This is a genomic window from Ruegeria sp. CL3, assembly GCF_056536505.1.
This window is the reverse complement of sequence record NZ_JBQFPT010000001.1, coordinates 1-55,018: the sequence shown is the minus strand read 5'-3', so window position 1 is coordinate 55,018 and position 55,018 is coordinate 1. Positions and strand designations below refer to the sequence as shown.

At 58.6% G+C, this 55,018-nt stretch carries 60 protein-coding genes and 1 tRNA gene (1 of these 61 cut by a window edge); 28 read left to right on the top strand and 33 right to left on the bottom strand.

Going from position 1 to position 55,018, the window contains the following annotated elements:
- From speB (ACR0NO_RS00305) to ACR0NO_RS00295, 3 genes are all read right to left on the bottom strand, one after another.
- Positions 1 to 734, bottom strand: partial view of an agmatinase gene (gene speB / locus ACR0NO_RS00305; RefSeq protein ID WP_480722574.1) — the 5' portion only. 214 nt of this gene lie to the left of the window's left edge; the window shows 734 of its 948 coding nt (coding positions 1–734); it begins with the start codon at positions 732 to 734; its stop codon lies beyond the left edge, outside the window.
- Between the two features lie 89 nt (positions 735 to 823).
- Complete coding sequence (gene speB / locus ACR0NO_RS00300) at positions 824 to 1,798, bottom strand: agmatinase (protein WP_170458640.1); 975 nt, start codon at positions 1,796 to 1,798, stop codon at positions 824 to 826.
- Positions 1,799 to 1,809: 11 nt separating this feature from the next.
- On the bottom strand, positions 1,810 to 2,973 hold the full coding sequence (locus tag ACR0NO_RS00295; RefSeq protein ID WP_480722572.1) for a M20 aminoacylase family protein: 1,164 nt from the start codon (positions 2,971 to 2,973) through the stop codon (positions 1,810 to 1,812).
- Between the two features lie 66 nt (positions 2,974 to 3,039).
- Here ACR0NO_RS00295 and mazG point away from each other — a divergent pair, with 66 nt between their 5' ends.
- From mazG to ACR0NO_RS00280, 3 genes are all read left to right on the top strand, one after another.
- Complete coding sequence (mazG, locus tag ACR0NO_RS00290; RefSeq protein ID WP_475216263.1) at positions 3,040 to 3,885, top strand: nucleoside triphosphate pyrophosphohydrolase; 846 nt, start codon at positions 3,040 to 3,042, stop codon at positions 3,883 to 3,885.
- A 66-nt stretch (positions 3,886 to 3,951) separates the two neighbouring features.
- The gene (locus tag ACR0NO_RS00285; RefSeq protein WP_170664985.1) at positions 3,952 to 4,890 is read left to right on the top strand and encodes a nucleoside hydrolase; all 939 of its coding nucleotides are present in this window, start codon (positions 3,952 to 3,954) and stop codon (positions 4,888 to 4,890) included.
- Positions 4,887 to 5,336 (top strand): GNAT family N-acetyltransferase, encoded by a 450-nt coding sequence (locus ACR0NO_RS00280; protein ID WP_170664984.1) that lies wholly within the window; start codon positions 4,887 to 4,889, stop codon positions 5,334 to 5,336. Before ACR0NO_RS00285 ends, ACR0NO_RS00280 begins: the two co-directional genes overlap by 4 nt.
- Here the strand turns inward: ACR0NO_RS00280 and ACR0NO_RS00275 are convergent.
- The 5 genes from ACR0NO_RS00275 to ACR0NO_RS00255 form a co-directional block, all read right to left on the bottom strand.
- Positions 5,333 to 5,503: a hypothetical protein gene (locus ACR0NO_RS00275; protein ID WP_170638520.1), complete on the bottom strand. Its 171-nt coding sequence runs from the start codon at positions 5,501 to 5,503 to the stop codon at positions 5,333 to 5,335. The two genes, ACR0NO_RS00280 and ACR0NO_RS00275, sit on opposite strands and share 4 nt — an antisense overlap.
- 220 nt (positions 5,504 to 5,723) lie before the next feature.
- Positions 5,724 to 7,001 (bottom strand): phosphopyruvate hydratase, encoded by a 1,278-nt coding sequence (gene eno / locus ACR0NO_RS00270; RefSeq protein WP_480722570.1) that lies wholly within the window; start codon positions 6,999 to 7,001, stop codon positions 5,724 to 5,726.
- 136 nt (positions 7,002 to 7,137) lie between these two features.
- Positions 7,138 to 8,022 carry a DMT family transporter gene (locus ACR0NO_RS00265; protein WP_480538215.1) on the bottom strand — a complete coding sequence of 295 codons (885 nt, stop codon included), beginning with the start codon at positions 8,020 to 8,022 and terminating at the stop codon, positions 7,138 to 7,140.
- A gap of 140 nt (positions 8,023 to 8,162) precedes the next feature.
- Positions 8,163 to 8,576 (bottom strand): Fur family transcriptional regulator, encoded by a 414-nt coding sequence (locus tag ACR0NO_RS00260; protein ID WP_170373928.1) that lies wholly within the window; start codon positions 8,574 to 8,576, stop codon positions 8,163 to 8,165.
- An 83-nt stretch (positions 8,577 to 8,659) separates the two neighbouring features.
- Positions 8,660 to 9,364, bottom strand: coding sequence for an endonuclease/exonuclease/phosphatase family protein (locus tag ACR0NO_RS00255; RefSeq protein ID WP_480538213.1), 705 nt, complete (start codon positions 9,362 to 9,364; stop codon positions 8,660 to 8,662).
- Positions 9,365 to 9,521: 157 nt separating this feature from the next.
- Here ACR0NO_RS00255 and ACR0NO_RS00250 point away from each other — a divergent pair, with 157 nt between their 5' ends.
- Complete coding sequence (locus tag ACR0NO_RS00250) at positions 9,522 to 10,439, top strand: adenylate/guanylate cyclase domain-containing protein (RefSeq protein ID WP_170466490.1); 918 nt, start codon at positions 9,522 to 9,524, stop codon at positions 10,437 to 10,439.
- Here ACR0NO_RS00250 and ACR0NO_RS00245 read toward each other — a convergent pair.
- The gene (locus ACR0NO_RS00245) at positions 10,415 to 11,833 is read right to left on the bottom strand and encodes a protein adenylyltransferase SelO (protein ID WP_480722569.1); all 1,419 of its coding nucleotides are present in this window, start codon (positions 11,831 to 11,833) and stop codon (positions 10,415 to 10,417) included. The genes ACR0NO_RS00250 and ACR0NO_RS00245 overlap by 25 nt on opposite strands.
- An 88-nt stretch (positions 11,834 to 11,921) precedes the next feature.
- Between ACR0NO_RS00245 and ACR0NO_RS00240 the strand changes: the two genes are divergently transcribed.
- The 3 genes from ACR0NO_RS00240 (at position 11,922) to ACR0NO_RS00230 (ending at position 13,129) form a co-directional block, all read left to right on the top strand.
- A complete protein-coding gene (locus ACR0NO_RS00240) occupies positions 11,922 to 12,344 on the top strand; it encodes a cupin domain-containing protein (protein WP_480722568.1) in 423 nt (140 codons plus the stop codon).
- Between the two features lie 146 nt (positions 12,345 to 12,490).
- Positions 12,491 to 12,733 carry a hypothetical protein gene (locus tag ACR0NO_RS00235; RefSeq protein WP_480722567.1) on the top strand — a complete coding sequence of 81 codons (243 nt, stop codon included), beginning with the start codon at positions 12,491 to 12,493 and terminating at the stop codon, positions 12,731 to 12,733.
- 42 nt (positions 12,734 to 12,775) lie between these two features.
- The gene (locus ACR0NO_RS00230) at positions 12,776 to 13,129 is read left to right on the top strand and encodes a hypothetical protein (RefSeq protein WP_480722566.1); all 354 of its coding nucleotides are present in this window, start codon (positions 12,776 to 12,778) and stop codon (positions 13,127 to 13,129) included.
- Positions 13,130 to 13,188: 59 nt separating this feature from the next.
- Here the strand turns inward: ACR0NO_RS00230 and ACR0NO_RS00225 are convergent, their stop codons facing one another.
- The 10 genes from ACR0NO_RS00225 to ACR0NO_RS00180 form a co-directional block, all read right to left on the bottom strand.
- The gene (locus ACR0NO_RS00225; protein WP_480722565.1) at positions 13,189 to 14,730 is read right to left on the bottom strand and encodes a phospholipase D-like domain-containing protein; all 1,542 of its coding nucleotides are present in this window, start codon (positions 14,728 to 14,730) and stop codon (positions 13,189 to 13,191) included.
- Positions 14,731 to 15,494: 764 nt separating this feature from the next.
- Positions 15,495 to 16,436, bottom strand: coding sequence for an ABC transporter permease (locus tag ACR0NO_RS00220; RefSeq protein ID WP_480722563.1), 942 nt, complete (start codon positions 16,434 to 16,436; stop codon positions 15,495 to 15,497).
- On the bottom strand, positions 16,433 to 17,476 hold the full coding sequence (locus ACR0NO_RS00215) for an ABC transporter permease (protein ID WP_480722562.1): 1,044 nt from the start codon (positions 17,474 to 17,476) through the stop codon (positions 16,433 to 16,435). The genes ACR0NO_RS00220 and ACR0NO_RS00215 overlap by 4 nt, the downstream gene beginning before the upstream one ends.
- Positions 17,466 to 18,986 carry an ABC transporter ATP-binding protein gene (locus tag ACR0NO_RS00210; RefSeq protein WP_480722560.1) on the bottom strand — a complete coding sequence of 507 codons (1,521 nt, stop codon included), beginning with the start codon at positions 18,984 to 18,986 and terminating at the stop codon, positions 17,466 to 17,468. The genes ACR0NO_RS00215 and ACR0NO_RS00210 overlap by 11 nt, the downstream gene beginning before the upstream one ends.
- Positions 18,983 to 20,377, bottom strand: a complete 1,395-nt coding sequence (locus ACR0NO_RS00205) for an amidase (protein WP_480722559.1) — start codon at positions 20,375 to 20,377, stop codon at positions 18,983 to 18,985. Before ACR0NO_RS00205 ends, ACR0NO_RS00210 begins: the two co-directional genes overlap by 4 nt.
- Positions 20,358 to 21,341, bottom strand: a complete 984-nt coding sequence (locus tag ACR0NO_RS00200; protein WP_480722557.1) for a BMP family protein — start codon at positions 21,339 to 21,341, stop codon at positions 20,358 to 20,360. Before ACR0NO_RS00200 ends, ACR0NO_RS00205 begins: the two co-directional genes overlap by 20 nt.
- A 48-nt stretch (positions 21,342 to 21,389) precedes the next feature.
- A complete protein-coding gene (locus ACR0NO_RS00195) occupies positions 21,390 to 22,682 on the bottom strand; it encodes an amidohydrolase family protein (RefSeq protein ID WP_480722556.1) in 1,293 nt (430 codons plus the stop codon).
- A gap of 341 nt (positions 22,683 to 23,023) precedes the next feature.
- Complete coding sequence (locus ACR0NO_RS00190; protein ID WP_480722555.1) at positions 23,024 to 23,485, bottom strand: hypothetical protein; 462 nt, start codon at positions 23,483 to 23,485, stop codon at positions 23,024 to 23,026.
- Between the two features lie 10 nt (positions 23,486 to 23,495).
- On the bottom strand, positions 23,496 to 23,777 hold the full coding sequence (locus ACR0NO_RS00185) for a hypothetical protein (protein ID WP_480722554.1): 282 nt from the start codon (positions 23,775 to 23,777) through the stop codon (positions 23,496 to 23,498).
- An 84-nt stretch (positions 23,778 to 23,861) separates the two neighbouring features.
- Entirely contained in the window at positions 23,862 to 24,983 is a 1,122-nt protein-coding gene (locus ACR0NO_RS00180; protein WP_480722553.1) for an anhydro-N-acetylmuramic acid kinase, read from the bottom strand.
- A 245-nt stretch (positions 24,984 to 25,228) separates the two neighbouring features.
- Here ACR0NO_RS00180 and tyrS point away from each other — a divergent pair, with 245 nt between their 5' ends.
- Both tyrS and ACR0NO_RS00170 read left to right on the top strand, forming a co-directional pair.
- Positions 25,229 to 26,479, top strand: coding sequence for a tyrosine--tRNA ligase (gene tyrS, locus ACR0NO_RS00175; protein WP_480722552.1), 1,251 nt, complete (start codon positions 25,229 to 25,231; stop codon positions 26,477 to 26,479).
- A gap of 109 nt (positions 26,480 to 26,588) precedes the next feature.
- A complete protein-coding gene (locus ACR0NO_RS00170) occupies positions 26,589 to 27,350 on the top strand; it encodes a DNA/RNA non-specific endonuclease (RefSeq protein ID WP_480722551.1) in 762 nt (253 codons plus the stop codon).
- A 100-nt stretch (positions 27,351 to 27,450) separates the two neighbouring features.
- Here the strand turns inward: ACR0NO_RS00170 and ACR0NO_RS00165 are convergent, their stop codons facing one another.
- Positions 27,451 to 28,191 carry a hypothetical protein gene (locus ACR0NO_RS00165; RefSeq protein WP_480722550.1) on the bottom strand — a complete coding sequence of 247 codons (741 nt, stop codon included), beginning with the start codon at positions 28,189 to 28,191 and terminating at the stop codon, positions 27,451 to 27,453.
- 199 nt (positions 28,192 to 28,390) lie between these two features.
- Here ACR0NO_RS00165 and ACR0NO_RS00160 point away from each other — a divergent pair, with 199 nt between their 5' ends.
- Both ACR0NO_RS00160 and ACR0NO_RS00155 read left to right on the top strand, forming a co-directional pair.
- On the top strand, positions 28,391 to 29,146 hold the full coding sequence (locus tag ACR0NO_RS00160) for a 3-hydroxyacyl-CoA dehydrogenase (protein WP_480722549.1): 756 nt from the start codon (positions 28,391 to 28,393) through the stop codon (positions 29,144 to 29,146).
- Positions 29,147 to 29,156: 10 nt separating this feature from the next.
- The gene (locus ACR0NO_RS00155) at positions 29,157 to 29,711 is read left to right on the top strand and encodes a sugar O-acetyltransferase (RefSeq protein ID WP_480722547.1); all 555 of its coding nucleotides are present in this window, start codon (positions 29,157 to 29,159) and stop codon (positions 29,709 to 29,711) included.
- Between the two features lie 43 nt (positions 29,712 to 29,754).
- Here the strand turns inward: ACR0NO_RS00155 and ACR0NO_RS00150 are convergent, their stop codons facing one another.
- The 3 genes from ACR0NO_RS00150 to ACR0NO_RS00140 all read right to left on the bottom strand — a co-directional run bounded on the left by ACR0NO_RS00150 (position 29,755) and on the right by ACR0NO_RS00140 (position 32,943).
- The gene (locus ACR0NO_RS00150; RefSeq protein ID WP_480722546.1) at positions 29,755 to 31,563 is read right to left on the bottom strand and encodes an ABC-F family ATP-binding cassette domain-containing protein; all 1,809 of its coding nucleotides are present in this window, start codon (positions 31,561 to 31,563) and stop codon (positions 29,755 to 29,757) included.
- A gap of 68 nt (positions 31,564 to 31,631) precedes the next feature.
- Entirely contained in the window at positions 31,632 to 32,366 is a 735-nt protein-coding gene (locus ACR0NO_RS00145) for a GNAT family N-acetyltransferase (protein ID WP_480722545.1), read from the bottom strand.
- A 100-nt stretch (positions 32,367 to 32,466) separates the two neighbouring features.
- The gene (locus tag ACR0NO_RS00140; protein WP_419738128.1) at positions 32,467 to 32,943 is read right to left on the bottom strand and encodes an outer membrane protein assembly factor BamE; all 477 of its coding nucleotides are present in this window, start codon (positions 32,941 to 32,943) and stop codon (positions 32,467 to 32,469) included.
- 84 nt (positions 32,944 to 33,027) lie between these two features.
- Between ACR0NO_RS00140 and ACR0NO_RS00135 the strand changes: the two genes are divergently transcribed.
- The 8 genes from ACR0NO_RS00135 (at position 33,028) to ACR0NO_RS00100 (ending at position 38,338) form a co-directional block, all read left to right on the top strand.
- Entirely contained in the window at positions 33,028 to 33,564 is a 537-nt protein-coding gene (locus tag ACR0NO_RS00135; RefSeq protein WP_480722543.1) for a YceD family protein, read from the top strand.
- A gap of 204 nt (positions 33,565 to 33,768) precedes the next feature.
- Positions 33,769 to 33,975, top strand: coding sequence for a 50S ribosomal protein L32 (rpmF, locus tag ACR0NO_RS00130; protein ID WP_008756996.1), 207 nt, complete (start codon positions 33,769 to 33,771; stop codon positions 33,973 to 33,975).
- Between the two features lie 24 nt (positions 33,976 to 33,999).
- Entirely contained in the window at positions 34,000 to 35,088 is a 1,089-nt protein-coding gene (plsX, locus tag ACR0NO_RS00125) for a phosphate acyltransferase PlsX (RefSeq protein ID WP_480722542.1), read from the top strand.
- 22 nt (positions 35,089 to 35,110) lie between these two features.
- Positions 35,111 to 36,082 carry a beta-ketoacyl-ACP synthase III gene (locus ACR0NO_RS00120; RefSeq protein WP_480722540.1) on the top strand — a complete coding sequence of 324 codons (972 nt, stop codon included), beginning with the start codon at positions 35,111 to 35,113 and terminating at the stop codon, positions 36,080 to 36,082.
- Positions 36,083 to 36,178: 96 nt separating this feature from the next.
- Positions 36,179 to 36,481, top strand: a complete 303-nt coding sequence (gene ihfA, locus ACR0NO_RS00115; RefSeq protein WP_037316145.1) for an integration host factor subunit alpha — start codon at positions 36,179 to 36,181, stop codon at positions 36,479 to 36,481.
- 18 nt (positions 36,482 to 36,499) lie between these two features.
- Entirely contained in the window at positions 36,500 to 37,060 is a 561-nt protein-coding gene (locus ACR0NO_RS00110; protein ID WP_480722539.1) for a MerR family transcriptional regulator, read from the top strand.
- A 60-nt stretch (positions 37,061 to 37,120) separates the two neighbouring features.
- A tRNA-Pro gene (locus ACR0NO_RS00105) sits at positions 37,121 to 37,197 on the top strand.
- 61 nt (positions 37,198 to 37,258) lie between these two features.
- On the top strand, positions 37,259 to 38,338 hold the full coding sequence (locus tag ACR0NO_RS00100; protein WP_480722537.1) for a 2'-deoxycytidine 5'-triphosphate deaminase: 1,080 nt from the start codon (positions 37,259 to 37,261) through the stop codon (positions 38,336 to 38,338).
- Here ACR0NO_RS00100 and ACR0NO_RS00095 read toward each other — a convergent pair.
- The 6 genes from ACR0NO_RS00095 to argS all read right to left on the bottom strand — a co-directional run bounded on the left by ACR0NO_RS00095 (position 38,335) and on the right by argS (position 43,937).
- Positions 38,335 to 38,553, bottom strand: a complete 219-nt coding sequence (locus tag ACR0NO_RS00095; protein ID WP_170466411.1) for a hypothetical protein — start codon at positions 38,551 to 38,553, stop codon at positions 38,335 to 38,337. The genes ACR0NO_RS00100 and ACR0NO_RS00095 overlap by 4 nt on opposite strands.
- A 64-nt stretch (positions 38,554 to 38,617) precedes the next feature.
- Positions 38,618 to 39,268: an SMC-Scp complex subunit ScpB gene (scpB, locus tag ACR0NO_RS00090; protein ID WP_170483407.1), complete on the bottom strand. Its 651-nt coding sequence runs from the start codon at positions 39,266 to 39,268 to the stop codon at positions 38,618 to 38,620.
- Entirely contained in the window at positions 39,261 to 40,055 is a 795-nt protein-coding gene (locus ACR0NO_RS00085; protein ID WP_480722536.1) for a segregation and condensation protein A, read from the bottom strand. The genes scpB and ACR0NO_RS00085 overlap by 8 nt, the downstream gene beginning before the upstream one ends.
- Positions 40,045 to 41,052 (bottom strand): beta-N-acetylhexosaminidase, encoded by a 1,008-nt coding sequence (nagZ, locus tag ACR0NO_RS00080; RefSeq protein WP_480722535.1) that lies wholly within the window; start codon positions 41,050 to 41,052, stop codon positions 40,045 to 40,047. The genes ACR0NO_RS00085 and nagZ overlap by 11 nt, the downstream gene beginning before the upstream one ends.
- Positions 41,049 to 42,104 carry an SPOR domain-containing protein gene (locus tag ACR0NO_RS00075; RefSeq protein ID WP_480722534.1) on the bottom strand — a complete coding sequence of 352 codons (1,056 nt, stop codon included), beginning with the start codon at positions 42,102 to 42,104 and terminating at the stop codon, positions 41,049 to 41,051. Before ACR0NO_RS00075 ends, nagZ begins: the two co-directional genes overlap by 4 nt.
- 87 nt (positions 42,105 to 42,191) lie before the next feature.
- A complete protein-coding gene (argS, locus tag ACR0NO_RS00070; protein ID WP_480722533.1) occupies positions 42,192 to 43,937 on the bottom strand; it encodes an arginine--tRNA ligase in 1,746 nt (581 codons plus the stop codon).
- A gap of 131 nt (positions 43,938 to 44,068) precedes the next feature.
- Here argS and ACR0NO_RS00065 point away from each other — a divergent pair, with 131 nt between their 5' ends.
- Entirely contained in the window at positions 44,069 to 44,614 is a 546-nt protein-coding gene (locus tag ACR0NO_RS00065) for a putative pterin-binding protein (RefSeq protein ID WP_480722532.1), read from the top strand.
- On the opposite strand, the gene ACR0NO_RS00060 is transcribed toward ACR0NO_RS00065, so the two are convergent.
- A complete protein-coding gene (locus ACR0NO_RS00060; protein ID WP_480722530.1) occupies positions 44,615 to 45,757 on the bottom strand; it encodes a deoxyguanosinetriphosphate triphosphohydrolase in 1,143 nt (380 codons plus the stop codon).
- Between the two features lie 76 nt (positions 45,758 to 45,833).
- Between ACR0NO_RS00060 and ACR0NO_RS00055 the strand changes: the two genes are divergently transcribed.
- Both ACR0NO_RS00055 and xth read left to right on the top strand, forming a co-directional pair.
- Complete coding sequence (locus tag ACR0NO_RS00055; RefSeq protein ID WP_170373953.1) at positions 45,834 to 46,157, top strand: HesB/IscA family protein; 324 nt, start codon at positions 45,834 to 45,836, stop codon at positions 46,155 to 46,157.
- 281 nt (positions 46,158 to 46,438) lie between these two features.
- On the top strand, positions 46,439 to 47,218 hold the full coding sequence (gene xth / locus ACR0NO_RS00050) for an exodeoxyribonuclease III (protein ID WP_480722528.1): 780 nt from the start codon (positions 46,439 to 46,441) through the stop codon (positions 47,216 to 47,218).
- Between the two features lie 2 nt (positions 47,219 to 47,220).
- Here the strand turns inward: xth and ACR0NO_RS00045 are convergent, their stop codons facing one another.
- Positions 47,221 to 48,372 carry an FAD-dependent oxidoreductase gene (locus ACR0NO_RS00045; RefSeq protein ID WP_480722526.1) on the bottom strand — a complete coding sequence of 384 codons (1,152 nt, stop codon included), beginning with the start codon at positions 48,370 to 48,372 and terminating at the stop codon, positions 47,221 to 47,223.
- A 70-nt stretch (positions 48,373 to 48,442) separates the two neighbouring features.
- Positions 48,443 to 48,865, bottom strand: coding sequence for an RNA polymerase-binding protein DksA (gene dksA, locus ACR0NO_RS00040; RefSeq protein ID WP_170374347.1), 423 nt, complete (start codon positions 48,863 to 48,865; stop codon positions 48,443 to 48,445).
- Positions 48,866 to 49,236: 371 nt separating this feature from the next.
- Between dksA and ACR0NO_RS00035 the strand changes: the two genes are divergently transcribed.
- The 5 genes from ACR0NO_RS00035 to ACR0NO_RS00015 are packed head-to-tail and all read left to right on the top strand — an operon-like array spanning position 49,237 to position 53,336.
- Positions 49,237 to 50,082, top strand: coding sequence for an AAA family ATPase (locus ACR0NO_RS00035; RefSeq protein ID WP_480538168.1), 846 nt, complete (start codon positions 49,237 to 49,239; stop codon positions 50,080 to 50,082).
- A gap of 59 nt (positions 50,083 to 50,141) precedes the next feature.
- Positions 50,142 to 50,609, top strand: coding sequence for an N-acetyltransferase family protein (locus ACR0NO_RS00030; RefSeq protein ID WP_480722829.1), 468 nt, complete (start codon positions 50,142 to 50,144; stop codon positions 50,607 to 50,609).
- Positions 50,606 to 51,970, top strand: coding sequence for a DUF2927 domain-containing protein (locus ACR0NO_RS00025; RefSeq protein WP_480722524.1), 1,365 nt, complete (start codon positions 50,606 to 50,608; stop codon positions 51,968 to 51,970). The genes ACR0NO_RS00030 and ACR0NO_RS00025 overlap by 4 nt, the downstream gene beginning before the upstream one ends.
- 7 nt (positions 51,971 to 51,977) lie before the next feature.
- A complete protein-coding gene (locus ACR0NO_RS00020) occupies positions 51,978 to 52,148 on the top strand; it encodes a hypothetical protein (protein WP_170373958.1) in 171 nt (56 codons plus the stop codon).
- 3 nt (positions 52,149 to 52,151) lie between these two features.
- Complete coding sequence (locus tag ACR0NO_RS00015) at positions 52,152 to 53,336, top strand: vWA domain-containing protein (RefSeq protein WP_480722523.1); 1,185 nt, start codon at positions 52,152 to 52,154, stop codon at positions 53,334 to 53,336.
- A 23-nt stretch (positions 53,337 to 53,359) separates the two neighbouring features.
- On the opposite strand, the gene ACR0NO_RS00010 is transcribed toward ACR0NO_RS00015, so the two are convergent.
- Positions 53,360 to 53,764, bottom strand: coding sequence for a hypothetical protein (locus ACR0NO_RS00010; protein ID WP_480722522.1), 405 nt, complete (start codon positions 53,762 to 53,764; stop codon positions 53,360 to 53,362).
- Positions 53,765 to 54,034: 270 nt separating this feature from the next.
- Between ACR0NO_RS00010 and ACR0NO_RS00005 the strand changes: the two genes are divergently transcribed.
- Positions 54,035 to 55,018: hypothetical protein (locus ACR0NO_RS00005; RefSeq protein ID WP_480722521.1), on the top strand; the 984-nt coding region annotated here is incomplete at its 3' end.

Sequence of the window (55,018 nt, the reverse complement as noted above, 5' to 3'; positions counted from 1 at the left end):
GGATCCAGACTGTCGATGTCATAGGTGATATAGACCGGGTGATCGCCGACCGTCTTGCGGATTTGCGAGCCGATCTGTGTGAGGTTCTGCTGCCACAACTCCCACGCGGGAAATTGCTGGAAGCCCCAGCCCTGCGCCTCGGTAAAATCGGTTGAGGCATAGCCCGAGCCGCGAATGCCGATCTGAAAGGTCTTGTCGGGGACGATCAGCTTTTCTTCATAGGCGCGGCGGAAAACGGTGCCATGGGTCTCACGCTCGCCAAACATCTCGTCGTTTACATCCGCATGGGCATCCACATGCACCAGGGCCACCGGCCCGTGTTTGGCCGCAATCGCACGCAGGATTGGCAGGGTGATGGAGTGATCACCGCCCATCGCCACAGGGATCACATTCTGCGCAAGGATACCGTCATAGCTGTCTTTGATGATCTTGAGGCTTTCCGACAGCGAAAACGTATTGATCGCCAGATCGCCGATATCCGCAATCTGCAACGTATCGAACGGGGCCGCGGATGTAGCCATGTTGTAGGGCCGGATCATCGCGCTTTCGCTGCGAATTTGCTTGGGCCCAAACCGCGTGCCCGACCGCCACGAGGTACCGATATCCATCGGTATCCCCAACAACGCCACATCCAGCCCCGCCAGCGAAGTCGCCTGCGGCAGCCGCATAAACGTGTTCGGCCCGGAGAACCGCGCCAGATCATTGCCGCTGATCGGTTGATTGTATTCAGTCATGTGCGGTTGTTTCCCATCCCATCAGATCACGTTTCTCAGCTCATAACGGAAACTTGGCTAACCATTGGTTAACACGGATCGATCCCCGTTTACTTTTTCTCGGCCATCAGCCGGTTCCACCCCAGCAGACAGATGATCTGCGTGGCCACATGAGCGCCTGCAATCGCCGTCGCCCCTGAAGTGTCATAGGGCGGAGAGACCTCGACCACATCTCCGCCCTTGATGTTGATCCCGGCGATATCACGCAGAATGATTTGCGCCTGAATCGAGGACAAACCGCCCCAAACTGGCGTGCCGGTCCCCGGCGCAAAGGCCGGGTCCAAGCCGTCGATATCGAAGCTCAGATAGACAGGACGGTCGCCGAGAATGGATTTGATCTTCTGCGCCACGGCAGCGGGGCCGGATTCGTAGACCTCGCGCGCGTCGATGATGTTGACGCCCAGCGTATCCTCGTTGCTGGTACGGATACCCACCTGAACCGAGCGCTTCGGGTCCACAATCCCCGATTTGACCGCCTTGTAAAACATGGTGCCGTGATCGACGCGGGACATATCATCGTCCGCCCAGGTATCCGTATGCGCATCGAACTGCAGCAAGGACATCGGGCCATATTTCTCGGCATAAGCTTTCAGGATCGGAAAACTGATATAGTGATCGCCGCCTAAGGTGACCGAGGCCACGTCAGCCGCCAGAATCGTGCGGATATGATCGGTCAGCGTATCCGGAAAGGCCGGGATATTGGCGTAGTCATAGGCCATATCGCCATAGTCAACGATCGCCAGCTCGCTCAGGGCGTCAAAGGGCCAACCGTATGGTGCATCGGGGGATTGCAGCGCACTCGCCTCGCGGATCGCGCGGGGGCCGAGCCTTGTGCCGGGGCGGTTCGTCACCGCCTGATCGAAGGGCACGCCGGTGACGGCGATATCCACGCCCTTCAGATCCTTGGTGTAAAGCCGCCGTAGAAACGAGGTCGCGCCGCCGAACGTGTTCTCGTAGGACAAGCCCTTGAGGTCGGGGTTGGTAAATGCCTCATCGACCTGATGTTTTGCGTCTTCCAGTGCCATGTCTTGTCCCCTCAGCCCAGCGGCTGCGCCTTTTCCACGATCCGGGCAAAGAACGAGGCCCCGACCGGTGCGATATCATCGTTGAAGTTGTATTTCGGGTGGTGCAGCCCGGCGCCCTCACCCTGACCCAGAAACAGATAAGCCCCTGGACGCGCCTGCAACATGTATGAGAAATCCTCGGCCCCCATGTCGCGGCCCATATTGTCGACAACGCGGTCCTCGCCTGAGACCTCGCGCGCCACATCTGCGGCAAAGGCCGTTTTCTCGGCGTCATTGATCGTCGCCGGATAGCCAATCTGATAGTCCAACCTCGCCTTAACCCCGTATGAGGCCGCCTGCCCTGCCACGATCTGCTCCATCCGCTCGATCACCATCTTCTGAACAGTTGGATCAAAAGTGCGAACGGTGCCGTTCAGGTAAGCCGTATCCGGGATAACGTTGTTCACCGTTCCGGCGTGAATCTGCGTGACGGAAATCACCAGATCCTGCACCGCATAGTGGTTCCGGCTGACAATCGTCTGGATCGCCTGTGCGATCCCGCAGGCCGCCATCACCGGATCTTTGGTCTGGTGCGGCAGTGCTCCGTGCCCGCCTTGCCCCTGCACGTGGATCTCGAACGTATCCACAGCAGCCATCAGAGGCCCGGCGGTCGTGTAGAAGGCGCCCTCGGGGTTTCCCGGATCATTGTGAATGCCATAGACCTGAGAGATATCGAACCGGTCCATGATGCCTTCCTGCACCATCACATCCGCGCCGCCGCCTTCTTCTTCGGCCGGTTGAAAGATCAGCGCCACACGGCCCGCGAAATTCCGCGTCTCGGCCAGATAGCGCGCAGCCCCTAAAAGCATCGTGGTGTGCCCGTCATGCCCGCAGGCATGCATTTTACCGGGGTTCTTCGAGGCGTATTCGACGCCCGTCTCCTCAGGGATCGGCAGCGCGTCCATATCGGCCCGCAACCCGATGGTCGGGCCGTCGCCTTGTCCGTTGATGATCGCTACCATCCCGGTCTTGGCAATGCCTTCATGTAGCTCATCCACCCCGAATTCGCGCAGACGCTCGGCCACGAAAGCGGCTGTCTCGTAGCATTCGAACTCCAGTTCAGGGATCGTGTGCAAGTGCTGGCGCCACTTGGCCATGTCGGCGGCAAAATCGGCAATTCGGTTGACGACGGGCATCTGGGGTGGACTCCTGATCGGGACTGCGGAATGGATGCATCTGACACCGGAACGAAAGGGTTCGCAATGGCTGAAAATCCTCTGATCCATGACAGCGATGCGGGTATCGAGCGCCTGTTGGAAATCATGCGTCGCCTGCGCGATCCGCAAAGCGGTTGTCCGTGGGACATCGAACAGGATTTCGCCACCATCGCCCCCTACACGATCGAGGAAGCCTATGAGGTCGCCGACGCCATCGAACGGCAGGCCTACGATGAGCTAAAGGGAGAACTTGGCGACCTTCTCTTCCAATCTGTCTTTCACGCGCAAATGGCTGAGGAAGCCGGACATTTCACCTTTCAGGACGTGGTCCGCACCATGTCTGACAAGATGGTCAGCCGGCACCCGCATGTGTTCGGCGACGAATCTCGTGAAAAGTCCGCCGACCAGCAAACCAAGGATTGGGAAGCCATCAAGGCTGCCGAACGCGCGGGCAAAGAACAGAAAGGTGCGTTGGATGGCGTGGCCGCCAACCTGCCCGCCCTTCTGCGCGCGCACAAGCTGCAGAAACGGGCAGCGCGGGTGGGATTCGACTGGCCCGATGCCAGCCATGTCCTCGCCAAGATCACCGAAGAAGCCGCCGAGTTGGAAGAAGCGCGCAACGCCAAGGATGCTGACGCGCTTGAAGACGAATTCGGCGATCTGCTGTTCGTGATGGTCAATCTCGGGCGCCATCTGGGGATCGAGCCCGAGGCTGCCCTGCGCCGCACCAACGCCAAGTTTACCCGCCGATTTGAACAGGTCGAGGCTCGTCTGGCCGCGCGCGGCAAAACCCCCTCACAAAGCGATCTGGCCGAGATGGATGCGCTATGGGATGAGGTGAAGACCGAGGAACATCGAGCCAATGGCAAACTCCCGCCAGTTGGAGCCTGAATCAGGTGGACAAGTCGCGTGACACTTGCGACTGTCCGACCTTCACGCCCCCCCCCGGAGACTCCAATGCCCCGCAAGATCATCATCGACACCGACCCCGGTCAGGACGACGCCGTCGCCATTCTTCTGGCGCTCGCCAGCCCAGAAGAAATCGAGGTTCTGGGTATCACTGCCGTCGCCGGAAATGTGCCGCTTGAACTGACCGCCAAGAACGCGCGTATTGTCTGTGAGTTGGCGGGCCATACTGAGGTGCCGGTCTATGCCGGATGCGACCGGCCACTGAACCGACCTTTGGTCACAGCTGAGCATGTTCACGGCAAAACCGGGTTGGACGGTCCTGTTCTGCCGGACCCACAGATGCCTTTGTCCGAGGGCCACGCGGTTGATTTCATCATCGAAACCCTGCGCACGCAGGAACCTGGGACAGTCACGCTCTGCCCGCTGGGGCCACTGACGAACATCGCGACCGCCTTCCAGAAGGCACCCGATATCGTCGACCGGGTGCAGGAAATCGTGCTGATGGGCGGTGCCTATTTCGAGGTCGGGAACATCACACCAGCCGCGGAGTTCAACATTTATGTCGACCCCGAAGCTGCTGATATCGTGTTTAAATCTGGCACTCATATTGTCGTAATGCCTCTTGATGTGACCCATGACGCTTTGGTTACACCGCATCGCAATGACGCATTCAGATCGCTGGATAGTAAGGTCGGTCATGCCGTCGCTGAAATGACCGATTTCTTCGAGCGCTTTGATAAGGAAAAGTACGGCTCAGAAGGCGCACCTTTGCACGACCCCTGCGTTACCGCCTATTTGATTCAGCCAGAACTGTTCTCGGGTCGCCACATTAACGTTGAGATCGAAACCAAATCAGAATTAACGCTGGGCATGACAGTCGCTGACTGGTGGCGTGTAACAGACCGAAAACCGAATGCTATATTCATGGGCGACGTGGACGCCCAAGGATTCTTCACCCTACTCACGGAAAGGCTGGCCCGCCTATGACCGCCGCTTTAAGACTGGCTCGCCCCGAAGATCTTGACCGCCTGATGGGGCTTGTCTCTGCGTTCCACGCCGAACAAGGGATCGCACAGGACGCCGACCAACGGCGCGAGGCGCTTATGCCTTTGCTTGAGGGCATCCCCCATGGCTGCATCTACCTGATTGGCCCGGGTCGCGCTCCTTTAGGTTATATCATCCTGACCTTCGGCTGGTCGGTAGAGTTCGGTGGCATGGATGGGTTCGTAGACGAAATCTACGTCCGGCCCGCCGTTCGTGGCCGTGGCATCGCGACCGAGGTTCTGCTGGAACTGCCCAAGGCTCTTGCTGAGGCAGGGCTAACCGCCCTGCACCTTGAAGTCGACCGCACGCACGAGGCGACGCAGAAACTATATCTGCGCACCGGCTTCAAACCACGCGAGCGCTACATGCTGATGAGCAAAGCGCTCTAGCGCGACTCGCCCCGGAAAATCACACTCGGGTTATAGTACATCTCCTGCACCGGATCGTCGGAGGAGACCTTTTGCCCTGTGATTGGATAGGTCCCCGGCCCTGCACAGGCCGCCAGAAATACAGTGCTGAGAACTGTCGCTACGAGAAGGAATTTCGAACCAGTCATGGTGTGCTCCTTTCTGTAATGGCGACAGTATAGAACACGAAACCGTGAGCGCTGTGTGATTAAGTTCACACATAACATCCTATAAACTTCTAAATACCTGCAAATACGGCGAATTCTCATAGCCAGAGAAATTCACTGTCGCAACAGTCCTATTGCTATCAAAAAGACCCTCTTTCCGTGGAAAGAGGGCCTCTTGCAGTGCTCAGAAACGGGTTTGAAATCACCGTTTCAGGATCGATGCTCCCGCGTATTCCGCAACTTCACCCAGCGATTCTTCGATACGGATCAGCTGGTTATACTTGGCCAACCGGTCCGAGCGCGCCAGCGAGCCGGTCTTGATCTGACCGCAATTGGTCGCCACGGCCAGATCGGCAATGGTGGAGTCCTCGGTCTCGCCTGAGCGATGCGACATCACGTTGGTATAACGCGCGCGGTGGGCCATATCGACGGCGCGTAGTGTCTCGGTCAGCGATCCGATTTGGTTCACCTTGACCAACATCGAGTTGGCGCAACCACGCTCGATCCCTTCGGCCAGACGTTCCGGGTTGGTAACGAAAAGGTCGTCGCCGACCAGCTGAACCTTGTCACCGATCGCGTCGGTCAGTGCTTTCCAGCCATCCCAGTCGTCTTCGGACATGCCGTCTTCGATCGAGATGATCGGATAGTCTTTGACCAAGGTCGCCAGATACTCGGCGTTTTCCTCTGAGGTCAGCGAGATATTCTCACCCGCCAGCACATATTTGCCGTCCTTGAAGTATTCGGTCGCGGCGCAATCCAGCGCGAGGTGAATTTCCTCACCCGGTTTGTAGCCTGCTTTTTCGACCGCCTGCAGGATGAAATCCAATGCCTCACGGGTCGACGCGATGTTGGGGGCAAAGCCACCTTCGTCGCCCACTCCGGTGGCCAGACCGGCAGCCGACAGCTCACGCTTGAGTGTGTGGAACACCTCGGAGCCCATGCGAACCGCCTCGCGAATATTCGCGGCCGAGGTCGGCATGATCATGAATTCCTGAATGTCGATTGGGTTGTCGGCGTGCTCGCCCCCGTTGATGATGTTCATCATCGGAACCGGCAGGACGCGAGCCGAGGTGCCGCCAACATAGCGATACAAGGGTTGCGTGGTGAAATCCGCCGCCGCTTTAGCTGCTGCCAGCGAAACACCCAGAATGGCATTTGCGCCCAGACGACCCTTGTTCTCGGTCCCGTCCAGTTCAATCATAGCCTGGTCGATAGCGACCTGTTCGGTGGCGTCAAAGCCTACCAGTTCCTCGGCGATCTCGCCGTTGACGGCGGCGACGGCCTCGAGCACGCCCTTGCCCATGTAACGCGCCTTGTCGCCGTCGCGCTTTTCAACCGCCTCATAGGCGCCGGTTGAGGCACCCGAGGGCACAGCCGCGCGGCCCATTGTGCCGTCTTCCAAAATCACGTCGACCTCGACCGTCGGGTTGCCCCGGCTGTCCAGGATTTCGCGTGCGTGAATGTCGATGATGGTACTCATGAGGGCGGTCCCTGTGGCTGCATTCCGTTGCACGCGTCATAGCAGCACGGAACCAAAAGTAAACCATTTCCGTTATCGCTAACACTTATATTCTCGGCCCTTTAGGGCTAACAGCGTCATGTTTGCGCCAACAGGGTTACGCCGCGGCCAAGGCCATTTCGCGCGCCAATTTGCGTTCGCGTAGAAAGGTATACAGGCCCGAGCCGATGATCAGGGACGCCCCGGCCAGTGTCATCAGGTCCGGACGTTCGCCAAAGACCAGGACACCCGCAAGGATCGAGAACAACAGCCGCGTGTAGCGAAACGGCGTGACGGCCGAGGCTTCGCCGACGCGCATTGCGATCACGATCGCATAGTAGCCCAGAACACCGAAAAAGGCCGCTCCAGCAAAAGGCCAGATCTCAGCGCTTTGCATGGCTTCCAGTGGATGGCCGCTCATGATCATCAAGGCTGCACCGCCGACAGCCAAAGCCAGATAGGCCTGTAACGACACCACCGCTGACGAGACCTTGCTGTCCAACCGCCGCGTAATCAGATCACGCGCCGCCACGCCGATCACCGCAGCCACCACATAGAGGGATTCCGGGCGGAACCCTTCAAGCCCGGGCCGGATGATCATCAGCACGCCGATAAAGCCAACGCCAATCGCGCTCCAACGTCGCCAGCCGACCTGTTCACCCAGAAACAGCGCTGCCCCCATGGTGACCGCTAGTGGCATTGCCTGAAACACGGCCGCGACGGTCGAAAGGTCCACACGGGCCAGCGCCGTCACAAAGGCCACCGCAGCGACGGCCTCGGACATAGCGCGGATCATCGGCAAAAGCTGCCACGCCTCGGGCACAAAAATCCGTTTGCGGGTTGCGATGGCCATGACCAGAAATACGACAGAGCAGACCAGCCCCAGCATAACAAGAATCTGGCCAGGCATGATGGATGACGTCAGCTGCTTGATGAACACATCCTCAAGCGTGAAAGCCGCCATAGACGCAATGACCAGCAAAATGCCGTTGACGTTGTTCATGGGTCTGTCCGTAAAGAAATGGGCGGCACCAATTGCCGCCTTCTCGCTTCAGCAAAACCGTATGTATTGCGTTAAATCAAGACCTATCACATCGCGGGCGATGAATTGTCTTGTTGCCACCCATCGCGTTTGGTGATGGATCACTCAGGCTTGATGGGAACGCCATACAGCTCCAGCCGGTGCCCCTTCAGGCGATAGCCCAACTTTTCCGCGATCTTTTCCTGCAGGGCTTCGATCTCGGGGTCGACGAATTCGATCACTTCCCCCGATTGCATGTCGATCAGGTGATCATGGTGATCTCTCTCGGCATCTTCATAACGGGCGCGGCCATCGCCGAATTCCAGACGCTCCAGAATGCCAGCCTCTTCGAATAGTTTCACCGTGCGGTAGACCGTTGCGATCGAGATACCCGAATCCAAAGCGGACGCGCGGGCGTAGAGTTCTTCGACATCCGGGTGGTCCGCGCTCTCCTCGAGAACCTGCGCAATGGTGCGCCGCTGGCCGGTCATGCGAAGGCCCTTGGCTTCACAACGCGAAATGATCGTATCCGGCATGATGCCCCTCAGAAACTACTCGGGTGTCTGTCTTAGTATGTCCGCACGCGCCGCGCCACAAGAATTCGACATGCCTGCGCAGATCATCCTTCAAGGCGCAGATCGGCCCAGATAGGCAAATGGTCCGAGGCGATATGGGCCGGGCGATCCTCGTGCACGCCATGCGCATGCACCTCGACCCCCTGCCCCAGGGCAATCCGGTCCAAAGCGCCCAAGGGCTGGGCGGCGGGAAAGCTGGGTATCGGAGGCAGAAACCGCATCTCGGGCACGAGGTTGTCCAACACCGGTGAGCGCGACCATTCGTTGAAATCCCCGGCCCAGACCGTCGGCATATCCTCCAGATCCGCGCCGAACTGGCGGATGTGAGTGATCTGCCGGCGACGCGAAGCGGACAGCAACCCAAGATGCATGCCCATCACCCGAAGCGGCCCAATGGGAGTATCGAACTCAACCCGCACCGCGCCGCGCGGCTCGAACCCCGGCAATTCGTGATGGCCGGTTTGACGGACCGAGATCGCATCGCCCCGCCAGATCACCGCATTTCCATGCCATCCCAAACTGCCTGCCCCGCCGAGATCGACGATCTGCCATCCCGCCTCATCCAACATGAACTGAGGCAGCGCTGCAGGCCGTGGCGGCAAGCGTTTGTCAGCCTCCTGCAACACGACGATATCGGCGCGCATGCCTTCGAGAACCTGAAGGATACGCTGTGGCTGACGCCTAAGATCAAGGCCGACACATTTCTGGATATTGTAGCTGGCAAGCCGCAGAACCGAGGGTATTTTCATATCGCTTTTCAGGGTCAACGGCACCGATTTGGAACCTTTGGAATGGGCGCGGTGTTGCAATTCTCAGCGCGTTCCCTCAAAGGTTTATGAGCATTACATTAAATAAGTTTACACGAAATCAAGCGGGGTTAAACTGCCGCAAAAAGGAAACTCGCCCTTGGACGTTGAATCCACATTCGCCACGATGATCATTGCCGATATCGTGGGCAGTACGCCGCTCTACAAGGCGGTGGGCGATGACGAAGCCCAGCGCTTGATCCAGCTCGAGATCGACCGGCTGCGCTCGGTCCTGCAGGAATTTGGTGGCATTCCGGTCGGGCAGAAGGGCGACGATGTTCTCAGTTATTTCGAGAACCCAAGCGCGGCCTACAACGCTGCCCTGAAGCTGATCGAGCCTTCAACCCATACGCCGCTGTCGGTCCATGTCGGCGTACATTGCGGCCCCATCGTGATCGGCAAGCGTGGCATCTATGGCGAGGCCGTCAACGTGACCGCCCGTTTTGCAACCGCAGCCAACCCGGGCGAGGCCTGCTTCAGCCAGGGGATCGCTGTCTTGCTGCCTGCCGATCTTCGGCGCACGCTGACACCTCTGGGCCAACTCAGCCTGAAGGGGCTGACCGAGCCTCAGACGGCCTATTCCTTGATCCATCCCGAATCCGACTCGATCTCGCAGACGAGGCTGCCACAGAGTTTTGGCCGCACGGAAGAGAACTGGCAGCCCCGCGAAGGTCTGACCCTGATCCTGCGCCATGAGGACCGCGTCTGGCGCTGTCTCGGCAACGGAGAGTTCAAGATTGGCCGTGCACCTGACTGCGATGTGGTCCTGCCGCAGCCCTGGATCTCGCGCTTGCATGCGGTCCTTGCCATGAAAGCCGGCAAGCTGATCCTGACAGATCGCAGCACCTCGGGGACCTACGTGAAATCAGAATCCGGGCGCGAAATCCAACTGAAACGGGAATCGGTCATGCTGGCCGATAGCGGTCTGATCTCACCGACCCTTCCCATCGACATGTCCGAGACCTGCCTTCAATTCGAGCTGCTAGGCCGCAATCAGGTTCCGCAGAACGTGGCGTGAACCACTTCATTTGCACTGGGGGGCCGTGTTAGGTCGACATTCTCGGGCTGATCCGCAAAGGGGCGTGACAACACATCGTTCAAACGATGGAATGGCGCATAATCCCCCTTCACCGCAGCTTCGATCATTTGCTCAATGCGGTGGTTGCGCGGAATGAACGCTGGGTTCGCCGCTGCCATCACCCCTTCCGGGTCCGCTTCGCGCGACATGCGGTCCTGCCAACCCTCAGCCCAGCCATCAAAGGCCTCTGGATTCGTGAACTGATCCCGCGCGGTCTCACCGCCCAGCGCCCGGAAGGTGTTGGTGAAATCCGCCTGCTCCTCCGCCATACGCTTCAACAGGTCGGTGATCAGCTCAAGATCCCCATCCTCTGCGCGCGTCAAACCCAGCTTGGCACGGAAGCGGCTCAACCACTCCTGCTGCAGCAAATCGGGCATGGCGTGTACGATCTCGGTCGCCTCTTCGACACCGTCCTGAGGATCATCGTATTGCTGGATCAAGGCCGTCGCCAGTTGCGCCAGATTCCACACTGCGATTTCAGGCTGGTTGGAAAAGGCATAACGCCCCATCCGGTCGATCGAGCTGTAGACCGTATTCGGATGATAGCTGTCCATAAAGGCACAAGGACCATAGTCGATGGTCTCCCCCGCGATCGAGGAATTGTCCGTATTCATCACCCCGTGAATGAACCCAACGCTCATCCACGCCGCGATCAGCTTCGCCTGCGCATCGCGCACGACCCGCAACAGACCCATTGGCCCTTCGGCGTCGGGGTAGTGGCGCTGAATGGCATAGTCGGTCAGTTGTTTCAAACTTTCGACCTGCCTGCGCCCGGCAAAGACCTGAAACGTGCCCACGCGCAAATGGCTCTGCGCCACACGGGTCAGAACCGCCCCAGGCATCGGCCCTTCGCGATAAACGGCTTCCCCCGTTTCAACGGCCGCCAGAGCCCGTGTGGTCGGAATGCCCAGCGCATGCATCGCTTCTGAGACAATGTATTCCCGCAACACCGGCCCCAGCCATGCCCGCCCGTCGCCTTGCCGCGAATAAGGTGTCCGGCCCGAACCTTTTAGCTGAATGTCTCGGCGTATTCCGTCTTCGCCCACAGTCTCACCCAGCAAAACCGCACGGCCGTCGCCAAGCTGAGGATTATACGTCCCGAACTGATGACCCGAATACAGCTGCGCCAAAGGCTCTGCTCCGTCGGGTACCGTATTCCCTGCAAAAGCCTGCGCCATCTCCGTGACATCTCCGGGTGAGATGCGCAAAATCCGCGCTAGCCCCTCGTTGAACGCAATCAACTGAGGCTCTTTTACAGGGACCGGAGACTGCCGCGTGTAGAAGGAATCTGGCAAACGGGCGTAGGAGTTATCAAAGGGGATCGTAAGGGTCATGGCGCAAACATATGACCTTAGACGATGATTGCCATAGCGGATCGTGCGAACCCATGCATAATCGCGCAAAAACCCAAAAAGGCCAAACATGACCGCGCAAGAGATCATCGACCACCTGAACCTGCAAAAACACCCCGAAGGCGGCTGGTACCGCGAGACTTGGCGCGCGCAAAACAATGGCCGCGCCGCGGGCACCTGCATCTATTTCCTGCTAGAGGCCGAGGCAACCAGCCACTGGCACCGCGTCGATGCCACCGAGATCTGGCTTTACCACGCAGGCCCCCCTTTGATCTTGTCGATCAGCGAAACCGACCAAGGCCCCGCCACCGACCACCTTCTCAGCCCAGACCTGTCCAAAGGCGCGCCGCAACTGATTGTTCCTGAAAACCACTGGCAAGCGGCCCGAACGACCGGAGACTATACTCTAGTCAGTTGCACAGTCTCTCCCGGCTTCGAATTCGACGGCTTCGACCTCGCCGCCCCCGGTTTTGACATCCCTCGCAGCCGATAGCACAAGGGATCCAAACTTCTTCTGGCTAAAAATATCCAGGGGGAGCCGCGCAAAGCGCGGCGGGGGCAGAGATCTTAGCCCGTTCGATAGTTGCACTTTCAGTTGTGGTCGAGAAGTTGTCACCCCTGATTGTTTTCTCTGGGGTATTGCCCAAGCGCGAACTTCAAAATCTGCCCAAAGCGGACGACGAAAAGATGGCCAATTGCTATCCGGTTTGTATTGCTTTTACCAAGCAGCGGCTACTGAATTGCCGTGCGAAATGTTGCGGTAAGCCGTTTGTTCAAACCGTGATGAGGTTCGGCGGAGGAACCGTAGTGCAACTCGGCCAAGGCGGCGATGTCATTGAAAATGACAACGGAGCCGCCTTCTTCATTCGCGTAAACCAATAGTTTTTGGCAAATGGCATCATACACGGTCTGATCAGCAGCCGCTTGATCGACATGGCAAAGATAGGTCTTCTCTACACGCCGAGCTGGGACAAAACAGCGTCAGACCGCATTGTATCTGAAAAGATGATCGGCACGATCCAAACCGCGGGGATCGCTGAAAACTACATGAAGGGAACGCTTGGGCCGCACCTTTCCGAAGCATTCCGTGAACAGCCGATGGCAAACGCATACCAATGGGATGCCGTTTTTGCCGATGGCGATTTCTACAAAAGCGGGATGAATGGCCAAGGAATCTATGTCTCACCAGGAAAAGACGCTGTCGTGGTTTGGTACGCAACCGGAGGTGCCAATATCGACTTGGAAGCTTACGCCAGAGCCATTGTGACTTCACTTTAGGTCAGATCACGCACTGGCGTCTCTGGCTGCGGGTCAACGGATTGTCGGTCGTTTGGTGACTAGAGCATCCATTCGACCGGCAGCCACCTGACAACGGCCGTCAGGGCACGCTGTAAACCGGTGGTTTCCGGGTCTGCGGTATGGATAACGACTGTCCCATCCTGCTCTTCTTGCAGCCAGATCATCTCGCCGCTTTCGTTGAGTTCGACGCGGTAAGAAAACTCAGGCCTGTTCAATTGCTCCGCAAGCGACGCAGCAATCGTTGGGCTTTCGATCATAAGGCCCATTTCTGTATTAAGCCGCGCTGACCTGGGGTCGAGGTTGTAAGAGCCTATAAAGATCCGTTCTCCATCCGATCCAAAGACTTTTGCGTGTAGACCTGACGCCGATCCTGCCAGCATCTCGGGCAGGCTGCGCTCGCGATGTTCACGCCGCAAAGCTCGAAGCTCAAGCAACTCTATACCACTGTTGAGCAAGTCTTCCCTGTATCGCATATAGGCCGCGTGCACGGGCATCACATCCGTGGCATCCAGTGAGTTGGTTAAGACGCGGACCTTCACTCCGGACTTTGCCAACCCTTCCAGAACCTCCGCCCCTCGTTCCCCCGGAATGAAATACGCAGAGACCAAGTCCAATGAGGATTGAGAGGTTTTGGCGAACTCGATCAGTTGTTCGACAATCAGGTCTTCACTTTCGACCTCGCCCAACCCTTTTGACGGGTCGTCGACAAAAAGTGTGACTTCGCTCCACTCGAACTTCAGATCATGTGCAGCTATCCGGTCGGCCAGTTCGTTATCCTGAATTGCCCTTTGATAGCCTGCGCCAACCGCAGTCTGGCGCGCGGCGTCTGCCTTTGCTTTCAGACTTTTTTCCGACGGAGGTTCCAAAAAGAGCCCAGCGTCGTACGCGGAGGCACTGTTCCAATATGCGTCGAACGATTGCGACACTTCATCCACAATCGGGCCGATAGCTATCGCGTCTACATCCAGGTAGTGCGTTCCCGCCCCGTAGTCGAAATAGATGTCACCAATGTTGCGTCCCCCAACTATCGTAGCGACCCCGTCCACAGTCATTGACTTGTTGTGCATCCGCCGGTTCAGGCGACCAAAGTCAAATGCATAGGACAGGAGTTTTGGGTTCCTCAAAGTGAACGGATTGAAAATGCGTACATTTGCATGTGGCAAGGCGTCCAGTTCGGCAAGCAAATTATCTAATCCGGAGATACCGTTATCGTCGACCAGCAATCTGACGCGCACGCCGCGCTCTGCTGCTGCCCTAAGCTCTTCGAGAAGCATCAGGCCGGTAACGTCATCTTGCCAGATGTAGTACTGAGCATCGATTGAGGATGTCGCTTCTCTCGCGAGGATCGCTCGGGCCGCAAAAGCTGCGCGTCCGTTGCCCAAAGGCCGTACACCGTCGAGCCCGGGGTTACGCTCAAGAGCATTTCTAATAGTTGCGCCTAATGGCCCGTCCCAATCTGCATATTGTTTAAACGTTGGTTCAGAAAAGTTTTCTTCAGGAAGTGGAAATGTCCACCTTAACCCGACTATGGCCACTGCCATCAGCGCCACCGAAATCAAACATATTCTGATCAGCCGCATTCAGGGTTCCGTAGTTGGCGCGCGGGATTAGCCTTACAGTTGAGATTGGCCTATCGACTGATAGTTTTTCAAGAGCCTAGGTTGGAGCAACAAATTCAGCACAGAAGTTTGTCCACTTTGGGCTCTAAGCTGACGTTCGCCACGGCAATAGCCAATCAGCTCTAGGAGCAGTCCGCGCCGTCCAAATATTCTAAACACATTTGCTTGATAGCGTGGTTATCGCCTAGGCACTCAGCTTTGTGCGGCCGCGCCAAGGTATTTGGCCACAATTGACAAGTGCAATATGGTGCCAACCAAATGTGCAATCGACGACTTGGCAGCACCCTTTGGCGCCTTCTATAGCTTTACTTTCAGTTTTACTCGAGAAGTTATCACTCCTGATTGTGATCTCTCGGGCATGGGCCAAGCGCGAACGTAAAAATCGGCCCAAGGCAGCCATTTGCGTCAGCTGCATAGAAGGTTTGGTTCGAACCCTAAAGCGACCAATGCGATTAGCGCAGCATTCATCGAAGGGCGGAAACCGTCCATTCGCCGCGAGCGCGAGCTTGTCAGGCCGAATAGTCGGGGGCAGGCATTCAAGTGATCTTTAGTTCGGATTTCAATCTGCGCGACTGAATGACACCGGAAACTGAAAATATAGATATTGTGCAGAGAATTCCGGATTGTGATTTTGGTCTTGTGCGCAGCGCTTCGTCATCTGGTCGAGTAGATGGCTATTTTGATGATTTTTTCGTATTCTAGCCAATATGTTTGAAACTATGCCACTAACGTTCGCCGCGTCGGTAGGGTGCCATCAATGCCGCGGGGACTTCGGCTCTGCGGGCGACAAGGATGAGCGCAACGATCGAAAGTACATACGGCGCCATAAGGAACAATTGATATGGCACACCCTCAACCGTTGTCTGTAATCGCAGTTGGTAGGCATCGAAGAAAGCGAACAACATCGCGCCAATCAAAGCCTTACCGGGCCGCCAGCTAGCGAAAACTACCAATGCGATGCAGATCCAACCGCGCCCTTGCACCATGCCCGGGAAAAAGCTGTTGAACGCTGTTGTGGTCAGGAAGGCTCCGCCGACCGCCATCAAAGCCGACCCGACAACAACTGCGCCGATACGGATACGGATCGGGTTCAGCCCCTGCGCCTCAACCGCATGAGGGTTCTCTCCGGTCATACGAATAGCCAACCCCAAGGGCGTGCGGGCAAGAACATAGGCCATCACAACCACCGCAGCGAGCGCCAGATAGGTCGGCAAAGCTTGGTTAAAAAGGATCGGTCCCAAAACGGGAAGATCTGACAGGACCGGAATATCGAGCGGCTTAAAAGCCTCGATCGTAGGGGGCAAATCTCCCACCTCAACAAGCAACCTGTACAAGTAATAGGCTAAAGCGGATGCAAAAAGCGTTATGCCCAGCCCTGAGACGTGTTGCGAAAGCCCTAGTGGAACTGTCAGCATGGCATGAAGCAATCCCATCACCGCGCCGCAAAACGCTGCAAAAATGAGGCCTGCAAGCAATGGTGCTCCCATGTAGACGACAAGCCAACCGCTCATCGCCCCCATGGTCATGATCCCCTCGATTCCCAGATTAAGCACGCCCGAACGTTCGCAAAGCAACGCACCCAGAACACCAAATATGAGCGGTGTCGCAATACGCAGCACGGAAGCCCAAAGACTGGTATTCAGCAGCAGGTCAATTGCATCACTCATCTGCGCACCCGGTAGGTTGTGAAAAGAAGGGCCACGATCATGGTGAGTAGGCAAAGCGCCACAATCACATCGGCAATGAAACTGGGAACACCCGTCGCACGGCTCATGGCGTCGGCCCCGACAAAGACGGTGGCGACGAAAACAGCGGCAGCGACCACTCCGGCCGGATGCAAAGCGGCGAGCATGGCGACGACAATGCCTGCATAACCAAATCCGGGGCTCATAGTGGTGGTGACACCCGCAGTGACCCCCATGACTTCGACTGACCCGGCAAGCCCAGCCAGCGCGCCCGAAAGCAGGGCCACACCCATGATCGTTCGGGGCAGGGAAATTCCGGCAAAAGCAGCGGCACTGGCGTTTAAGCCTGCAGCTCGTGTTTCAGCACCAAAAACAGTGCGCGCAAGGATCAGCCAAACAGCACCTGCCGCAGCGATAGCAACAAGCAGCCCGATATGGAGACGTGTACGGGGGATCAGATCCGGAAGGCGGTATTCACCGTCTACGGGCACCGAAGAGGGCCACCCAAAGGCCAGCGGATCGCGCATAGGACCCTCAATCATGAGGCCAACGAAAAGGATCACGATGAAGTTGAGCAGCAGGGTTGTCACCACCTCATCTACGCCGAAACGCAAGCGTAGAAAGGCAGGCCCTGCCAACAGGGCCGCGCCTGCCGCCATGCCTGCCAACATCAAGATCGGAATACCTATCCACCCTGGAACTCCGAGTGAATGACCGATCCAAGCGGTGATTAGCGCCCCAACAAAGAACTGTCCCTCGCCCCCGATGTTCCAAAGCCGCGCTCTGAAGGCGACAGCTGCGGCAAGCCCCGTAAATATAAGAGGAGTGGCGCGGGTCAGCATTTCGGCGATGGAAAGGCGCGAGCCGAATGCGCCATTCACCATTTCGCCATAAGCCGTTAGCGGATCTACATCAGCAGCAGCGATGAGACCTGCGGCCAAAAGCAATGCAGTAAAGATCGCGGCCAGAGGTGCAAAAATCGCGAGGTGCAGCGGCACATGTGAGCGTCGTTCAAGCCGCATCATCATTTTCCTTCCAGACACCTGCCATCATCAGGCCAAGGCGTTGTGGGTTGGCTTCATCCGCCGATATCGGTTCTGACAAGCGACCTTTTACGATGGCCTGTATTCGGTCTGACAGGGCTACAGCTTCTTCCAATTCTTCTGAGATGAGCAGGATTGCGGCACCTTCGGCCCGTGCTGCCAAAAGCTCGGCATGAACCGAAGCAATTGCCCCTTCATCAAGACCACGCGTTGGCTGGTTTGCGAGCACAAAGCGCGGCCCGTTGGTCAGAACCCGGCCAAGGATCAGCTTTTGCATATTGCCGCCGGACAGCAGCCTTGTTCGCGTATCGGGGCTGGCGCCACGGATATCAAAACGTTCGATCAGCCCTGCAGTGTAATCCCGGGCGGCGCGTTGTCGAACAAAGCCGCGGTGCGAAAATTCCGGTGTGCGCAAGCGCTCAAGCACCGCGTTTTCCCACAAACTCAATTCGCCCACAACGCCTTCTGCATGCCGGTCTTCAGGCACCCTGCCTGCCCCCGCGCGGATCATGCCGCGCGGACCCAGATGGCCGATATCTTCGTCCAAAAGTGTTAACTGACCCGTACTCGGGTGTGCCAATCCTGACAGCAGCGCTCCGAGGGAAGACTGACCATTGCCTGATACGCCAACGATACCAAGGATTTCACCGGCATGGACAGCGAACGACATATCATCCAGCCGCAATTCACCATCTTCTTCTACGCTCACATCCTTTGCGATCAGGACTGGCGCTCCAATCTCATGGTCTTGACGCACAGGACGCTCGACCTTGCGGCCAACCATCAGTTCCGCCAACTCTTCTGGAGTGGTTTCGGGTGTTTTGCGTTCCGCGACCATCCTGCCGCCACGAAGCACCGCCACACGGTCAGAGGCTGCCATGACCTCATGCAGCTTGTGGCTGATGAAGATCAGTGAGAGACCTTCTTTCGTCATATCGCGCAGCGTCTCGAACAGGCGCATCGCTTCGGGCCGGGCCAGAACCGCAGTAGGTTCATCCAATATCAAAATACGCGCGTCGCGATAGAGCGCTTTCAGAATCTCGACTCTTTGTCGTTCACCAACAGATAGCGAACGAACCTTGGCCTCTGGGTTTACAGGCAGGCCGAACCGCTCTGAAATCTGCAATAGTTTCTTGCGTGCCTCACCACGAGCGGAACGCGTGCGCGTCAGCGGTTCGGAACCCAGCATTACGTTTTCAAGAACCGTGAGGTTGCCCGCAAGCGTGAAGTGTTGGTGTACCATTCCCACACCCACCTCGATCGCGGCGCGTGGTTGACCCGGGGGCAGCTCTTTGCCAAACACCCTGACCGAGCCTTCGTCGGCTGCGTAATGGCCGAACAGGATATTCATTAGCGTGGTCTTACCCGCACCATTTTCGCCCAGAAGAGCAAGAATTTCACCTTTTTCTAGTGTGAGGGTCACATCATCATTGGCGGTGAGTGTTCCGAAATGCTTGGTTATACCGTTTAGTTCCAGAACCTTGGTCATGTGGTCAGGCCTGCGATTGCGTGTGGAAAAGGGATTGCGGGCGCGCGGGCTTCGATAAGTGCGCCAAGTTTCAGCAGCGCTAAATCCGAGCCGGGGGGACCAATCAGCTGAACGCCGATTGGAAGACCATTTGCCATGCCAAAAGGCAGCGCCAAAGCTGACAAGCCCGCTACATTTGCAAGTGCTGCGTTCGGGGCAAAAGCCTCGAGCCGCGCCATGTGATCGTCTGGGGAGGACCCGGACAGATCCAAAGCGCCAACAACGGGCGGCGCAGACGAGAGGATCGGCATCAGGACAGCATCGGCAGACTTAAAAAGCTTACGAGATCGATTTGTCAGACGTGCGAGTTGTCGCGAGGCCGCAAAAAGCGCCGTGGCGGACGTCGCACGGCCCTCGGCAGCCATGGCTGCGGCAAGTGGTGGAATCTCATCATCAGTTATCCTGAGCGCAGTCAGCCACTCGGCCAAGGAAACAGCGAGTATGGCTCTGGCGATTGCGTGAGCCTCATCCCCAAGTTGGTCGAAGGCAGGAATATCGCACACCTCACAGCCTGCATCGCGCAGCGCGTCGGCAGCACTTTTCGCGGCCTTGCACTGGTCGGCACCGCATCGCTCCGGTAATGCCAATGCGACACGGGGGCGTTCTGGCAGATATACCGGGGCCATGGGCTGGGCTACCGCGTCAAAGGCGGTCTTCACATCGCGGACCGACCGCGCAAGGACCAGCTCAGACGCTATGCCCATCAGGTGATTGGCAAAATTAGGGCCTCCGGGCACCGCGCCACGAGAAGGCTTGAGTCCGGTCAAGCCGCAGCACGCAGCCGGAACCCTGATTGACCCGGCTGCATCCGTGGCATGAGCAATTGCAACAATACCAGCTGCAACCGCAGCTGCGGCGCCGCCGGACGAACCACCGGGTGTCAGTGCGGGGTTCCATGGATTACGGGTCACAGCCGCGCCATCAGGTTCGCATGTCAGTGAAAGGCCAAACGGCGGTGTTGCGGTCAAACCGAAAGGGATTAGGCCAGTTCGGCGAAGGCGTTGTAGCAGGTGGCTGTCGCTTTCGGGTCTATGACATCTCGCACGGATTGCCCCAGATCCTGCCGCCGCCGGCAGCCCTTTTGCGGAACCCCCTAGGTCTTTCACCAAAAAGGGAACCCCATGAAATGGCCCGCGCTGGTCTGGTGGCAATGCGTCTGCCACCTTTGCCCCATCGCGGGCCATTTCTTCGTCCAGATATACAACGGCCCCCAAATCCGCCCGTGCGTGGCAGGCGGCAAGACTGGATTCCATCAGTTCGCAGGCAGAAATCTGCCCTGCCGTGATGGCAGCTGCAAGAGCCGTGGCATCGGTCACGTCAAGACCCTCTTGATCAGGAGGGCTCGCTTTCATCAATCGGAACGTCCCATTCACCGGATTGAATCGCGGCCTGTTTGGCCTCCATCCCCGGGATGGCGTCGGCTGGCACTTCATCGGCGACATAGATCAGTTCATTGCCGCCATGGGCCATAAAAGAATATTCCGTGTAGTTACGACCTGTTGGATTGCCGGCCTGAACATCCGCCACGATGGCCTCGATTGTGGGACCGTAATTCCAGATCGCATTGGCAAAAACCGTGCCCGGGTAGCGTGGAGTATAGTCGATGAGCGAACCGATGGCCTTTACACCTCGCGCTTGGGCCGCATCCGCAGTGCCAATACGTTCGCCAAACAGTATGTCCGCGCCCGCGTCGATCTGGGCAATCGCAGCTTCCTGTGCGCGGGCCGGATCGAACCATGCACCGATAAAGCCGTTGACGAAGTTGGCGTCTGGGTTCACTTCGCTTACGCCCATGCGGAAAGCATTGATCAAAAGGTTCACCTCGGGGATCGGATAACCACCGACCGAGCCATAGACATTGCTTTCGGACATTTGTCCCGCAAGCATACCGGCCAGATAGGCTGCCTCGTGGTTGCGTGTGCCAAAGACACCGAAATTGTCACCTTCTGGCCCACCGGAAGACCCCATCAAAAACGCAGTGTCGGGGTAGTCACCCGCCACTTCGCGTGCTTCACGCTCCACAGCGTAAGATTCACCCCAGATGATTTGCGCACCTCCCTCGGCATATTCGCGCATCGCGCGGGGATAGTCGGTCGGCGCTACACCTTCTGAAAACTCATACTCTATCAGGCCAGCGGCAGCAGCTTCCTGCATCGCCAGGTGAATGCGACTGTTCCACGCATTTTCAACCGGAGACATGTGCACGCCGGCGACACGGATCGCAGATTGCGCATTCACGCGTCGGATATAAGCCGGCAGGGCCAGCGTGGCCGCAGCGCCGACCATCAATTGACGGCGGGTTGTGGTGAGCTTCATTGGTAAATCCTCTTCTGTTGGTGGCAATTCTTCTTGTTATTGAGCTTCCTAAGTATTTGGCCTGGGCGCGTAATCTGCGGGATCCAGGGTCGTGGGACGGCCAGGCAAAGACAGCGCGGCCATTCGTGGTTCTGTGCGAGCCAGCACTTTTCCGTTTTTTATAACGGCGAGCCGGGTGGCTTTCATGCGAATTGCTTCAATCGGGTCCTTCGCTTGCAGCACAACCATGTTGGCAGGGCCGCCTTCGCGGATCGTCGGGTCGGGCAAGCCCATTGTTTTGGCACCTTTCTGAGTCACGGATGTAAACGCCCACTCCATCGCCTCGCGGGATGTCATCGGCACGGCATGCACGCCCATATGAGCCACTTCCAACATGTCGGCGGAGCCAAGCGAATACCATGGGTCCATCGTACAATCCTGCCCGAAGGCGACATTTACACCCGCCGCGCGCAGCTCGGGCACTCGGGTCAGCCCCCGACGACGCGGATAGGTATCCGAACGGCCTTGCAGCGTTATATTGATGAGCGGGTTGGGCACCACGTTCATGCCGCTTTCTGCGATCAGAGGTATGAGCTTCGATGCATAGTAGTTGTCATACGAGTGCATCGCGGTGACATGACTTGCCGTTACCCGCCCACCAAGTCCAAGGCGCGTGGTCTCATAGGCTAAGGTTTCCACGTGGCGCGACATTGGATCGTCGCTTTCATCGCAATGCAAATCCAGCATCAGGCCTCGGTCCGCCGCTATCTCGGCCAGTCTTCTGACCGACCGTGCACCTTCCGACATCGTACGCTCAAAATGCGGGATGCCGCCCACGACATCGACACCCATATCAAGGGCTTGGATCAAATTTTTTTCCGCATTCTCTGCGCGGTAAAGGCCATCTTGCGGGAATGCTACCAATTGTAGATCAATATAGGGAGCGACCTGTTTGCGGACCTCCAACAGCGCTTCAACGCCAACCAAAGGTGTGGATGAAACATCCACATGCGATCGGATGGCCAGCAATCCCTGCGATACGGCAAGGTCGCAATATCGCATGGCGCGTTCAATTACTGCTTCTGGTGTCAGCAGGGGCTTCAATTCGCCCCAAAGCGCGATGCCTTCCAATAATGTACCCGAGACATTCATGCGAGGCGTTCCAAGGCTCAGGGTCGCGTCCATATGGAAGTGCGGGTCGGTAAACGGGGGCGAAACCAAGCGCCCAGCCGCGTCAATGACTTCGCCCGCCTCAGCCTCGATCTTGGGGGCAATTTCTGCGACGCGGTCCCCCTTGATCGCAATATCCAACGGCCCTCGGCCATCCGGCAGTTGGGCTTGTCTAATGATGATGTCGAGCATTCATCTTCCCCCAAATTTGACCACAAGGTAAAAGTATTCTGATTAAATGCTACATTTTTTTGCTGTGTTTCAGGAACCAGCGCTTCGGATAGTCTGACGCAATTCGAATGCCTGCAAGGCGGAATGCGAACGCAGCAATTCGTCGTATCGATGGATGGCGGCTTTGGAGCCATCCGCGCTAACCAATTATCCTGAACACATTGGCTTGATAGCGCGGTTATAGCCTTAGCACTCAGCTAGGCGCAGGAGCGCCAAGGCATCTCGCCACAATTGACAAGTGCGAGCGAGTAGCAACAAAAATGCAATCGACGGCTTGGAAGCGCCCCCAACCCCGCATGCCCCTATTTCTCGGCCCGGTTCTTCAAAAGCGCGGTCAACAAGGGCACCAGCAACGCTGGCAAAGACCCCAGCGGATTTGCCCCGATACTTTTGACCGCCTGAACCACCTCACGCGCCTCAGTGGCCATCTCTTCCATCTCGTCTTCAACGTCCGCGATTGCCATGTCGCGAACTTCCACCGCCGGGGCGATTTCATCCTCGACATTGGTCCGCCGCGCAAACAGAACAAGCAGCGCCGCCAAAAGCAAGTTCCCGGCCGCCAGTACCGCTGCTGCACCGGCGGAAGACATCAACGCGTCCAGTGCGAAAAAAATGGCAACATTCAGGGCAACCAGACCGGCCAGCGCAGCGATACCCGCCAGCACCATCAGGATCGTCTGCTGCTGCATCACCGCGAGACGACGACGCGCGATCAGGCGCTCCGTGCGATAGATCGTTACAAGATTTCTGCTAAGTCTGCTCATCTCACCCTCTCTATCTGCTGGCTCGGCCGACCACATACCCAAGCGAGAATGCAATCAGCAGAACTGTAATCGGATAGTCCTTCTGCAAACGGCCAAACTCGGCAACGACATCCTCACCCATGGCCTCGGCCCCGGATAGATCAACGCCATGCTCTTTCAGCAATCGCCGAATCTCATCGCTCGTCTTGGTCGAGGTCTTCTCTTCAGAACCCGCCTCCGCGCGCTCCTCCAGCTTCGCGTTTCGCGCGCGCAACGCCTCAAGTTCGGCTTCCAGTTCCGCTTTTGTCGCCATGAAACAAGACCTTTGTTGAAACAAGTTTACACAAGCGTCGCACATTTATGCCCGCTTTTGAACCACTTGGTCTGAGTTTCCAGCTTAGCTGGCCTGATCCACCGAGACACGGCTGACAATGCCACCGCCCACCAAGGCCTGCACACCTGTCGTTCCGGGGCAAGAGGTCGGCAAGCCCCGCGCCACGCGGACCGCCAGATAGGCGAAGGCCTGAGCCTCCAGCATATCGCCGTCCAGCCCGACGGCCTCGACCGGCTCAACCGGGCAATCCAACGAGACGCGCAGCATCTCCATCAAAACGGGGTTATGCCGACCTCCGCCGGTCACCAGAACACGCGCGGGCGGTTTCGGGCAATGCTGCATACCCTGCGCCACACCTGCCGCGCACATCGCGGTCAGGGTCGCAACCGCATCTGCATCGCTCAACTCCTGCACCAGTCGTACCATCTCGGCAAAGTCGTTTCGATCCAGGGATTTGGGCGGCATGCGCGCAAAGAATGGTTCGGCCAGAAACAGCTCAAGTGCACCGGTTTCCACGGTGCCGCCTCGGGCCACTGCACCGTCGCGATCCATCGGCTGGCCCAGACGGGCCTGCATCAGATCATCGACAGGCGCATTTGCCGGGCCGGTGTCAAAAGCCAGCAACGCCCCCGGTGCCTCAGGGCCATCAAAGGACGGGTCTACATAGGTCAAGTTGCCGACACCGCCGAGGTTCAGGAAACACAGCGGCTCCTGCGCATCGATCCATTTGGCACAGGCGAAATGGAAGAACGGGGCCAGAGGCGCGCCTTCGCCCCCCAAAGCCACGTCATCACTGCGGAAGTCCCAGACAACCGGTAAACCCAGCGCCTGCGCCAGTCCGACCCCATCGCCCACCTGCAAGGTGCCGCGCCCACGCGGTTCATGCGCAAGGGTCTGGCCGTGAAAGCCGATCAAATCCACCTCTTCGAATTCAGACAGGGCCTCAGCATGGGCCACGGTCACCAGCTCGCCCACGACTTCCACATCCGCGCCTTGCCATTGCCCCAAGGCGGCCCGGATCACCGCGCGTTCGGCCTCGGAATAGGCGCGATAGCCGGTTTCACCAAAGCTGAAGATCCGATGGCCATCGGTTTCGACCACGGCTGCATCCACGCCATCCATCGACGTTCCGGACATCGCCCCAAGCGCACGGATCGGCCCGTTTATTTTGTAGGACTGCCGCAAGGCTGCCTCCTGCCTGTATCAGACGTTGCACCCGCCTTCTGAACAATCAGAGCGTGCAACGGCGCCAACCTGCCCCGCCTATGGCAGACAAGGCAAGCGCCTTGCGCCCACACCGCAAAGAATTCTGCCCCGAGCGCCCTTCATGCGACGCTGGCCCGAGGTGTTTTTCAGCACAAAAGGCACCTTCCCCTTCCCTACGCCGCCGCCTATACAGTGCCCCGCAACAGTAACCCCGAGGGCACGATATGACCTACCACCCCAAATCGGATTTCATCGCCACGATGATCGAGCGCGGCTTTCTCGCCGACTGCACCGATTATCAAGGCCTTGACGACGCGCTGATCGACGGGGTGCAAACAGCTTATATCGGCTATGACGCCACCGCGCAGTCGCTGCATGTGGGTCACCTGATGAACATCATGGTGCTGCGTTGGCTGCAAAAGACCGGCCACAAGCCGATCACCCTGATGGGCGGCGGCACCACCAAGGTGGGCGACCCCTCGTTCCGCTCAGATGAACGCCCCCTGCTCGGTCCTGAACAGATCGACGCCAATATCGCCGGGATGCAGAAGGTTTTCGCCAAGTACCTGTCCTATGACGACAGCGAGACCGGCGCGCTGATGCTGAACAATGCGGAATGGCTCGACAGCCTTAACTACCTCGATTTCCTGCGCGATATCGGGCGGCATTTCTCGGTCAACCGGATGCTGTCCTTCGAGTCGGTGAAATCCCGGCTGGACCGCGAACAATCGCTGAGCTTCCTGGAATTCAACTACATGATCCTGCAGGCCTACGACTTCCTTGAGCTGAACCGCCGCTATGGCTGCGTTCTGCAAATGGGTGGCTCGGATCAGTGGGGCAATATCGTCAACGGTATCGACCTGACCCGCCGCGTCTTGGATCAGGAAATCTACGGCCTGACGACACCTTTGCTGACCACCAGCGACGGCCGCAAGATGGGCAAATCGCAGGGCGGCGCGATCTGGCTGAACGGCGATATGCTGTCGCCTTATGAGTTCTGGCAGTTCTGGCGCAACACCACCGACGCCGATGTAGGCCGCTTCCTAAAAATCTTCACCGAGCTTCCGGTCGATGAATGCGAGCGCATGGGTGCGTTGCAGGGGTCCGAGATCAACGAAGCCAAAATCCGCCTCGCCAATGAAGTCACGACCCTTCTGCATGGTGCCGAAGCCGCTGCCAAAGCCGAGGCCACCGCGCGCGAGGTGTTCGAAAAAGGCGGAGTTGGCGGAGACCTTCCGACCCTCACGCTCAGCGCGGATGAGCTGGGCGATGGCATATCGATCGTGCAGTTGATCGTGAAATCCGGTCTGGCCAAGTCCGGGAAAGAGGCCAAGCGCCTGATATCGGAAAACGGCGCCAAGCTGGACGATGCGCCGCTGACGGATGCAGGCCTGATGATTGACGCAGGCGCGCTTTCCTCTCCGATCAAACTGAGCGCAGGCAAGAAACGCCACGCTCTGGTTCAGCTGGGCTGATCTTTCTCGTTTCCGGGCGCAAACACCTGCGCCCGGAGCGCCTTATTTCGATGATGCCGAAATCTATGCTAAACTGCTGACTATTGAAGCGTTTTAGTATGATTTGAACATGGTAGTTGCGAACAAATTCACATCTTCCCGCCGCGCCGACGTTGTCTTTGAGGGCGAAAAATTCTCGACCGGCGCGGATGAAGTAACCTGCATCCTGACAACCGACAGCTTGAAGCAAAAGGGAAGCTCTCCGGCTACCGGCCATTGCGCGATTGTCGAGCGGTTCAACTCGCGCTGGGATGTAAAAGACCTGATTGATCTGGCTGCGGTGCAAAAGGCGCTATCCAACAAGTCGACGCTACAAAAGCTTGCAAAGGCAAATTCGGTCGACAAGATTTTGGAACTTCTGGCGCTGACAGAAATTCAGATGCTGTCCGACTACTCGGAACTGCAGGCACAGACATACATCAAAGGCCACATCCTAAGCGAAAAACTTGGCGGGCCCGGCACCAATGTGAATCTGACGCCCATGTCGGCCAGCTCGAACTCGACCTACTACAGCGCCTTTGAATCCAAGCTGATCAAGAGCTTGCAGGACTTCAGAAAAGAAGAGAATGCCTCGGGCTACCGGGTCCGCGTCCGGTTTCATGCAAAGTGCAGCGGCGGCATGAAACCCTGGTGGAGCAGTGCGTCAAAGGAAACCTCGCGCATGTTGAGCAAGCTGCCGAGAACCCTGAAAGCAAGCTGGCGGGTAGACAGCTTTTTCAAAGACGGCAAACCTGGCGAGCGGATCGCAAAGTCGAAATTACCGGCATCGGCAGCAAAGAAGATGCCTAAAGCGACTGGCGCTAAACCGGTCACCTACCCGCTGGCGCTGTAAATTGCCAAGCTGGCGCTGGCTGCAACCGGGGATTAATTTGCTGGCGTAAGTCGCCGAATTTGGCGACCTACACAAAGTTTAGGCACCGCGTCACGATGGGCTACTTCTTGCCCTTTCCTCCGCCATTCTTGCCGCCGCCTTTGTCGTCGCCGCCTTTACTGCCTCCTTTTCCATCACCGCCTTTGCCGCCTCCGCTGTTTCCACCATTTCCGTTGCCGCCGCCGCCGTTTCCGGAACCGCCGCCCTGACCATTATTACCACCACCGTTACCGGTGCCCGGCCCTGAACCTCCGTTGTTGCCGCCACCGTTTCCGGGGTTTCCACCATTTCCATTGCCGTTGCCGGGACCGCCGTTGTTGCCGCCATTGCCACCGTTACCGGGGCCGTCACCGCCGCCGCCATTACCGGGGCCATCGCCGCCGTTACCCGGTCCATCGCCCCCATCACCGGGGCCGTCATCGCCGCCTGGACCACCGTCACCTGCCGGACCGCCTCCGCCGCCGTTGCCCGGACCGCTAGAAGACCTGTCCTCGCCTTGGTTCGAAGCGGCCTGCACACTCGCCGTGGGCAAATCGGTCAGCAAAGTTGCCAATCCCGGACATTGTGCACCTGTAACGCTGAGAGTGGTCTCGAAATCGGCGCGCTTCTGCAGACGCTCCAGAAAGCTGGGCGTAACCTGCGCGCAATCGCACAAACCTGCGTAGTCTCCGGCATTGGCGAGATCACGCGCTGTTTTCCAGTTACAGGTTTCAGGCACGGCTGCTGCGCTTCCGACCATGAACACCCCGACAAACGGCGCAATCGCAAGCGCGCCAAGTTTTTGCTTTGTACTCTTTAACATTTCAGCACCTCCTGACGAAAAAACACCCGACCGCGTCAGGTTGTTCATTCACGAGTTGGCGATCTTCCGTGAAGCCGATCTGAAGGGTTTCTGAGGATTTCTTCAGAACCCAACGCGGGGTCCAAAGCCAAACCTATAGACAGGACGCGGCTAAACTGTTTATTGAACATATGTTCATTAACCCGCGAGGAGGCCCATCATGAACCTGTCCGACACCGCAGCCATCATCACCGGCGGCGCGTCCGGTTTGGGCGAAGCCACCGCCCGGCACTTTGCCGCGCAGGGCGCTCAGGTCACGCTGCTGGATCGCGATGCAGACCGAGGCGCGAAGGTCGCCGCCGAGATCGGAGGGCATTTCACTGAGACCGACGTAACCCAAGAAGCCTCGGTCGCAGCAGCGGTCGGGCTGGCCACGGACAAAATGGGCAAGATCACTGCCGCCGTGAATTGCGCTGGTATTGCGGACGGTATCAAAACCGTCGGGCGCGACGGCCCGCACCCTCTGGACGCGTTCCAGCGTACAATCGACATCAATCTGGTGGGCAGCTTCAATGTCGCCCGTTTGGCTGCGGCTCAAATGGCCTTGAATGAACCCGATGCAGACGGGGCCCGTGGAGTCATCATCAACACCGCTTCAATCGCGGCATTCGACGGACAAAAGGGCCAGGCGGCCTATGCGGCCTCAAAAGGCGGCGTGGTTGGTATGACCCTACCCATGGCGCGCGATCTGGCCTCAACCGGTATCCGCGTGATGACCATCGCCCCGGGCATTTTCATGACGCCCATGCTGGCCGGTCTGCCGGAAGAGGTGCAAGCCCAATTGGCCGCTGACGTTCCGAACCCACCCCGCTTGGGGGACCCAAAGGAATACGGACGCCTCGCTGCTTTCATCGTCGAGATGGGCTATCTGAACGGAGAGGTCATCCGCATCGACGGCGCTCTAAGGATGCGCTAACCCTAAAAACATGAGCGAGCGACAGAAAATGGCGGCAGGTACGTGGTACACCTGCCTCGATCCGGAACTGGAAGACTTGCGCCAGACCGCCCGTCGCGCCGTTTACGCCCGCAACACATGCCAACCGGATGATCGCGGCCCCATCGCGCCCGAGCTGCACGCGCTTTTCGCCGAAACTGGGCATATGTGCTTCATCGAAGCCCCGTTTCATTGCGCCTATGGATTCAACCTATCTCTGGGCGATCGTGTCTATTTTAATGCGGGCTGTACCGTATTGGATACCGCGCCGGTAAGGATCGGCAGCGACACAATGCTCGGACCTAGCGTCCAGATCTACTGCGCTGAACACGCCAAGGACCCCGCCCTGCGCGCAGACGGTCTTGAAGTCGCGCATCCGGTCACGATTGGAGAGAATGTTTGGATTGGCGGCGGCGCTGTAATCCTGCCTGGTGTCTCAATCGGCGACCGGGCCATTGTAGGCGCGGGCAGTGTCGTGACCAAATCTGTCGCACCCGATGAAACCATCGTTGGCAACCCAGCACGCCCGATCCGGGGAAGCGCATAAGACGACCTTGAAAACCTGAGGAAACTGAGTTTCGGGTCTTTTGCTACCCGCCTTCGGCCTTTTCCTCAAGCATCAGCCACTCTTCCTCGGAGGCCGACAGTTTTTCCTGCCGTTCGACCAACGCCTCGGTGGCTTTTTGGAACTTGACCGGCTCGCGCGTGAACAAATCCGGGTCCGCCATCAGCTCTTCCAGCTTGGCAATCTCGGCCTCCAGCCGCGCAATCTCGGCCGGGAGCTTCTCCAACCGGTGCTTTTCCGAGAAAGACAGGCCAGACTTTGGCTTGGCTTCCTGCTTCACCTTTGGCTTGGAAGCTTTTGTTTTCTCTTCTTTCTTAGGGGCAAGATCACCCCGCTGAGCGATATAGTCCGACCACCCGCCCGCATAGACGGTCGCGCGGCCATTGCCCTCCATCGCGATGGTTGTGGTGGCAACGCGGTCCAAAAAGTCCCGGTCGTGGCTGACCAGCAGAACCGTGCCGTCATAGTCGTCCAACAGCTCTTGCAACAGGTCCAGAGTTTCCACATCCAGATCGTTGGTCGGTTCGTCCAGCACCAGTAGATTCGACGGTTTCGCCATCAGCTTCGCCAACAGCAAGCGCGCTTTTTCCCCGCCGGACAGGGACTTAACAGCTGCTCTTGCCTGGCGTTCATCGAACAGAAACTCTTTGAGGTAGCCCACAACATGCTTGGGCTGCCCGCCAACCATGACCTGATCGGCCTTGCCTGATACCCGCATCTCGGGGTCGCCGGTCAGGCTGTCCCACAGGCTCATCTCAGGGTCCAACTGCGCGCGGGTCTGGTCAAAAACCGCGATTTCGAGGTTGGTTCCCAGCGTCACAGAGCCTTCATCCGGGGTCTCCTGCCCCAGCAGCATCTTCAACAGAGTGGTTTTGCCCACCCCGTTCGGCCCAACAAAAGCAACCCGATCGCCACGCTGCGCCAACAGATCAAAGCCGCGTACGATCTGCTTGTCGCCATAGGCTTTCGACAAAGCCTTGGCCTCGATCACCTTGCGACCGGACTTCGGGCCCGCTTCGAGTGACATAGCCGCCGAGCCCTGACGTTTGATCTGCGCCGCCTTCTCGGCCCTCAAGGCCTGCAACGCGCGCACCCGCCCTTGGTTGCGCTTACGTCGCGCGCTGATCCCTTCGACCGCCCATTTCGCCTCGGACTTGATCAGACGGTTCAATTTGTGCCGCTGCTGATCTTCCTCTTCCCAGACCTTGTCGCGCCAAGTCTCGAACGCCTCAAACCCCTGCTCCTGCCGCCGCACCATGCCGCGATCAATCCACAGGGTCGCGCGGGTCAACGCCCGCAGGAACGCGCGGTCGTGCGAGATCAGCACATAGGCGGCCCGCGCCGCGCCCAATTCGCGCTCAAGCCAAGCGATGGCTTCGATGTCCAGATGGTTGGTCGGCTCGTCCAGCAGCATCAGGTCCGGCGCTTCGGCCATCAGTTTGGCCAAAGCGGCCCGCCGCCGTTCCCCGCCCGAGGCAGTCTCAACGGGGCGCGATGGGTCGAATTTCAAGCCCTCACCGGCGCGTTCGACCTTGTACAGCTCGCCCGGCTCCAACCCGCTTGAGGCATAATCGCCCAGCGTCGCGAACCCCTCCATCCCCGGGTCCTGCTGCATATACCCAACGGATTTACCGGGAGGCACAACGATCTCGCCCTGATCGGCCTCAACCAACCCTGCCATCACTTTCATCAAGGTAGACTTACCCGAGCCGTTGCGCCCCACAAGCGCAACGCGATCACCCGGCTGGACCACCAGATCCAAACCGGAAAACACCGGATCACCCCCGAACGTCAGGGAAATGCCGGACATCTGCAACAAAGGAATTCTCGCCATGCCCGCCAGCTAAACCGGCAGGGCTGGCGCGTCAACGCCCACACCTTCTTCTCGTCGAAAATCCGGAGTTACCGAGCCACTGCCCGCAGCAACCGTTTGCGGGCCGGGGGAATCGCGCCAATCTCCAACCCGGTGAAAACGTGCAACGTGTTCATGTGCCGATCCACCACCGCATGATCGCTAACCCAGCCGCCCATCATCAGATAGGTGCGCAGCAATGGCGGCATCCGCAGCATCGCTTTCTTGACGTCCGGCCTGCGACGCAGCTTGGACGCAAACCGAAACACATCCGGCGCTTTCACCCGCGGCAGCCAGCGTTTCGGGGCCAAATGACGGTGTTTGAGCATCGCGAACGCGTCCAGATACTCGGTCGTCTCGGTCCCTGCGAATGAGGAACATCCAAACAGCATCTCGATCCCGTTCTGGTCCACATAGGCCGTCATCGCACCCCACGCCACACGTAGGATGTCCGGGTCTGTCCAGTCGGGGTGGATACAGAACCGCCCCATCTCAACCATACGGCCTGAGAATCCTTCAAGGCTGGACAGATCGTAAAACTGCGCCGAGTAGCTACGCCCGACCTCAGTCCCGCTATCCATGGTCAGCATACGGAAACAACAGACCAGAGCGCCCTCGTCCTGCAGATCTTCAACCAGAACATGGGCGCAAACCAGATCGAACGCGTCAGCATCCAATGCGCCGGTGCCAAATGCCCGCGTTCGGAGCGCCTGCGCCGCCGCCAGATCTTCGTCACTCTGCGCCAGACGTGCCCGAAAGCGCCCTTTGCTCAACAACACAGCCATGACCGCATCCTCCGCCCTTGCCGACCGGATTTCAACCTTATGACTCTGCTATCACGGCAGATGTGACCGCCTTGTGAAGACGACACGACAGTCCTGTGACTTAGTTGGTGGCGCCCGGAATGTTAGCTGGGTTGAAGTTGCCGATATTGCCCAGCAGCTGACGCAGGAAGCCGTTGTTCTGGATGCTGGATTCGGTCACGCGCCGTTCAAGGGTCACGACGACTCCGTCCTCCAGACCGAACCTCTCGATATTGCGGACGACGCCGCGCTGGTCAAAGCTGATGGCAACCAATTCGCGCGAGACGACCTCGGGCCGTTTGGGGCCGTAAAAACGCACGCGAGAGGCGACGTAGTAATAGCCCGAATCTTGCACAACGCCGGAAATACCGGGCGCGCCGATGGCTTCGGCCACGGTGTCGCGGGTATCGACACCCACTTTGATCTCGGCCAGATCTTCGGCAGGCGGAATATAGCCGTGATTCTTGAAGGTCGGCGTACAGGCCGCAACCGCAGCCAGACAGGCAATAAAGACGAGCGATTTCGCTGCTCGTTTCACCTTGTTTACACCCATCACCATATACACCCTCTTGCCTTGATCCGTAACGGCCCCTATCCGCTTACAGAAACCGATGCCCCGGTTCAACACAGGAAAGGGTCACGAATGAGCAACACGACATCTCTGCGGGTGGCCGACCTGCCCCAAAACACGCCAACATCCTTCGAATTGCGCCCAAACGCGACGGACCTGGACAACATCAAAGCCGAGCTTGACCTGCTTGGCCTTCGCAAGCTCAGCTTTGTCGGCCAAGTTGAGGCCGAAGGAAAGAAGGACTGGGTCCTCACCGCCAAACTGGGCGCAACTGTCGTGCAACCCTGCGTCGTGACGCTGGAACCGGTGACCACACGTATCGACGTCCCCGTCACTCGTACCTTTCTGGCCGACTGGGCAGACCCCGAGGAAGAAGAGTTCGAAATCCCCGAAGGCGACGAAACCGAGGCTCTGGGCGTCGAAATTGACCCCACCCAGGTGATGATCGAGGCGCTGTCGCTGGCCCTCCCCCTCTATCCACGCAAAGAGGGTGCGGAACTGGAGCAGGCCGACTATACAGAGCCGGGTAAACAGGCGATGACGGACGAAGATGCCAAACCCTTCGCCGGACTGGCAGGTTTGCGCGATGCGCTGAAAAAAGACGAGTGACAGGGCAGAGATTTCCTGTCATAGCAAGCGGTCAGAAAAATCGCTTGAACATGTCGAGAATCGCAGTATTTTCGCGCGCTCATCGGATTTAGGGTTGGACAACGTGGGGCATGTACCCTAAACGCGCGTCAAACCACGATAAACGAAATATGAAACCCGGTCGGCGGCGATTCTGCTGACCCTCAGTAGACAAAGGTTGAGACCATGGCCGTCCAACAGAACAAAGTTTCCAAGTCGCGTCGCAACAACCGCCGCGCACACGACGCTCTGGTTGCTGCAAACCCGAACGAATGCCCGAACTGCGGCGAGCTGAAGCGCCCGCACCACGTTTGCGCATCCTGCGGCCACTATGACGACCGTGAAGTCGTCGCTCAGGCCGACGAAATCGACCTGGACGAAGACGCAGCCTAAGCCTGATCGAGCGCAAGCCTTCGCATGACGGAACAACCCACGCACGCCGGACGGATCATTATTTCCGTTGATGCCATGGGGGGGGACGATGGTCCCGTAGCTGTTGTTGCAGGTTTGGCGCAATCGGCGAAGAAGAACCCCGATATCGGGTTTCTGCTGCACGGTCCGGAAGACAAGCTGCGCAAGCTCGTAGCGAAACGGCGCGTCCTTGATGGGCGCGTCGATTTTCGTGATTGTCCAGACGTCGTCACGATGGAGGACAAGCCCAGCCAGGTTGTGCGCAACGGCAAACAGACCTCGATGTGGTCCACGCTTGAGGCCGTGCGTCAAGGCGATGCCCATGGCGCGGTATCCTGTGGCAACACCGGCGCCCTGATGGCGCTGTCGATGATGCGTCTGCGAAAACTGCCTGGAGTTAGCCGCCCGGCGATTGCGATTCTGTGGCCCTCGCGCAACCGTCAGGGGTTCAACGTGATGCTGGATGTCGGTGCCGATGTGCGCGCCGACGCCAAGGATCTGCTGCAATATGCGTTGATGGGCGCCTCTTACGCGCGCAACGGCATGGCGCTGCAGCGCCCTCGTATCGGGCTTCTGAATGTCGGCACCGAGGAACATAAAGGTCGGGCAGAGCTCAAAGAAGCGCATGCCATGATTACTGACTTCGCCGAATCCGCGAATTTCGATTTCGTGGGCTTTGTCGAAGGCAGCGATATTCCCGGCGACAAGGCAGATGTCATTGTGACCGATGGGTTTACCGGAAACGTTGCGATCAAGACCGGCGAAGGCACAGCCAGCCTGATCGGAGATCTTCTGCGCGAAGCTTTCAAATACACACCCCTCTCTCGACTTGCATCGGTGCTGGCGATCACCTCGCTGAACCGCCTGAAAAAACGCATCGATCCGCGCCGCGTGAACGGAGGCGTTTTCCTGGGGCTAAATGGAACCGTGGTGAAATCCCACGGCGGCGCAGACGCGACCGGAGTGTCAGCCGCAGTCAAGCTGGCCTTCACGCTGGCCCAATCAGGTTTTGCCGAAAAATTGGCAGCACGGGTTGCATCAACGGCCCAGCTTGCACAAGATGCCGCGCATGCCGCGCCGCAGGCGGAAAAATAACAAAGAAGGCAGTACCTCAAACATGGCAGGCCGTTCAGTCGTTGTAGGTGTCGGACATTATTTGCCCGAACGTGTTGTCCCGAATTCGGAGTTTGAACAGACTTTGGATACAACGGATGAATGGATCCGAACCCGGTCGGGGATCGAACGCCGCCACTTTGCTGCCGAAGGTGAAACCACCTCGGATTTGGCGACCAATGCCGCAAAAGCCGCCCTTGCAGACGCGGGGTTAGAGGCGGAAGACATTGACGCCATCGTTCTCGCGACCTCGACCGCTGATCTGACCTTTCCGTCAGCGGCGACCATGGTTCAGGCCCGCCTTGGCATGACGTGCGGTTTTGCCTTCGATGTGCAGGCCGTCTGCGCCGGATTCGTTTTCGCGCTGAGCAATGCAAACGCGCTGATCCTCTCCGGCCAAGCCAAACGTGTATTAGTCATCGGGGCCGAGACGTTTTCCCGAATCATGGACTGGACCGACCGCTCGACCTGCGTGTTGTTCGGCGACGGTGCGGGTGCGTTGATCCTTGAGGAACAGGACAGCGCCGGCACCTCGGACGACCGTGGCATTCTGGCAACCGACCTGAACTCGGACGGGCGGTATCAGGATTTACTGTACGTGGATGGGGGCGTGTCCACCCAATCCACCGGTTACCTACGCATGCAGGGCAATCAGGTCTTCCGTCATGCCGTTGAAAAGCTTGCCAAAACCGCCAACACCGCACTGGATCGCGCCGGATTGGGGGCGTCGGATGTAGACTGGATCGTGCCGCATCAGGCCAATATCCGCATCATTCAGGGCACCGCCAAGAAGATGGGCCTGCCGATGGAGAATGTCGTGGTCACCGTACAGGATCACGGCAACACCTCTGCCGCGTCGATCCCTCTGGCCCTGTCGGTTGGCAAACAGCGTGGGCAAATCAAGCAAGGCGATCTGATCGTAACCGAAGCCATTGGCGGCGGGCTAGCTTGGGGCGCGGTTGTTCTGCGCTGGTAACCGGCGCAATTCAGCTTACGCCCCCACCTGCAATTCATTGATATTGACAGTGAATTTGCCCCCGCCCTATGCTTTGACATCAACAGGGGAAAAGGTATGAGCGACAAAACACTGACCCGAATGGATCTAAGCGAAGCCGTCTTTCGTGAAGTTGGCCTGTCACGCAACGAAAGCGCGCAGCTGGTGGAAAGCGTTCTGAACCACATGTCCGACGCACTGGTGCGTGGTGAGCAGGTGAAAATTTCCTCATTCGGCACGTTCAGCGTTCGGGACAAAACCGCTCGTATCGGTCGCAACCCCAAAACGGGCGAAGAGGTTCCCATCCAACCCCGCCGCGTGCTGACTTTCCGTCCGTCGCACCTGATGAAGGATCGCGTCGCCGCCGGGAATCGCAAGTAATCCTAGGACCTCGCGGACATGAGCAAATCTCCCGACGCATTTCGCACCATAAGTGAAGTTGCGGATTGGCTCGGAGTACAGGCCCATGTCCTGCGCTTTTGGGAAAGCCGGTTTACCCAGGTCAAACCCGTGAAACGGGCCGGAGGACGCCGGTACTATCGCCCTAATGATATGCGTCTGCTGGGCGGTATCAAAAAGCTGCTGCACGAGGATGGGATCACCATCAAGGGCGTACAGCGGATTTTGCGCGAACAGGGTGTCGCCCATGTTGCAGCGCTCTCGCCGTCTCTGGATGAGCCTGCGGTCGAGCAAACGGACAGCACCGTTGTTCCCTTTTCCGCCAAACCTGCCCCGCAGACCGAACAAATCCCAATGGACCTCGACGCACCGCAAGAGGCTGAGGCATCAGTGGAAAGCGCCGAACCAGCCGAGTTGGATGCCGCGCCTTTGGTTGGAGGCATCGCTTCACTGGCATGGAATCGGTCCGAATTCGACGATGAACTACTCAGCCGTATCGCGCCCTTGGCCAAGGATTTGCGCGCATGGTTGAACCGGGTGGAAACACGGGCGGCAGGATAGAAAAAAGGCAATGTTTTCCTCTTGCCCCTGCCGGGAAAACCGTTATGAACACTCCAACGTCGGGCTATGGCGCAGCCTGGTAGCGCGTCCGTCTGGGGGACGGAAGGTCGCAGGTTCGAGTCCTGCTAGCCCGACCAAATCACACCGACGTTTATGGCAGACAGGCCAGATCCCGCTCTGGCATCAGGGGGGATCGAAATGACAGGTGTATGCCCAAACCAGCAGATCGAAGCGATGATCACACGGGGTGAGATCAGTGCCAGCCCGGACGTGATCCCGGCACAGGTGCAACCCGCCAGCCTTGATCTTCGTTTGGGAACAGTGGCTTACCGCGTCCGCGCTTCATTTCTTGCGGGCGAAGGGCGATCGGTCGCCGACCGTTTGGCCGAGTTTGAGATGCACCGGATCGATATCACCGACGGAGCCGTGCTCGAGAAAGGCTGCGTCTATCTCGTGCCGTTGAAGGAATCGCTCGCCCTGCCCGCTGAGACCAGCGCGGTGGCGAATGCCAAAAGCTCAACCGGGCGGCTGGACCTGCTGACGCGAACAATCACCGATGGCGGCACCGAGTTCGACCGGGTGCCCGCAGGCTATACCGGTCCACTCTATGCTGAGATCTGTCCACGATCCTTCTCGGTTCTCGTTCGGCCGGGCATGCGGCTGAACCAGATTCGCTTCCGTCAGGGTCAAGCCGTTCTGACCGACGCCGAATTGACCGCGCTACACACCGAATCCCCGCTGGTCGATGGACCTGCCGTCATTCAGGACGGTTTAGGCTTTTCCGTTGACCTGCAGTTGCCCGACACCGATCTGGTCGGCTATCGTGCAAAGCCGCATACCGGCGTGATTGATCTGGACCGGATCGGCGCATACGACCCGCAAGACTACTGGGAAGAGGTGCGCACGAGTGATGGCTGTATCATCCTAGACCCCGGCGCGTTCTACATCCTCGTCAGTCGCGAGGCGGTGCATATCCCACCCATGTACGCGGCGGAAATGGCCCCCTATCTGGCCATGGTCGGCGAATTCCGGGTGCATTATGCAGGCTTCTTCGACCCCGGCTTTGGCCATGCCGCCGCAGGTGGTGCCGGATCGCGCGGTGTGCTTGAGGTCCGCTGCCACGAGGCCCCATTCGTGCTGGAACACGGTCAGGTCGTCGGGCGCTTGGTCTATGAGAAGATGTCCGAAATGCCCTCGCAGCTATATGGCGCGGGCATTGCCTCGAACTATCAGGGACAGGGGCTGAAACTGTCCAAACATTTCAAGGCGGCTACCTAAAACCGCATGAACCGCCGCATCTGACGGGTCATCTGCTTGGCCTGTTTGATACTCTGCGACTGGGCCGGCCCCGGTTTCCCTTTCGGTTGGGTATCGCCTGAATCCGACGAACCGCCCATACGGCTTGCCATATCAAACCCTTTGTCGATACCTTTGTTGACAAGTCGGCGCGTGACCTGGCGGACGATCATATCGATGATCCGATTTGCATTCATTGCTCAACTCCGTTTCCTGCGCCTAAAGATAGGGTATCTATGCGGCGGTAAAAGGGCAGTCTAATCACTCTTCCTCGAAGAGTTCGGTCTGATCCTCGTCAACTTCGTCTTCGCGCCCCTCGCCCAGTGGGATAGCACCCGGTGGTGGGCGATTTTCCAACAAGCCAGCGGCGCGCAATTCCTTGAGGCCCGGCAGGTCGCGGGCGTTTTCCAACCCGAAATGATCCAGAAACTCGGGCGTGACGACAAAGGTCACCGGGCGGCCCGGCGTCATGCGGCGGCGGCCCAGCCGGATCCACTCCATCTCAAGCAGTTGGTCGATTGTTCCGCGCGAAACAGAGACACCGCGAATCTCTTCGATCTCGGCCCGCGTGCAGGGCTGGTGATAGGCCACGATGGCCAGCGTTTCGATTGCCGCGCGGCTCAGCTTGCGGGTCTCGACCGTTTCTTTCTGCATCAGAAAGCCCAGATCGGGGGCCGTGCGGATCGCCCAGGCCTCGCCCACCTTGACCACGCGCACACCGCGGCCCTCATATCGTTTCTGAAGCAATTCAACCGCTTGCGCGGCATTGCTTCCATGCGGCATCCGCGCCTCAAGATCGGCATTTGTCACCGGTTCAGCGCTGGCAAACAACACCGCCTCGACCATCCGCTCCTGCTCGGCCAGAGGGGGCGCTTCGAACAGGGTGCCGGTTTCTTCGGGGGCGTCAGTCACGGGTCTCGGTCCTCTTGCGCAGATGGATCGGGGCAAAGGTATCGCTTTGCTTGATCTCCATATGTCCTTCTTTCACCAGCTCCAGCGAGGCCGCGAAAGTCGCCGCCGTAGCCGAGCGTCGCCGCACCGGATCACCGTCCCATCCGTCGGGCAAATAGGTCTCCATATCGGTCCAGGCACCGGCAAACCCGATCAGAGGGCGCATACGTTCCAGCGCCTGCTCCATCGTGAACACCGAGTCTCGGTCCATCACAAAGGGACGGAATTCATCGCGGGTGCGGATACGCGCATAGCCCTGCATCAGGTCCAGCAGCGTGGCGGAATAGGTCACGGTGCGAATGCGGGTGACATCCTCGCCCTGCCCGCGCTTGAAGAAATCACGCCCTAGCTGGTCGCGTGCCATCAGCCGGGCAGCGGCATCGCGCATGGCCTGCAGTCGCTCAAGCTGAAAGGCCAAGTGGGCTGCGAGTTCCTCGCCCGAGGGGCCTTCATCGTCCGGATCAGGCGGCAGCAAGAGGCGGGATTTGAGAAAGGCCAGCCAAGCGGCCATCACCAGATAGTCGGCAGCCAGTTCGATCCGCAGCGCACGCGCCTTTTCGACAAAAGCCAGATATTGCTGCGCCAGTGCCAGAACCGAGATCTTGCGCAGGTCGACCTTTTGCGTCCGCGACAGGGTCAGGAGCACATCCAACGGGCCTTCGAACCCGTCGACATCAACGATCAGCGCTTCGGCCGCCAGCCGGTCGGCGACCGAAACCGGATCTTCGCTGAAAAGATTATCGTTCATATACCTGCCCGCCCATTAGGGCAGATAGTTCAGCCTCAGTGGCCTCGATGTCAAGTTCGGCGGGCTTTTTGCGCATGGCCAAGGCCCGATCTGCGCGGGCCTGCGCCGCCTCAGTCATCTGGCCTGCGGCTTCAAGCACATCACGACGCTCAGCGAAGCTGCCGTTGCAGTGCAAAACGACATCACAACCCGCCAGCAAAGCCTGTTCCGCGCGCTCGGGCACCGACCCGCTAAGCGCCTTCATGGTGATGTCATCGGTCATGACCAGCCCGTCAAAACCGATCACCTCGCGAATGACCTTCATCATCGGGGCCGAGATCGTGGCCGGGACCGGGTCGATCTGTTCGAACACCAAATGAGCGGTCATCGCCATTGGCAAGTCGTTCAGGGCTTTGAACGGGGCAAAATCAGTCTGCGTCAGCTCTTCGAGCGGCAGGTCGACGCGCGGCAGGTCGAAATGTGTGTCCAGCGTGGCCCGACCGTGACCGGGCATGTGCTTGACGACGGGCAAAACGCCCCCATCCAGATGCCCCTGCGCAACGGCCCGCCCCAGTTGAGCGATTCTTTGTGCATCGCTGCCGTAGCAGCGGTTACGTAGAAAGGCGTGGGTTTCCGGGCGCGCTACGTCCACCATCGGGGCGCAGTTGCTGTCGATCCCCAACTCAAACAGCTCATGCGCAATCAGGCGATAGCGCAAGTACATGGCGCGTTCGGCCTGTTCTCCGGCCCGTTCGGCATGATCGAGCGGCGGCATCCATTCACGCGCCAGAGGGGCGCGCAGGCGTTGAACACGGCCGCCCTCTTGATCAATCGTGATAGGGCAATTCCGTCCGACGGCCTCGCGAAAATCATCGCACAGGGCGCGGACCTGATCGGCGCTTTCGATGTTGCGGGCAAAAAGGATGAACCCAAACGGGTTCATCTCACGGAACAGGGCCCTTTCGTCATCGGTCAGCCGCAGCGCTTTTGCGTCAGAAATTGCGGCCCCGAACGTCACCTGACGGCCACCGGGATACAGTCGGCCCCTTGGGCCACCAGCGCCGCACAGAACTGACGCGAGTCGCTCAGGTCATCAAAACCAAGCACGCGCAACCGGTAGAAGGTGCGGCCACCGCTTGAGGTTTTCTGGATAACACGCTGTTTTCCTTCCATATACTCACGGAACTGACCGTTTAGACGCGCCCATTCGGATTTGGCGACATCCGCGCTCTCAAAAGCGCCAAGCTGCGCTAGACGAGTGCCTTTGCTCAGCGTGTCAGGGTCTACATCCAACCCAACGGCGGATTTGACGGCCGCGTTGATCGCTGCCTCAGACGTATCGGTGACCACCGCACGGCGGGCCGGACGGGTTTGCGGGCGCAACGAGCGGCGCACGCCCGGAAGCTCGGCAATGGCCGGGTCTGGCAGGGCTGCGGCGAAATCCGCCGGGTCAATCGCAGGCTCTTCCTCGGGCGTCACCAGAGACGCCAACTGCACGCCATCCTCGGTTTGTTCATCATTGGCACGAGCCGCCTCGCCCGCGAGTTCGGCTACCAGTGCGTCCACTGCGTTTTGCCGCAGGGCCGCGGCCTCTTCGTTCGAAATCGGCTCTTCGACCACATGGACAGCTTTGGTGGGCTTCAATTCACCAGCGGGCAGGTCCTCATCGGTCAGCGAGACTGGGCGCGGAGCCAGGATTAGACGATCTGCTGGGGCGGCTGCCGAGCCTTCGGCAGCAACAGCATTCACGGCCAGACCCTGATGATCTGCGGGGCGCCCGCCCGGATTTTCGGGCTGAATGCGCATCGGACCTTCGGCGGCACGGACGACAGGCACTCCGCTGACATCGCGCATCACCAGCTTGTAGCTCCAGATTCCGATCCCGGCGACCAGCGCCAGAGACGCGACCGCCCCCAGCACGTTCATCGCCTTGCCAACGCCAAAACCGCTGCGCGGCGCGGCATGGTCGGCCATCTCGTCAGGGTAGTCATACCCATCATCGGCGTAGGATTGATTCGGGTAATGCATCTGCCCGGGGCTTTGATGCCCCGAGTAATCGTAACTCGTCATGTCCGCCTCACCGCCCGATTGCGCCTGAGATTAAGGCGCGCGGGTCATTTCTTGTCTGCCTCAGACCGGCGGTTCGGGCGGTATTGGTTACCGCATCTCCTGCGCCGGAGTAACGCCAAGAATACCCAAGCCTGCTGAAATCACAACAGAAACGGCACGGGCCAATGCGATTTTCGACTGGCTTGTGGCAACATCGCCATCCTGGATGAAGCGCAGCTGAGTTTCTTCGTTACCCTTGTTCCACAGAGCATGAAAATCCCCTGCCAATTCATACAGATAGAAGGCGACGCGGTGCGGTTCGTTGGTGCGGGCGGCGATCTCAACCAAGCGTGGCCATTCGGCCAGTTTCTTGGCCACAGCCAGCTCAGAGGTATGGTCGATCTTGCCCAGATCCGCGCCCATAAGTGTCGCATCGTCGGCGGCAATCTCGGCCTCGGCCGCGCGGCGCAGCACGCTCATGACGCGGGCATGGGCGTATTGCACGTAGAACACGGGGTTCTCACGGCTCTGCTCCAGCACCTTGTCGAAATCGAAATCCAGAGGCGCGTCGTTCTTGCGGGTCAGCATCACGAAACGGGTCACATCCGGGCCAACCTGATCGACCACATCGCGCAGGGTGACAAAGTTTCCGGCCCGCTTGGACATCTTGAACGGCTCGCCATTTTTCCACAGCTTCACCAGCTGGGTCAGCTTGATATCCAGTGGCACCTTGCCGTCAGACAGCGCCGAAACAGCGGCTTTCATCCGTTTGACATAGCCACCATGATCCGCGCCAAACACGTCGATCAGCGCGTCAAAACCACGGCTGACTTTGTCATAGTGATAGGCAATATCCGGGGCGAAATAGGTCCATGCACCATCCGATTTCTTGACCGGACGGTCGACGTCATCGCCATGTTCGGTCGATTTGAACAGGGTCTGCTCGCGCGGCTCCCAATCCTCGGGCTTTTTGCCTTTGGGCGGCTCCAGCACGCCTTCGTAGATCAGTCCCTTGTTGGTCAGCGACTGCAGCGCAGCCTCAATCCGGCCCGTGCCATAGAGGGATTTCTCCGAGAAGAACACATCCATTTCAACGCCCAGCGCCTTCAGGTCGGCGCGGATGAGATCCATCATCGCGTCGGTGGCGAAGTTGCGCAGATCTTCCAGCCATTCGCTCTCGGGCTTGTCGATCAGGCTGTCGCCGTATTTCTCTTTCAGCGCCTCGCCGATCGGGATTAGGTAGTCACCGGGATAGAGACCCTCGGCAATCTCGGGGCTGAGGCCATTGGCCTCGCGATATCGTTCGTAGGCCGAGCGCGCCAACACATCCACCTGCGCGCCACCGTCGTTGATGTAGTACTCACGCGTCACGTCATGACCTGAATAGGCCAGCAAGCTCGCCAGAGCGTCTCCGAACACCGCACCGCGCGTATGACCCACATGCAGAGGGCCGGTCGGGTTGGCCGAGACATATTCCACGTTGACCTTCTGCCCCTGTCCCATGGTCGAGCGGCCATAGTCCGTGCCCATCTCCAACACGCGCGCAAGAACACCTTGCCACACCGTTGCCGCCAAACGCAGGTTCAGGAACCCCGGCCCCGCAACCTCTGCGCTGGTGATCCGGCTATCGGCGGCCAGCTTGGCCGCCAAAGCATCCGCAATGTCGCGCGGCTTCATCTTGGCGGGCTTGGCCAGCACCATCGCCGCATTGGTCGCCATATCGCCATGCGCGGCATCGCGCGGCGGCTCAACGGCCACGTTGTCAAAGCTCAACCCCTCGGGCAGAGCGCCTTCGGACTGCATCTGCGCCAACGCGTCCAATACAAGGCCGCGGATCTCGGAAAACAGGTTCATTTCGGATGTCCTTTTGCTTGCCCGGCGGTTTACCACGCAAAGCGTCAAGGTCAATGGAAGGCATCGGTTTGGGCTTGGATTGTCCTCGAACACCGCTAATTTGTGCAGGATTTCAAAACCGGAGACGACCCATGCGCCTAGTCCTGCCCCTTGTCCTTGCCCTAGCAACTCCCGTATGGGCCGAGATGCCCGCGCCCAAAGGGCACGTTCTGCTGACATTGGGCGGCGCGGTCTCTGAGACCAACCTGCCCGCACGCGGTGAGAATGACGGCGGTCTGCTTGGATATCTGGAGGTCACGCATAGCGGAGCCGCCGGTTTCGACACCGCGATGCTGGACGCGCTTGATCAGACCGAAATCACGATCCCCTACGGCCCCGAAGGCAACAAACGCGAGATCACGTTCTCTGGCCCTCTTCTCTCGGCGGTGATGTCAATGGCCGGAGCCGAAGGGAAAACCGCCAAACCCATGGCGCTGGACGGCTATCAAGCCGAAATTCGCTGGAGCAGTATCGAGGCCCACAGCCCAATTGTCGCGACCCATGCGGATGGCAGCCCGATGGGCATCGGCGGCTACGGTCCCACCATGATCGTCTTCCCGCCTACCGATGACGCTGATCTGGCTGCGGAACAGGCCGGTCAACAGGTGTGGGCGCTGGCCTATATCGGGATCGAATAGCTACTGGCCGGTCAGGCGTTTATGATCCTGCAGCGCAAACCGATCGGTCATGCCCGCAATGTAGTCTGAAACGATCCGCGCCAGCGCGGTCTCATCCTGCGCGGCTTCGATATCATCGTGCCAGCGGGTCGGCATCTGCTTGGGATCACTCAGGTAGATCGGGAACAGGTCTTCAACCACACGTGCCACTTCCCCCCGCACTTCCATCACACTGGGCGCGCGATACATCCGCGCGAACAGGAAGGCGCGGATGTCCTTGAGCTGCGCCCAAAGCCCCGCAGAAAACTGAATGACCGGCGCGCCATGGTGCCGGATATCCTCAACCGACCGCGCCCCCGATCCGGCAATAAGCCCTCGCGAGGTATCAATCACATCCGAGACCATGACACCAAAAACCCGCCGCAGCGCCTCATGCTGGCGGCGATACGGATCAAGCCCGGGATAGGCCTGATCGACTGCCGCATAGCACTCTCCCACAATCGGGAGTTGCTGGATTTCAGCGTCAGAGAATAGGTCGGCCCGAAGCCCATCCAGAAGATCGTGGTTGTTATAGGCAATATCGTCCGACAGGGCCGCCACCTGCGCCTCGGCGCTGGCATGAGTGTGCAGTTCCAAATCGAAGCCACCATTACACTCGGCCAGAGCCCAAGGAAGCTCTCCGGTCACCGGTCCGTTGTGCTTTGCGATCCCTTCCAGACATTCCCATGTCAGATTGCAGCCGTCGAACTCGGCATAGTGGCGCTCCAGCTTGGTGACGATACGGATGGCCTGCGCGTTGTGGTCAAAACCACCATAGGGCGCCATCAACGCATGCAGCGCATCCTCACCCGTGTGACCAAAAGGCGTGTGACCCAAATCATGCGCAAGCGCGATGGCCTCGGTTAGTTCCGGGTTCAGGTCTAACGCACCCGCAATGGTCCGCGCAACTTGAGCCACCTCGATCGAATGCGTCAGGCGGGTGCGGTAGCTGTCGCCCTCATGTTCCACAAAAACCTGCGTCTTGTGCTTAAGCCGCCGGAACGCGCTGGCATGAATGATGCGATCCCGATCACGCTGAAAGCATGACCGGAAACTGCTTTCCTCCTCAGGCACCAACCGCCCCCGTGCGCGGCCTGGATCCGAGGCAAAACCCGCTCTGTCCAAAAGTCTGGTCCTTGTCGCCTGTCGATAGGTTTCATATATTGTACGTTGGTTGGGAAATAAACCTTTGGAGTCCGGCATGAATCTGCCTCCGACAGTCACAGAACGAGCGTTTGAGCGCCTTGCTGAAATCGGTGCCGCCAATCAGGGTCAGGCCTTGCGTGTCGCCGTTGAAGGCGGCGGATGTTCCGGTTTTCAATACGAAATCGCGTTGGACGAACCGAAAGAAGACGACCTTGTGCTGGAAGGCAAAGGCCAAAAGGTGATAGTCGACTCGATCTCCCTGCCCTTTCTGGAAAATGCAGTCATTGATTTTACCCAGGAACTTATCGGCGCGCGGTTCGTTATCGAAAACCCCAACGCGACGTCCTCCTGTGGATGCGGCACGTCGTTTTCCATGTGAACCACGTGGGGGCTTTGCCCCCACACCCCCAAGGTATTTTCAGCCAGATGAAGCAAGGATCCACTCTCCGACCTGAAAGCCGGAGAGCTTCACCTGGCGCGGTCATCGGCGCCTCCGCCTGTACCGCATCTCTTTGCTACAACCAAATTGGTTAAGGATCCGTTTCTTCATCTGGCCATAAATACCTCGGAGCGCGAGGCAGAGCCTCGCAACCCCATCCACCACCTTGCCGCTGGGATCATTCTGGGCGATAGGTTGCAAACAGCTTCGGAGGATCGCGCATGAAAATCGCCACGTTCAACATCAATGGCATAAAAGCGCGGGCCGAAGCCTTGCCACGTTGGTTGGATGATGCCCAGCCAGACGTGGTTCTTTTGCAGGAAATCAAATCCATCGACGAGAACTTCCCCAGCGAAATTTTCGAAGAGCGCGGGTACAATGTCGAGACACATGGTCAGAAGAGCTTTAACGGCGTCGCAATCCTCTCGAAGCTACCTTTGGAGGATGTGACGCGGGGCTTGCCCGGTGACGATGAAGATGAACAGGCGCGTTGGATCGAAGCAACGGTTGTTGGAAAGCAGGTGCTCCGGGTCTGTGGCCTTTATCTACCGAACGGAAACCCAACGCCCGGGCCAAAATACGACTACAAACTGGCGTGGATGGAGCGTCTGTATGATCGCGCCCATGATCTGTTGGCGAGCGAAGAGCCTGCGTTAATGGCGGGCGACTACAACATCATTCCGCAGGCAGAAGATGCAAAGCGCCCCGATGCATGGCGCGAGGACGCCTTGTTCCGGCCCAAAAGCCGGGCCGCGTTCCGCAAGATCCTGAACCTTGGGTTCACCGAGGCGTTCCGTGCCCGCGTGCAAGGTGCGGGCCACTATTCCTTCTGGGACTATCAGGCCGGAGCGTGGAACAAGGATGACGGTATTCGCATCGACCATTTTCTACTGACCCCGCAAGCCGCGGATTTGATGCGGGACTGTCAGATCGACAAAGAGGTGCGTGGGCACGAAAAACCCTCGGATCACGTGCCGGTCTGGGTCGATCTGGATATCTGAGATCAGACGGTCGGGTCGTAGCTGTAGATCCAGTCATTTTTCCGCGTAAGGCGCGGACCTATTGCTGCCAGAACTGCTTGCGCGACCAGACGCATCGGACCCCGCAGATGGAAGTTGCGCGCGTTAGCGGATGCCGCAGCGACCACATGTTGCGCGCGGCGCTGGCGCGCGGATTCGTAGGCTGCAAGAGCTTGCCTCACACCCGATTGGCTGTCGAACGAGCGTGCCAGAACCCAGGCATCCTCAAGCGCTAGACATGCCCCCTGCGCCATGAAGGGCAACGTCGGATGTGCCGCATCGCCCAACAGAGCCAAGCGTCCGTTCTGCCATCTCTCGGCCACCGGACGCAGGTACAGCGCCCAAAGATGCGTTTCTTCGACTTTTGTCAGTATGCCCCTTACCGGTCCGCCAAAATCGGCAAACCGCGCGCGCAAGTCGTCGGGATCGCCCTTAACGCGCCAGCCTTCTTGCTGCCAGTCCGAGCGTTCTTCAATCGCGACGATGTTCATCAGGCGTTGGTCGCGCAACGGATAAGTGACGACGTGCCGCCCAGGCCCCATTGTCAGTGAGGCTTGCGGTCTCTCAACCCGGCCCTCCCAAGGCACCGTAGCGCGCCAGGCGATCTGGTGTGTAAAGGCAGGAGCCTCGGGGCCATTTAGGATCGGGCGAAGGGCGCTGTGTCCGCCATCTGCCGCAATGACACATTCGGCGCGAAGGCGCTGTCCATCATCCAGCGCAATCTCGGCCTCGGACGGGTGTTTGCCAACCGTCTGCACGCGCGCACCAAGGCGTATGTCGACACCTGCATCCTCTGATGCCTGTCTCAACAGCTCTAGCAGATCGGCGCGGTGATAGTAGAATGTCGGGCCCGCCGCCGGGGATGGAATACGACTGATCACCCGACCCTTGCGATAGTCGCGCAGAAGTGTACCGTGCGAGAATTGCGCGGCTTCAGGCTGATGCCCCGCAACCCCCAAGGCGCGAAGCACGCACATCCCGTTGGCGCTGATCTGAAGGCCTGCTCCAACCTCGGTCAGCGCTGGGGCCTGCTCTAACACGGTCACCTGCGCCCCGCGCTGGCGCAGGGCCAACGCCGCCGCAAGGCCGCCAATGCCGCCGCCCACCACGCAAAACTTCAAATCGTTGATCTTCATGGCCTTGCCTTAACGCAAAAACGCCGGAGCAACAGGCCCCGGCGTTTGAATTATTCACATTTCAGGACGATCAATCGTCGCGGTGGACCTTTTCGCGACGCTCGTGCCGTTCCTGTGCCTCGAGTGTCATGGTCGCAATCGGGCGCGCATCCAGGCGCTTCAGCGAGATCGGGTCGCCTGTTTTTTCGCAATACCCGTATTCGCCTTCGTCGATCCGGCGCAGGGCCGAGTCGATCTTCGCCACCAGTTTGCGCTGACGATCCCGTGTGCGCAGTTCCAGCGCGCGGTCGGTTTCCTCACTGGCGCGGTCGGCGACGTCCGGAATGTTGCGGGTGTTGTCCTGCAGCCCTTCGATCGTGTCGCGGCTGCCTGCGAGTAGTTCTGTCTTCCAGTCCAGCAGCTTGCGGCGAAAATACTCAAGCTGCAGATCATTCATGAAAGGCTCATCTTCGGCCGGACGGTAGTCCTCCGGCAGAAAAACTTCCTGCTTCATATTTGCTCCCTCGGTATGGCCTGTAACGTCGGTCACGGTTGCTTCACCAGACATTTGGCTCTCCCTTCTGCGCAGCGTTTAGCCGACGGGCACTGGAATGTCACTACACAAACGTAGAACCGACGCCCCGTCGCAAGCCTTCATCTAAATATGAGACTTAAAACAACAAATCCTTGTTTTTCTGTGAAAATCGACAGGCAATTTCAGGGCATTGTTCAACCCTCGAGAAAGGCACCTGCCTGCGAATCATGCAAAAGCGGTTGGAGTCGCAGGTAAATTTGATTCACCGACGCAGCGGCCCGGCTTGTCAAATTCCCCATCGCTCTGTAACCCGGACACCACAGTTTCGCCGGAAACAGCAAGAGGACCCGATGACCGCACGTTTTCAAGGCACAGCCGAATATGTCGCAACTGATGATCTGACCATCGCCGTGAACGCCGCCGTCACGCTGGAGCGCCCCTTGCTGGTCAAAGGGGAACCCGGCACTGGCAAGACCGAATTGGCAAAACAGGTCGCCGGCGCGTTGGGTCTGCGCATGATCGAGTGGAATGTGAAATCCACCACGCGCGCGCAGCAGGGCCTCTACGAATACGACGCTGTCAGCCGGTTGCGGGACAGCCAGCTGGGCGAAGAGCGTGTGCATGACGTCTCGAACTACATCCGCAAGGGCAAACTCTGGCAGGCGTTTGAGGCCGACGAAAAGGTCGTGCTGCTGATTGATGAGATCGACAAGGCGGATATCGAGTTTCCCAATGACCTTCTGCAGGAACTCGACAAAATGGAGTTCCACGTCTACGAGACCGGCGAGACGATCAAGGCCAAGAACCGCCCGATCGTGATCATCACTTCGAACAACGAAAAAGAGCTGCCCGACGCATTCCTGCGCCGCTGCTTCTTTCACTATATCCGCTTCCCGGATGAGGACACGATGCGCCGCATCGTCGAAGTCCATCATCCTGGTATCAAGGACGCGCTGCTGACCACCGCGCTCACGCAATTCTACGAAATTCGCGACACCCAGGGCCTCAAGAAGAAACCCTCAACCTCCGAGGTTCTGGACTGGTTGAAATTGCTGCTGGCCGAGGATCTGAGTGCCGAAGACCTCAAACGCGAAGGGGCTAACGCGCTTCCAAAACTGCACGGCGCGCTGCTAAAAAATGAACAGGACGTGCATTTGTTCGAGCGATTGGCCTTCATGGCACGCAGTCGACGTTGAACAGGGTGTGAGCGCGGCTTGCTTCTTGGCGGTCCGGGTGTCAGCATCCCAGAAACCATATAAGCAGGACGCATCGCTTGGCCAAAGACCTCAAAATCCGCCCACTGACCGCCGAGGACAAGGCCCAATGGGCCGAGATGTGGCGTGATTATCTTGCGTTCTATGAAACCACCCTGCCCGACACGATCTACGAGACGGCATTCGAACGTCTGCTGGGCGATGACCCGCAGGATTTCTCGGGCTTTGTTGCAGAACAGGACGGCAAGCTGGTCGGATTGACGCATTTCCTGTTTCACCGTCATGGCTGGAAGGTGGAGAATGTCTGCTATCTCCAGGACCTGTTCGCCCGCCCCGAGGCGCGCGGAACCGGCGTCGGGCGCGCCCTGATTCAGGCGGTCTATGATGAGGCCGATCGCCAAGGCGCTCCGTCAGTCTATTGGCTCACGCAGGAGTTCAATCACACCGCGCGCCAGCTCTATGATCGGATTGGCACCCTGACGCCGTTCATAAAGTACAATCGCGCATGAAGCGGTTTGTCGCCTTCGTTGCAGTGTTGGCGCTGTCAGCCTGTACAACGGTCGAACGGATCGAATTGCCGGACAACGTCAAGGTCGTTGAGCAATCTCTGCCCCCTACCAAGTCGTTCTCGGCGTCGCGGCCAACGCCCCCTGCGCGGTCCAATACCAACATTGCTGCCGATTTCCTGGACTTGCATTTTGCGTTGGAAAGCGGCGTTGAGCTGCCGGTTTTCACCCGGTTCGAAACACCCGTCACCGTGCGCCTGACGGGCACGCCCACGGCCAGCATGCAGCGCGACCTGACCAGCCTGTTGAACCGCATTCGGCGCGAGGCCAGGATCGACATCCGGCAAATTCCCGAAGGTCAGGCCAACATCACTATTGAGGCCGTCACTCAGCGCGATATTCAACGCATCCTGCCCAATGCTGCCTGCTTTGTGGTCCCCAATTCATCGAGCCTTGAGGAATACCGCCGCGACCGCCGCAAGCCCAAAAGCAGCTGGACCGAGTTACAACAGCGCGAGCGTCTGGGCATTTTCATCCCCGCAGATGTCAGCCCGCAGGAAATCCGCGATTGCTTGCATGAAGAACTGGCGCAGGCGCTGGGGCCGCTCAACGACCTTTATCATTTGCCCGATTCCGTGTTCAACGATGACAATATCCACACCGTTCTGACCGGGTTCGATATGTTGATCCTGCGGGCGGCCTATTCTCCTGAACTGCGCTCGGGGATGTCCCGTGAACAGGTCGAGGCCGTAATCCCCGGCCTGCTCAGCCGCCTCAACCCGCGCGGCGACCGGCTGCCGGTGCAACCGTTGACCGAAACCCCGCGCGAATGGGTCGACGCGATCAATAAAGCCCTCGGCCCCGGTCCTGGTTCCCCCCGACAGCTGCGCGCAGCAAAACGCGCGGCCGAGATCGGACGGCGGCAGGGCTGGACCGACCACCGCCGTGCTTATCCGCATTACCTTATGGGCCGCATGATCCAGTTTCGCGATCCCGCCGCCGCCTTGCAGAACTATCAGATCGCCCTGCAATTCCTGAACGCCGCCCCCGGAACCGAGGTTCACCGCGCGCATGTCACGGCCCAAACCGCCTCTTTTGCGCTGGCGCAGGACAGAGGGCCCGAAATCCTGCCCGATCTGAACTCCGCAATTGACGTGATAACACGGGCCGAAAACGCCTCTCTTCTGGCGACGTTGCTGCTGTTGAAATCCGAGGCCCTGAAACAAGCCGGACAGGAGCAGCAGGCACGCGCGGTCAGGCTGGACAGTATCGGATGGGCGCGATACGGGTTTGGCTCGGATCTGGTGGCCCGGTCTCTGGCCGAAGGCGACGCTGGAACGTCGAGAAACAATACAGGCGGATGACAGACGAATGCTCGTAGTAGTGGGAATGGCTGTTTTGGGTGCGATCCTGGGCGTAATGGCCGCGCGCAAGCGCAACGGCAACCGGGCCGACATGGCGCAATACGCGGCCGGTTACGGCATAGCCTTTGCGCTTTTGGGCCTGATCCTGTCTCTAATCCTTGTGCGGTTCTTGGTGTAGCCCATGTTCCTGCCCTTTTTCGAAAACCTCAGAAAAGCAGGCATTCCGGTCTCACTGCGGGAGTATCTGACCTTTTTGGAGGGGATGAAAAAGGGCCTAGCCACATATGATGTCGAGGCGTTCTACTACCTCGCCCGTGTCTCGATGGTGAAGGATGAGCGCAATATCGACAAGTTCGACCGCGCTTTTGCCGCCAGTTTTGAGGGGCTGGGCGAGATCAGTTTCGATCAGGTGCTGGAGGCGGTCGACATCCCCGCGGATTGGCTGGCCAAGATGGCAGAAAAACACCTCTCGGACGAAGAAAAGGCCGAGATCGAAGCCCTTGGCGGCTTTGACAAGCTGATGGGCACTTTGCGCGAACGCCTGAAAGAGCAGCAAGGCCGTCATCAGGGGGGCAACAAGTGGATCGGCACGGCGGGGACCTCTCCGTTCGGGGCCTATGGCTACAACCCCGAAGGCGTGCGGATCGGCCAGAAGGAAAGCCGCCACCAGCGTGCGGTGAAAGTCTGGGACAAGCGCGAATTCAAGAACTTAGACGACACTGTTGAACTAGGAACGCGCAACATCAAGGTCGCCTTGAAGCGTCTGCGCCGCTGGGCCCGCGAGGGCGCGGCAGAGGAGCTGGACCTGGACGGCACCATCCGCGCCACTGCCGAACACGGCTATCTCGACGTCAAAACCCGCCCCGAGCGGCATAACGCGGTCAAGGTCCTGCTGTTTCTGGATGTCGGTGGTTCCATGGACCCGCATGTCAAGGTGGTTGAAGAGCTGTTCTCGGCCGCGCGCACCGAGTTCAAGCATTTGGAATACTACTACTTCCACAATTGCCTCTATGAAGGCGTCTGGCGCGACAATCGCCGCCGTTGGGACCAACAGATCCCAACCCACGAGGTGCTGCGCACCTATGGCGGCGATTACAAATGCATCTTCGTGGGCGACGCCTCGATGAGCCCCTACGAGATCGCCTACCCCGGCGGCGCCAACGAGCACTGGAACCAAGAAGCAGGCCAAGTCTGGCTACAGCGCGCACGCGAGCAGTGGACCTCAAACCTTTGGATCAACCCGGTGCCCGAGAAATACTGGGGCTACACCCACTCCATCGGCATGATCCAAGAGATTTTCGAAGACCGCATGGTGCCAATGACACTGGCTGGGTTGGAACAGGGCATGCGAGAGTTGACTCGTTAGACGTCGCTGCGCGTTGAAGTAGATCAACGCTGCCAAAAACAAGACAAAGTCTTAGATTTTGCCCTCGAAATAGCTTCAGAGGAAACAATCGAAGCGATATTCCCCACATTTTTGAGATTCGTGGTATAAACCAAACGGATCGATGCTGGGGGGCAGAGATGACCAAATCTAAACTTCGCAATTACCTGACATCTTTTTTGACCATTTCTGCATTGGTGCTGGCGTCCGGTGCCGTTGCGACTTTTGCCCTTGCGCCGGATGCGGCTTACGCAAAAAACGATAAAGGCAACGGCAAAGGCAGGGGGAACGGAAGGGGCAACGGAGGTGGCAAGGGGAATTCCGGTAAGGGAGGAAAAGACGGAGGCAAGAGCGGCGAAAAGGGAAAATCTGGCAAAAGCAACGGCGCAAAAAATGCCGGTAAGGATCATGGGAAAGCCAAATCCAAAACCCAAAGCTCTCGCAACCTATTCGGAAGTGGCAACAAGCAGAAAGCGAAGTCCAAAACCCAACGCTCTGGCAACCTATTTGGAAATGGCAACAAGCAAAAAGCCAAGTCCACAACTCAACGCTCTCGCAACATATTCGGAACTGGCAACAAGCAGAAAGCGAAGTTCCAAAAACCTTCCAACAACAAGTCGCGAAACGGCAAAGTTCAGAAAACAACCCTCGCGAACGTTGGGCGCGAGTTCAAACGCGATGTGGAAGAACTGTTCGGCAAACGCTCACGCGTGAAGCCCAAGGCCGGCGGAAAACGCGTAAACAAAGCTTACCGCAAAGCGTCCATTGCTCCGGTCGAATACTCCCCGCGACCAGTTGCTCGCTCGGACTATCGCACCAAGCGATACGACGAACAAAACCCGGACAAGCGAAGATACCGCGATCCGCTTGTGGCTGCGATTACCGACCCGTATGGCTCGGACAAGTTGCGCAATCTGAACGCATCGAAAGCGGCAGCTCCGGCGTTTCGCAACGCGTCTCCCAACAGCAATGTCGGCAAGATCGCGACCTATCAGGCCGCTGCGGAAACCTACTATGACCTGCGCGGAGATCTCTATAACGCACGGCGCGAGTTGCGTGACCTGAACGAAAGCTATGACGGCCGTAGCAGCGACGACATCGCCGACGACATCGCCGCGCTTGATCCCTCAGACCCCAACTACCAAGACGACCTGAACGCGCTTGAGGATGAACTGCGTGACGCCGAAACCTATGAAGAGGCACGTGACGACCTGCGCGCGGATGTCAGGGATTTGCGCCACGAAACCCGCGACGCCCTGCAGGACGCAGAGACCGCCTTCTTCGACGCGTCCAAAGGCCGGACAGTGACCAAAGGCACATTGTCTCAGTTCCACGGCTACCTGGATCTGCCGCAGCCGCGGCATCGCTACAAGGATGGAGTAACAATCCAGCCCGTGCCCTACGATCCCGATCGTTACAGATACACCAAAGACGATGCGACCTATGAACAGTGGGATGATCGGCGGGATGTTTATGACACCTATTCGCATCAAAAGAAGGATCGGTATCGCTATTACCGCGATCCGCTTGTGGCTGCGATTACCGACCCGTACGGCTCGGACAAGTTGCGCAATCTGAACGCATCGAAAGCGGCAGCTCCGGCGTTTCGCAACGCGTCTCCCAACAGCAATGTCGGCAAGATCGCGACCTATCAGGCCGCTGCG

Excerpts from the sequence above, each read along its gene's own strand:
- ACR0NO_RS00210 (WP_480722560.1), bottom strand. The coding sequence starts at position 18,986 with ATGACCAAGGTTCTGGAACTAAACGGTATAACCAAGCATTTCGGAACA.
- ACR0NO_RS00185 (WP_480722554.1), bottom strand. The coding sequence starts at position 23,777 with ATGGCGACAAAAGCGGAACTGGAAGCCGAACTTGAGGCGTTGCGCGCG.
- ACR0NO_RS00205 (WP_480722559.1), bottom strand. The coding sequence starts at position 20,377 with ATGAAAGCGAGCCCTCCTGATCAAGAGGGTCTTGACGTGACCGATGCC.
- ACR0NO_RS00015 (WP_480722523.1), top strand. The coding sequence starts at position 52,152 with ATGTTCCTGCCCTTTTTCGAAAACCTCAGAAAAGCAGGCATTCCGGTC.
- ACR0NO_RS00095 (WP_170466411.1), bottom strand. The coding sequence starts at position 38,553 with ATGAATGCAAATCGGATCATCGATATGATCGTCCGCCAGGTCACGCGC.
- dksA (WP_170374347.1), bottom strand. The coding sequence starts at position 48,865 with ATGAAGCAGGAAGTTTTTCTGCCGGAGGACTACCGTCCGGCCGAAGAT.
- ACR0NO_RS00240 (WP_480722568.1), top strand. The coding sequence starts at position 11,922 with ATGACCGCGCAAGAGATCATCGACCACCTGAACCTGCAAAAACACCCC.
- tyrS (WP_480722552.1), top strand. The coding sequence starts at position 25,229 with ATGACCTACCACCCCAAATCGGATTTCATCGCCACGATGATCGAGCGC.
- ACR0NO_RS00265 (WP_480538215.1), bottom strand. The coding sequence starts at position 8,022 with ATGAACAACGTCAACGGCATTTTGCTGGTCATTGCGTCTATGGCGGCT.
- ACR0NO_RS00255 (WP_480538213.1), bottom strand. The coding sequence starts at position 9,364 with ATGAAAATACCCTCGGTTCTGCGGCTTGCCAGCTACAATATCCAGAAA.
- ACR0NO_RS00155 (WP_480722547.1), top strand. The coding sequence starts at position 29,157 with ATGAGCGAGCGACAGAAAATGGCGGCAGGTACGTGGTACACCTGCCTC.
- ACR0NO_RS00260 (WP_170373928.1), bottom strand. The coding sequence starts at position 8,576 with ATGCCGGATACGATCATTTCGCGTTGTGAAGCCAAGGGCCTTCGCATG.
- plsX (WP_480722542.1), top strand. The coding sequence starts at position 34,000 with ATGACGGAACAACCCACGCACGCCGGACGGATCATTATTTCCGTTGAT.
- ACR0NO_RS00195 (WP_480722556.1), bottom strand. The coding sequence starts at position 22,682 with ATGCTCGACATCATCATTAGACAAGCCCAACTGCCGGATGGCCGAGGG.
- ACR0NO_RS00225 (WP_480722565.1), bottom strand. The coding sequence starts at position 14,730 with ATGCGGCTGATCAGAATATGTTTGATTTCGGTGGCGCTGATGGCAGTG.
- mazG (WP_475216263.1), top strand. The coding sequence starts at position 3,040 with ATGGCTGAAAATCCTCTGATCCATGACAGCGATGCGGGTATCGAGCGC.
- ACR0NO_RS00020 (WP_170373958.1), top strand. The coding sequence starts at position 51,978 with ATGCTCGTAGTAGTGGGAATGGCTGTTTTGGGTGCGATCCTGGGCGTA.
- ACR0NO_RS00215 (WP_480722562.1), bottom strand. The coding sequence starts at position 17,476 with ATGCGGCTTGAACGACGCTCACATGTGCCGCTGCACCTCGCGATTTTT.
- ACR0NO_RS00245 (WP_480722569.1), bottom strand. The coding sequence starts at position 11,833 with ATGACCCTTACGATCCCCTTTGATAACTCCTACGCCCGTTTGCCAGAT.
- ACR0NO_RS00280 (WP_170664984.1), top strand. The coding sequence starts at position 4,887 with ATGACCGCCGCTTTAAGACTGGCTCGCCCCGAAGATCTTGACCGCCTG.
- ACR0NO_RS00035 (WP_480538168.1), top strand. The coding sequence starts at position 49,237 with ATGACCGCACGTTTTCAAGGCACAGCCGAATATGTCGCAACTGATGAT.
- ACR0NO_RS00110 (WP_480722539.1), top strand. The coding sequence starts at position 36,500 with ATGAGCAAATCTCCCGACGCATTTCGCACCATAAGTGAAGTTGCGGAT.
- ACR0NO_RS00085 (WP_480722536.1), bottom strand. The coding sequence starts at position 40,055 with ATGAACGATAATCTTTTCAGCGAAGATCCGGTTTCGGTCGCCGACCGG.
- ACR0NO_RS00190 (WP_480722555.1), bottom strand. The coding sequence starts at position 23,485 with ATGAGCAGACTTAGCAGAAATCTTGTAACGATCTATCGCACGGAGCGC.
- ACR0NO_RS00220 (WP_480722563.1), bottom strand. The coding sequence starts at position 16,436 with ATGAGTGATGCAATTGACCTGCTGCTGAATACCAGTCTTTGGGCTTCC.
- ACR0NO_RS00295 (WP_480722572.1), bottom strand. The coding sequence starts at position 2,973 with ATGCCCGTCGTCAACCGAATTGCCGATTTTGCCGCCGACATGGCCAAG.
- ACR0NO_RS00120 (WP_480722540.1), top strand. The coding sequence starts at position 35,111 with ATGGCAGGCCGTTCAGTCGTTGTAGGTGTCGGACATTATTTGCCCGAA.
- ACR0NO_RS00010 (WP_480722522.1), bottom strand. The coding sequence starts at position 53,764 with ATGATCCTTACCGGCATTTTTTGCGCCGTTGCTTTTGCCAGATTTTCC.
- xth (WP_480722528.1), top strand. The coding sequence starts at position 46,439 with ATGAAAATCGCCACGTTCAACATCAATGGCATAAAAGCGCGGGCCGAA.
- argS (WP_480722533.1), bottom strand. The coding sequence starts at position 43,937 with ATGAACCTGTTTTCCGAGATCCGCGGCCTTGTATTGGACGCGTTGGCG.
- ACR0NO_RS00065 (WP_480722532.1), top strand. The coding sequence starts at position 44,069 with ATGCGCCTAGTCCTGCCCCTTGTCCTTGCCCTAGCAACTCCCGTATGG.
- ACR0NO_RS00160 (WP_480722549.1), top strand. The coding sequence starts at position 28,391 with ATGAACCTGTCCGACACCGCAGCCATCATCACCGGCGGCGCGTCCGGT.
- ihfA (WP_037316145.1), top strand. The coding sequence starts at position 36,179 with ATGAGCGACAAAACACTGACCCGAATGGATCTAAGCGAAGCCGTCTTT.
- ACR0NO_RS00140 (WP_419738128.1), bottom strand. The coding sequence starts at position 32,943 with ATGGTGATGGGTGTAAACAAGGTGAAACGAGCAGCGAAATCGCTCGTC.
- ACR0NO_RS00275 (WP_170638520.1), bottom strand. The coding sequence starts at position 5,503 with ATGACTGGTTCGAAATTCCTTCTCGTAGCGACAGTTCTCAGCACTGTA.
- ACR0NO_RS00025 (WP_480722524.1), top strand. The coding sequence starts at position 50,606 with ATGAAGCGGTTTGTCGCCTTCGTTGCAGTGTTGGCGCTGTCAGCCTGT.
- ACR0NO_RS00055 (WP_170373953.1), top strand. The coding sequence starts at position 45,834 with ATGAATCTGCCTCCGACAGTCACAGAACGAGCGTTTGAGCGCCTTGCT.
- ACR0NO_RS00135 (WP_480722543.1), top strand. The coding sequence starts at position 33,028 with ATGAGCAACACGACATCTCTGCGGGTGGCCGACCTGCCCCAAAACACG.
- ACR0NO_RS00145 (WP_480722545.1), bottom strand. The coding sequence starts at position 32,366 with ATGGCTGTGTTGTTGAGCAAAGGGCGCTTTCGGGCACGTCTGGCGCAG.
- ACR0NO_RS00170 (WP_480722551.1), top strand. The coding sequence starts at position 26,589 with ATGGTAGTTGCGAACAAATTCACATCTTCCCGCCGCGCCGACGTTGTC.
- ACR0NO_RS00100 (WP_480722537.1), top strand. The coding sequence starts at position 37,259 with ATGACAGGTGTATGCCCAAACCAGCAGATCGAAGCGATGATCACACGG.
- rpmF (WP_008756996.1), top strand. The coding sequence starts at position 33,769 with ATGGCCGTCCAACAGAACAAAGTTTCCAAGTCGCGTCGCAACAACCGC.
- ACR0NO_RS00075 (WP_480722534.1), bottom strand. The coding sequence starts at position 42,104 with ATGACGAGTTACGATTACTCGGGGCATCAAAGCCCCGGGCAGATGCAT.
- ACR0NO_RS00165 (WP_480722550.1), bottom strand. The coding sequence starts at position 28,191 with ATGTTAAAGAGTACAAAGCAAAAACTTGGCGCGCTTGCGATTGCGCCG.
- eno (WP_480722570.1), bottom strand. The coding sequence starts at position 7,001 with ATGAGTACCATCATCGACATTCACGCACGCGAAATCCTGGACAGCCGG.
- ACR0NO_RS00285 (WP_170664985.1), top strand. The coding sequence starts at position 3,952 with ATGCCCCGCAAGATCATCATCGACACCGACCCCGGTCAGGACGACGCC.
- speB (WP_170458640.1), bottom strand. The coding sequence starts at position 1,798 with ATGGCACTGGAAGACGCAAAACATCAGGTCGATGAGGCATTTACCAAC.
- ACR0NO_RS00200 (WP_480722557.1), bottom strand. The coding sequence starts at position 21,341 with ATGAAGCTCACCACAACCCGCCGTCAATTGATGGTCGGCGCTGCGGCC.
- ACR0NO_RS00045 (WP_480722526.1), bottom strand. The coding sequence starts at position 48,372 with ATGAAGATCAACGATTTGAAGTTTTGCGTGGTGGGCGGCGGCATTGGC.
- ACR0NO_RS00150 (WP_480722546.1), bottom strand. The coding sequence starts at position 31,563 with ATGGCGAGAATTCCTTTGTTGCAGATGTCCGGCATTTCCCTGACGTTC.